Source organism: Pseudomonas sp. B611, assembly GCF_055407965.1.
Window position 1 is genome coordinate 57,672 of the sequence record NZ_JBUZST010000020.1, and the last position, 44,260, is coordinate 101,931.

Below are 44,260 nucleotides of genomic sequence, written 5' to 3' on the forward strand. Positions count from 1 at the left end.
GGCGGCGGTTGGGATGGCAAGACCACAGTCGACACAAAGGATTGACTGTAAACACGGACTAAATGTGGGAGCGGGCTTGTGTGGGAGCGGGCTTGCTCGCGAATACGGAGTGTCAGTCACGAGATGAGTAGCTGACCCACCGCCTTCGCGAGCAAGCCAGCTCCCACACAAGCCAGCTCCCACATTTGGACTCAAACAGGTCCGGGATTTGAGGGGCTTTTGAGTCAGCGAATTGGCGTCAAAAAGACCATGATGGCTATGCGCTAATTAATCAACTGTACAAGAATCTTTCTCGCTACAATCGCCCGCTTTGCCACCTGGCACGGGCTTTTCAGGCCCGTCAGTCTTGAGAAGCCCCATGCTTATCGGTAGTTATTCTCCCTCGCTGGTCGTGATCTCCCTGTTCGTTGCGATCCTCGCGTCCTATACCGCGTTGGACCTGGCCGGCCGCATCGCGACGGCCAAGGGCCGAGCCGTGTGGTATTGGATGAGCGGTGGGGCCTTGGCCATGGGTGTGGGGGTGTGGTCCATGCACTTTATCGGCATGCTCGCGCTGCGCTTGCCGTTTGCCCTGGGCTTCGACGTGGGTATCACCGCGTTGTCTTTGCTGATCGCGGTGTTGTCCTGCGGTTTTGCGTTATGGCTGGTCAACCAGCCGCGCTTGCCAGCCTGGCAGTTGGCGTTTGGCGCGCTGGTCATGGGCGCCGGCATCAGCAGCATGCATTACACCGGCATGGCCGCGATGCGCATGACCCCTGGCATCGACTATGACCCCACGCTGTTCAGCGCGTCGTTGTTGATCGCGGTGGTCGCCTCCGGCGCGGCGTTGTGGATTGCGTTCAACCTGCGGCGCAACACCCCTTATGTGCGCCTGATGCGCGGCGGTGCGGCGGTGGTGATGGGGCTGGCGATCGTCGGCATGCACTACACCGGCATGGCCGCCGCGCAATTTGCCGACGAGAGTTACTGCGGTGCGGCGCTGTCGGGTTTGAGTGGCAAGGGCCTGGACAACCTGGTGGTGGTCACCAGCCTGGCGGTCTTGGTGATTGCCTTGCTGACCTCGGTGCTGGACGCCCGCCTGGAGGCGCGCACCTCGGTGCTGGCGGATTCCCTGAGCCTGGCCAATCAGGAACTGACCCACCTGGCCCTGCACGACACCCTGACCGGGCTGCCCAACCGTACCTTGCTCGCCGACCGGATTCAGCAGGCCATGCAAGCGGTCAACGAGAAGGGCGGCTGTTTTGCCCTGATGTTTATCGACCTCGACGGGTTCAAGCCGGTCAACGATGCCTTCGGCCACCACATGGGGGACCAGTTGCTGCGTGAAGTTGGCCTGCGCCTGCGTGAAGACCTGCGCAGCCAGGACACCCTGGCGCGCATCGGCGGCGATGAGTTTGTGTTGCTGGTGCGCCTGAGCCAGCCCGACGATGCGCTGCGTCTCGCCGAGCGCCAGGTGGGCCTGGTCAACCGCGCGTTCAAGGTGGCCGAACATGAGCTGAAGATTTCTGCAAGCGTGGGCATTGCGATCTTCCCCGGCAACGGCGGCAACCCACAGGAACTGCTGATGAACGCCGACGCCGCCATGTACCACGCCAAGGGCATGGGCAAGAACGGCTACAGCTTCTTCGATGTGTCGATGAACACCAACGCGCGCAAACAACTGCAACTGTTGCAGGACTTGCGCAACGCCGTCGAGCAACAGCAGTTTTGCCTGCATTACCAACCCAAGTTCGATGCGGTCAGCGGTATCCCGGTGGGCGCCGAAGCGCTGTTGCGCTGGCAGCATCCGCAACAAGGCTTGCTGTTGCCGGCAACGTTTATCGAGCTGGCGGAAAAGACCGGTCTGATCATTCCCATCGGCGAGTGGGTACTCAACGAAGCCTGTCGCCAGATGCGCCTGTGGTATGCCCAGGGCTATGAAGACTGGCGCATCGCCGTGAATCTGTCGGCGTTGCAGTTCTGTCACGCCGGGCTGGTCAAGAGCGTGGCCACGGCCCTGGACCGCCACCAATTGCCGGCCAACAGCCTGACCCTGGAAATCACCGAAACCACCGCCATGAGCGATGCCGATGCGAGCATGACGGTGTTGCAGCAGCTGTCGGACATGGGCGTCGACCTGTCCATCGATGACTTCGGCACTGGTTATTCCAGCCTGATGTACCTCAAGCGCCTGCCGGCCAATGAGCTGAAGATTGATCGCGGCTTTGTGCGTGACCTGGAACACGACGGCGATGATGCGGCCATCGTCTCGGCCATCGTCGCCCTGGGCCACGCCCTGGGGTTGCGCATCGTCGCCGAGGGGGTGGAGACCGATGTACAGCAGAACTTCCTCACACGCCTGGGCTGCAATTCCCTGCAAGGCTACTTGCTCGGCCACCCGTTGCCGGCGGAGCGTTTCATGGCCGACATCCAGCGCGCCGAAGAACTCGCGGTGCCTGACAAAAGCCTGGGCTGACGGGTATTCTTGGATCCAACCCTAAATACCCGGTTGGATCAGGAGACCCCACCCATGGACAAAGTCGTCATCATCACCGGAGGCAGCCGCGGAATCGGCGCGGAGACGGCCTTGCTGGCTGCGCGCCAGGGCTATCGTATCTGCATCAACTTCCAATCCGACGAGGCCGCTGCCCACCGCGTGCTGGAGCAGGTCCGCGCGCTGGGCGCGCAGGCCATCGCGGTGCGGGCCGATGTCAGCATCGAAGATGAAGTGATCGCGTTGTTCAATCGGGTCGATGCCGAGTTGGGGCGGGTCACGGCGCTGGTGAACAACGCCGGCACCGTGGGGCACAAGTCGCGGGTTGATGAGATGTCCGAGTTCCGTATTCTCAAGATCATGAAAACCAATGTGTTGGGGCCGATCCTGTGCGCCAAGCATGCGGTGCTGCGCATGTCGCCCAAGCATGGCGGGCAGGGCGGCAGCATCGTCAACGTGTCGTCGGTGGCGGCGCGCCTGGGTTCGCCGGGGGAGTACGTGGATTACGCGGCATCCAAGGGCGCGCTGGACACCTTTACCATTGGCCTGTCCAAGGAAGTGGCGGGTGAAGGTATTCGCGTGAACGCGGTGCGCCCTGGTTATATTTTTACGGACTTCCACGCCCTGAGCGGCGACCCGGACCGGGTGAGTAAATTGGAATCGGGTATACCGATGGCCCGTGGCGGGCGCCCGGATGAGGTGGCGGAGGCGATTATCTGGTTGTTGTCGGATAAGGCTTCCTACACCACCGGGACGTTCCTGGATTTGGGGGGCGGTCGCTGATTTTGTATTGACTGCGCTGACGCCTTCGCGAGCAAGCCAGCTCCCACATTTTGAACTGTGAATACCTTCAAATGTGGGAGCGGGCTTGCTCGCGAAGGGGCCAGAGGGGGCGAACCAGTTATTCAGAACGACCGCACAATCCGGCCCAACGTCTCCATCGCCTTCTCCGACGCTTCTGTCCACGGGCTGCCATAGTTCAAGCGAATGCAATTCCTGAAACGCTGGGTGGCCGAGAAGATCGGCCCCGGCGCAATGCTGATGCCTTGGGCCAGGGCCATCTGGAACAACTTCAACGAATCGGTCTGCTCCGGCAGTTCCAGCCACAGGAAGTAGCCGCCAGCCGGCTGGCTGACCCGTGTCTGCGCCGGAAAGTAGCGGGCAATGGCCGCAAGCATGGCGCTTTGCTGTTCTTCCAGGGCGTAGCGCAGTTTGCGCAGGTGGCGGTCGTAACCGCCGTGTTGCAGGTAATCGGCAATCGCCGCCTGGGCGGGCATTGACGGGCACAGTGAGGTCATCAGCTTCAAGCGTTCGACCTTCTGCGCATAGCGCCCGGCCGCCACCCAGCCCACGCGATAACCCGGCGCGAGGCTTTTGGCGAAAGAGCCGCAATGCAGCACCAGGCCCTCGGTGTCGAAGGCCTTGGCGGGTTTGGGTGGGTGTTGGCCGTAATAGAGCTCGGCGTACACGTCGTCCTCGATCAGGGGCACCTGATGGCTGCGCAACAGTTCCACCAACGCCTGTTTCTTGGCTTCTGGCAGGGTGGCGCCCATGGGGTTCTGGAAACTGGTCATGGTCCAGCAGGCCTTGATCGGGTAACGCTCCAGGCTTTGCGCGAGGGCGCCCAGGTCGATGCCGTCGCGCGGATGCACGGGGATTTCCACGGCCTTGAGCTTCAAGCGCTCCAGCACTTGCAGGCAGGCATAGAACGCCGGCGCCTCGATGGCCACCAGGTCGCCCGGCTCGGTGACGGCTTGCAGGCACAGGTTCAGCGCTTCGAGGGCACCGTTGGTGATCAGCAGCTCTTCCATGGGCAGCATCAGGCCACCGACCATGTAACGCAGGGCAATTTGCCGGCGCAGTTGCGGGTTGCCCGGCGACATGTCGGTGACCACCAGCCGCGGGTCCATCTCCCGGCTGGCGCTGGCCAGGGAGCGGGCCAGGCGTGGCAGCGGGAACAGCATCGGGCTGGGGAATGCCGAGCCGAAAGGCACGGTGTTGGGGTCTTTGATCGAGTCGAGGACGGAGAACACCAACTCGCTGACATCGACTTCGGTGGACTCGTGCACCTGTTCGCTCACCACCGGCTCGGAAAACGGGCTGGGTGCATGGGTGTTGACGAAGTAGCCGGAGCGCGGCCGGGCGCGGATCAGGCCCCGGCGCTCCAGCAGGTAGTAGGCCTGGAATACCGTGGACGGGCTGACGCCGTAGGTCTGGCTGGCGTAGCGCACCGACGGCACGCGCTGGCCGGGGCCCAGGACGCCGGAGCGGATCAGTTCGGCAATGTCGTCGGCGAATTTTTCGTAGCGTTTCATGGGGGCCTTATGTTGATCGTTCCCACGCTCTGCGTGGGAATGCCTCTTGTGACGCTCTGCGTCGCGCTTTGAGACGCAGAGCGTCTCGGTATGCATTCCCACGCGGAGCGTGGGAACGATCCTATTCCTTACCGGTTCAGCGGTGCCACGAAGCGGCTGTCGGCAGCACTGTAGACCCACGGTTCATCCACATCGGTAACCTTGAAACGCAAGGTCTGCGAGCTGCTGGCCGGTTTGTCCGCCAGCAACGCCACCGACACCGGCACGTCACTGATTTCTCCCGGGTCCAGGCTGATCTCGGTCTTGCCTTGCAGCTGGAAACCCTCGGCGTCCACCAGTTCGAGGCGGTAGTCCTGGCGCTGCTGGGTCTTGTTGATGACCTTGAGGCTGTAGATGTTTTCGATCAAGCCCTGGGCGTTCTCGCGGAACATGCCCCGGTCCTTGGTCACATCCAGCGACACCATCGGCCGCTGCACCAAAGCCAGCACCAACGCTGCAATCATTACCAGCAGCACGGCACTGTAGCCGATCAGGCGCGGCCGTAGCAGATGCGTCTTGCCACCTTGCAGTTGATGTTCGGAGGTATAGCTGACCAGGCCACGGGCGTAGCCCATCTTGTCCATGATCGAGTCGCACGCGTCGATACACGCGGCGCAGCCGATGCACTCCATTTGCAAGCCGTCGCGGATGTCGATGCCGGTGGGGCAAACCTGCACGCACAGGTGACAGTCGATGCAGTCGCCCAAACCGACGTCGGCGGGTTTCACCTCACGTTTGCGTGGGCCGCGGTTTTCGCCACGGGCGGCGTCGTAGGAAATGGTCAGGGTGTCTTTGTCGAACATGACACTCTGGAACCGTGCATATGGACACATGTGCATGCACACCGCTTCACGCAGCCAGCCGGCATTGATGTAAGTGGCGCCGGTGAAAAACAGCACCCAGAACAGGCTCACACCGCCCATTTGCCAGGTCAGCAACTCGGCGGCCAGCGGGCGGATCGGCGTGAAATAGCCGACAAATGTCAGGCCCGTCAGCACACTGATGCCCAGCCACAAGGTGTGCTTGGCCGCACGCCGCGCCAGTTTGTTCGGGCTCCACGGCGCGGCTTGCAGCTTGATGCGCTGGTTGCGTTCGCCTTCGGTGACTTTTTCGCACCACATGAACAACCAGGTGAACGAACTTTGTGGGCAGGTGTAGCCACACCACACGCGGCCGGCAAATACGGTGATCGCAAACAGGCCGAAGGCGCAGATGATCAGCAGCGCCGAGAGCAGGATGAAATCCTGTGGCCAGAACGTCGCACCAAAAATATGGAATTTACTTTCCGCCAAGTCCCACAACACGGCTTGGCGACCGCCCCAGTTCAGCCACACAGTGCCGAAAAAGGCCAGGAACAGAAAGCCTGCACCACTCAAGCGCAAGGTGCGGAACAGGCCGGTGAAACTACGGGTGTGGATCAGGTTGTCGCTGGATTTGGCCTTCACCTTCTTTGGGTGTATCGGCTCAAAGGTTTCCACGGTTCGGACGGGGATTCTTTCGCTCATGGTCGTTCGCTCATCAGCCTCCATCAGGCAGAGGAACTATGCGCGTCGGTCTGTTTGCATAACAGACTCAGGTTTATCGATAAAAAGCGGATCAGATGGGTTTTTACGAGGTGCCTGCGTCAATGTGCTGCACCCCGTGGCGCCTGAGGTGCAGCAGGGTTTGAGGCGTGCTGATACAGATCAATCAAATCGCCGAAGCAGGCCTGCGCCGGCTCAGGTCGCCAGGTTACTCTGGCGCACCTCACCAAACACCTTAACCACAAAGGGGGGCTCACCCGGGTTGCCGGAAACCGACACCAGGCTGTTGTTGGTGCTCGGAGAATAATCAATTTTGACTTCCCCCTTGGCGCCCGTGAATTGGTTGACGACCTGCAGGGGTTGGTTCATCTGCTTTCGAATGCCCGAGAGGTCCACTTTGTCGTTGGAAGAGAAGTTTCGGATTTCGCTGGGCGCTTCCAGGGTAGATTCGCTGAGTCGGTCATAACTGTAGGTTTTGGCTGGGGGACGACGTTGCGTTTTGGTGATGTTGTCCTCACTCAGAGAACTGCCAATATCGTTCAAGCCTTTGGCGGCGGAGTTTGATTCGGAGAACTGTTTCTCCATTTTGGTTTTTTCATCATTCCACCGCTGCATGCTCCCGACGATTCCTTCAATGCCGCCTCCGTCAAATGCCTGGGTCAGCATCTCGATATTGCGCAACAACAGCTCTTTGATTTTTTGCTCGGTCATCTGGTTTTTGGTTTCGGACAGATTGGAATCAATCTCGCTTTTGTCCAACGCCTTGCCGATGGCTCTGAGTTTCCTGGCGTTCGCTCCTCCGTTGGGGGCTTGCAGCATCGCTTCGAGTTTTTCGGGTGTCAGTCGCTCGCGAAGTTTTTCAAGGATTGCCTTGGACTTTGGTGAGTTGGGGTCGCGCACGATCTCCCTGACGTTGTCTTTGGTCAACAGTTCGGCCAGGTCGCCGGGGTCCGCCTGTGGCGTTGTGTTGTTTGTCGGGGGCGCCGGGTTCGGGGCCTTCGGCATCCTGGACCAGTTCGGGCCGGCGTTGAGCAGGGTTTTCACACGCTCATCTGTTTGTGCCGATGGGGGTGGGTTACTGCCGTACGGCGCTGGCGTCTTGGGGGCCTCGGCAGTGTGACTCGATTGGATAGTTGACATCGGGCTTCCTCGCAATAAATGGGGCAAACACCCGGTTGACGGACCGCAGATAGGCGTTTGCGTGTGCGAGTATAGGAACCAGGCCTTGGGGCAGAGGAGGGCAATAGGCTATTGGATCTGTAGGTGGTTTCAGTTTTCTTTGTAGCTGGCTTGTTGTTGAAAAAGGGCCAGTAGCGGGCGAGTCCCCTGGCTGGCCCGACAGTCAGACGATCACCGGGGAGTGGGGCGTCGGTGGCTCTTCAACCGCAGGTGGCTGCTGTTCTGGCGGCTCCTGCTCCGGAACCGGTTGGGGGGCGGTGGGGGGCAGGGCTGGTTTGTCGATATTCGGGTCCGGGGTTTCAGCCGGGATCGGGATATTCATCGGTGTGGCCTCCTTTGTGCTTTGCTCTATCGGTGGACAGCTGCCGGGCTCAATTGATTCCCAGCCCAATGGCTGTACATCCACCTGAACTTTTCGCGCGGGCACAGGCTCGGACCTATGACGGTTGCGCTCAGGGAGAGCGCTGGCGTGTCAGAACCCGGATCAAGCAAAGAGCGTCCACAGGGCGTAAGGGGAAGATGCTCGATGACTGCTGAAACACTGGTTCCCAATGCATCTGCATTACCACTGTCCCAGGCACTGTTACTGCCCAGGATCGCGATTGAAAGCACCATGCCGGTGATCGACGGCGGCGAATTTGCGGTCAAGGCTGTGGTGGGTCAGCGTGTCAATGTCACCAGCAAGGTGTTCGCTGACGGCCACGACAAGCTCGCGGTGCTGATCCGCTGGCGGCCGCTGCAGGACGAAAGCTGGCACAGCGTGGTGATGAGCGATGTCGGCAACAATGGCTGGGAAGGCGGGTTTACCGTCACCCATCAAGGCCCCCATGAATACTGCATCGAAGCCTGGATCGATACGTTTGCCAGCTTCTGTTACGAGCTGCGCAAGAAACACGAGGCCGGGGTGCCGGTCAGCCTTGAATTGCAGGAAGGCCGCAGCCTGGTGCTGCAAGCGGCCGAGCGCAGTGACAACGCGTTGCGCGACCGGCTGATGCTGTTGCACCACGAACTGTCCGGCCTGCTGGAAACCGAGCAGGTCGCGCTGTTCCTGCACGAAGACAGTGCACACCAGATGACCCAGGCCGATCACCGCGCCTATCTGAGCATCAGCACCGTGTACCCGCTCGATGTCGAGCGCCAGGCAGCGCAATTTGCCAGTTGGTACGAGCTGTTTCCCCGTTCGATCACCGACGATCCGGCGCGCCACGGTACGTTCAATGACGTGCATTCGCGGCTGTCGATGATCCATGACATGGGCTTTGACGTGCTGTACTTTCCGCCGATCCATCCCATTGGCCGCAGCCATCGCAAGGGGCGCAACAACGCCCTGACGGCCGGCCCCGACGATCCGGGCAGCCCCTATGCCATCGGCAGCGAGGAGGGCGGGCATGAGGCGATCCATCCGCAATTGGGCAGCCGCGAAGACTTCCGTCGCCTGGTCAAGGCCGCCGCCGAGCATGGCCTGGAAATCGCCCTGGATTTCGCCATCCAGTGCTCCCAGGACCATCCGTGGCTCAAACAGCACCCCGGCTGGTTCAACTGGCGCCCGGACGGCACGATCAAGTACGCGGAGAACCCGCCGAAAAAATACCAGGACATCGTCAACGTTGATTTCTATGCGGCGGATGCCATTCCCGGCCTGTGGATCGAGTTGCGCGACATCGTGCTGGGCTGGGTCGAGGAGGGCGTGAAGACCTTTCGGGTCGACAACCCCCACACCAAGCCGCTGCCGTTCTGGCAGTGGTTGATCAGCGATGTGCGGGCCCGGCACCCGGAGGTGATCTTCCTCGCCGAAGCCTTCACCACGCCGGCGATGATGGCGCGTCTGGGCAAGGTCGGTTACACCCAGAGCTACACCTATTTCACCTGGCGTAACACCAAGGCCGAGCTGAGCGAATACTTCACGCAACTGAATGAATCGCCGTGGCGCGAGTGTTTTCGGCCGAACTTTTTCGTCAACACGCCGGATATCAATCCGGGGTTTCTCCATGAGTCCGGCCGCCCGGGTTTCTTGATCCGCGCCGCGCTGGCCACCATGGGCTCGGGCCTGTGGGGCATGTATTCGGGTTTCGAGCTGTGTGAAGCCGCGCCGGTGCCGGGCAAAGAGGAATACCTGGATTCAGAGAAGTACGAGATCCGCGTCAGGGATTTCACCGCGCCGGGCAACATCATCGCCGAGATCGCCCAGCTCAACCGCATCCGCCGGCAAAACCCGGCGCTGCAGACGCACCTGGGCTTGAAGCTGTACAACGCCTGGAACGACAACATCCTCTATTTCGGCAAGCGCAGTGAGGACGGCAGCAACTTCATCCTGATTGCTGTGAACCTCGACCCCTACAACGCCCAGGAAGCGAATTTTGAATTGCCGTTATGGGAATTGGGCTTGCCGGACGATGCGCAGACCCAAGGTGAAGACCTGATGAATGGCCACCGCTGGACCTGGTATGGCAAGACCCAGTGGATGCGGCTGGAGCCTCATACCCCATTCGGCATCTGGCGCATCACCCTCTCTTAAACCTTATGGAGATCAAAAAATGTGGGAGCTGGCTTGCCTGCGATAGCAGTACATCAGCCAACACTTCTGGTGCTGATAAACCGCTATCGCAGCGATGCGGCGGCCCGACAAGCCAGCTCCCACATTGACCGAGTTTCTTCAGGTGGTTTTGAACGTATTCCCAGGAGTTTCCAATGGCGAAGAAACCCAGCCCATCCCCCTTCACTCAGGACCCGCTCTGGTACAAGGACGCGGTAATCTACCAGGTTCACGTCAAATCCTTTTTCGATGCCAACAACGACGGTATCGGCGACTTTCCCGGGCTGATCGCCAAGCTCGACTACATCGCCGACCTCGGTGTGAACACCCTGTGGCTGTTGCCGTTCTACCCTTCGCCACGGCGCGATGACGGCTATGACATCGCCGAATACCGCGGCGTACACAGCGACTACGGGACTCTGGCCGACGCCAAGCGCTTTATTGCCGAGGCCCACAAGCGCGGGCTGCGGGTCATCACCGAACTGGTGATCAACCACACCAGCGACCAGCACCCGTGGTTCCAGCGTGCCCGCAAGGCCAAGCCCGGTTCGGCGGCACGGGACTTCTACGTGTGGTCCGATGACGACCAGAAGTACGCCGGCACCCGCATCATTTTCCTCGACACCGAGAAGTCCAACTGGACCTGGGACCCGGTGGCCGGCCAATACTTCTGGCACCGCTTCTATTCCCACCAGCCAGACCTCAACTTCGACAACCCGCAAGTGATGAAGGCCGTGCTGTCGGTGATGCGCTATTGGCTCGACATGGGTATCGACGGCCTGCGCCTGGATGCCATCCCGTACTTGATCGAACGCGACGGCACCAATAACGAAAACCTGCCGCAAACCCACGACGTGCTTAAACAGATCCGCGCCGAGATCGATGCCCACTATCCCGACCGCATGTTGCTGGCGGAGGCCAACCAATGGCCGGAAGACACGCAACTCTACTTCGGCGACCCGAAGGGCGATGACGGCGACGAATGCCACATGGCCTTCCACTTCCCGCTGATGCCGCGCATGTACATGGCGCTGGCCCAGGAAGATCGTTTCCCCATCACTGACATTCTGCGCCAGACCCCGGAGATCCCGGCCAATTGCCAATGGGCGATCTTCCTGCGCAACCACGATGAATTGACCCTGGAAATGGTCACCGACAAAGAGCGCGACTACCTGTGGAACTACTATGCCGCCGACCGCCGCGCACGCATCAACCTCGGCATTCGCCGCCGCCTCGCGCCCCTGATGGAGCGTGACCGCCGGCGCATCGAACTGCTCAACAGCCTGCTGCTGTCGATGCCCGGTACGCCAACTCTGTATTACGGCGATGAAATCGGCATGGGCGACAACATCTACCTCGGTGACCGCGACGGCGTGCGCACGCCGATGCAGTGGTCCATCGACCGCAACGGCGGCTTCTCCCGCGCCGACCCGGCGAGCCTGGTGCTGCCGCCGATCATGGACCCGCAGTACGGCTATCAGTCGGTGAACGTCGAGACCCAGGCCCAGGACCCCCATTCCTTGCTGAACTGGACCCGGCGCATGCTGGCGGTGCGCAAACAATCCAAAGCGTTTGGCCGGGGGCGCTTGAATATGCTCTCGCCGGCCAACCGCCGCATCCTGGCCTACACCCGTGAATTCACTGGCGAGGACGGCCGCACGGAAATCATTCTGTGTGTGGCCAACGTGTCGCGCAGCGCCCAGGCGGCCGAGCTGGACCTGTCGGCGTACGCGGGGATGGTGCCCGTGGAGATGCTCGGCGGTAACGCCTTTCCGCCCATCGGCCAGTTGCATTTCCTGCTGACCCTGGCGCCCTACGGGTTCTACTGGTTTGTGCTGGCGGCGGAAAACCAGATGCCCAGCTGGCATGTCGAACCAGCGCAGAGCATCCCGGATTTCACCACGCTGGTGCTGAAAAAACGCCTGGAAGAATTGCTGGAGCAGCCCTGTCGCGCGACGCTGGAAAAGGCCGCGCTACCTGCCTGGCTGCCCAATCGGCGCTGGTTCGCGGCCAAGGGTGCCGCCATCGACACCGTGCATATCGCCTACGGCGTGCGCTTCGGCGACCCGCAGCACCCGGTGTTGCTCAGCGAAATCGATGTGACCAGCGCCGGTCAGGTCAGCCGCTACCAACTGCCGTTCGGCTTCCTCGCGGAAGACCAGCTCACCAGCGCCTTGCCCCAGCAACTGTCCCTGGCCCGGGTGCGGCGCGCGCACCAGGTGGGGCTGGTGACCGATGCATTCAGCCTTGAGCCTTTTATTCGCGCAGTGATCCAGGGCTTGCAGGCCGGCACGCGGTTGCCTTCCAGCGAAGGCGAGGTGCGGTTTGACGCCACGTCCCACCTGGCCAAGTTGCAACTGATGGACGACGCGCCGGTGCGCTACCTGTCGGCTGAACAGTCCAACAGTTCGGTGGTGGTGGGCGAAAGCCTGGTGCTCAAGCTGATCCGCAAGGTCGCCAGTGGGGTGCATCCGGAACTGGAAATGAGCGCCTACCTGACCGCCGCCGGTTACCCGAATATTTCGCCACTGCTGGGTGCGGTGATCCGCCACGACGGGGCAGGGCAGGACAACTTGTTGATGATTGCCCAGGGTTACCTGAGCAATCAGGGCGACGCGTGGGCATGGACCCAGAACAGCCTGGAACGGGCGATCCGTGATGAACTGGCCGGGGCCATCTCCGAGCAGGAACAACACTACAACGCCCTCGGCGAGCTGAAGGATTTCGCCGGGTTGCTGGGCCAGCGCCTGGGCGAAATGCATGGGGTATTGGGCGCGGACACGGCTGATCCTGACTTCAAGCCTGAAGTCACTCGCGTCAAAGACACCCAGGCGTGGGCCAAGGATATCGGCGTTCAGATCGACCGCGCCCTGCAATTGCTCAGTCATCACCAAACCCAGTTGAACCCTGCGGATCAGTTGCGGGTCACTGAGTTGCTGGCGCAAGAAAAAGCCATCGCCAGGCATGTCCAGGCCCTGGCGAAAGCCACGGCCGGTGGGCTGCGCATACGCGTCCACGGTGACTTGCATTTGGGCCAGGTGTTGGTGGTGAAGGGCGATGCCTATTTGATCGACTTTGAAGGCGAACCCGCGCGGCCGCTGCACGAACGGCGCGGCAAGCACAGCCCGTACAAAGATGTGAGTGGCGTGCTGCGTTCGTTTGATTACGCGGCGGCGCTGGCCTTGAATGGGCAAGGGCTGGATCACTCGCCCGCAGCCGAGCTGGCGCGCCAGCGCGTCACTGATCGTTACCTGAATGATGCACGCCAGGCTTTTATCCAGGCTTATCAGGCAGCTACGTCTACACTGGCGCATGACTGGCAGGAAGCCAAAGGCCAGGACGCCGCGCTGACGTTGTTCAGCCTGGAGAAGGCCGCGTACGAAGTGGCCTACGAAGCGGAAAACCGTCCCAGCTGGCTACCGGTGCCCCTGCAAGGGCTGCACCGTTTGTTGAGCGGGCTTGAACCAATATCGAAAACTGCACGCGGTGGGGAGACGTCATGAGCTTTACACATAAAGAACCGCTGCAGCCCAAGTTGACTGCATTGCCGGCGTCCAACGACATCGAACTGCTGGTGCGCGCCGAGCACCCGGACCCGTTCTCGATTCTCGGGCCCCATGATGACGAACAGGGCGGCCAGTTTATCCGCGCCTTCTTGCCGGAGGCACTGAGTGTCCAGGTGCTGGCACGCGACAACGGCGAGCCGCTCGGCAGCCTGGACGCGACCCAGGTGCCGGGCTTGTTTGTCGGGCACTTCACCACGCGCCAGGCGTACCTGCTGAAAATCCAGTGGGCCGGTGGCGAGCAGATCACCGAAGACCCCTACAGTTTCAGCCAATTGTTGCTGGGGGAAATGGACCTGTACCTGTTTGCCGAAGGCAACCACCGCGACCTCAGCAGTTGCCTCGGTGCGCAAGTCACCACGGTGGAGGGTGTGCAAGGCGTGCGCTTTGCCGTGTGGGCGCCGAATGCGCGGCGGGTCTCGGTGGTCGGCGACTTCAATATCTGGGACGGCCGGCGTCATCCGATGCGCCTGCGGCATCCGTCCGGCGTGTGGGAGATCTTTATCCCACGCTTGCAACCGGGCGCGGCCTACAAGTACGAGATTCTTGGCGCTAATGGCATCTTGCCGCTTAAGGCCGACCCCTGTGCGCTGGCCACGCAGTTGCCGCCCGACACCGCGTCGAAAGTCGCCGCGCCGTTGCAGGTGGACTGGCAAGACCACGACTGGATGCAGTCGCGCCTCGATAAGCACAAAACCACGGCGCCGCTGTCGATCTACGAACTGCATGTGGGCTCCTGGCAGTGCGAGCTGGACGAGGCCGGCGAAGTCGCCCGCCAGTACGGCTGGCGCGAGCTGGCCGAGCGCTTGATCCCCTATGTGCAGCAACTGGGCTTCACCCATATCGAACTGATGCCGATCATGGAACACCCGTTCGGTGGCTCGTGGGGCTACCAGGCGCTGTCACAATTTGCGCCGACGGCGCGCTTCGGTTCGCCCGAAGATTTCGCCTACTTCGTCAACGCCCTGCATCAGGCCGATATCGGTGTGATCCTCGACTGGGTGCCGGCGCATTTTCCCACCGATACCCACGGCCTCGCCCAGTTTGATGGCACGGCGCTGTACGAATACGCCAACCCGCTGGAAGGCTTTCATCAGGATTGGGACACGCTGATCTACAACCTCGGCCGCACCGAAGTGCATGGTTTTATGCTGGCTTCGGCGTTGCACTGGCTGAAACACTTCCATGTGGACGGCCTGCGGGTGGATGCGGTGGCATCGATGCTGTACCGCGATTATTCGCGCAAGGCCGGCGAGTGGGTGCCCAATCGCCATGGTGGCCGCGAGAACCTGGAGGCCATCGACTTTTTGCGCCATTTGAACGATGTCGTCGCCCAGGAAGCGCCGGGCGCACTGGTCATCGCCGAAGAGTCCACCGCCTGGCCGGGCGTAAGCCAACCGACCCAACAGGGCGGCCTGGGTTTCAACTACAAGTGGAACATGGGCTGGATGCATGATTCATTGCATTACATCCAGCAAGACCCGGTGTACCGCGCACACCATCACAACGAGCTGAGTTTTGGCCTGGTGTATGCCTGGTCCGAGCGATTCATCCTGCCGATCTCCCACGACGAAGTGGTGCACGGTAAACACTCGCTGATCGACAAGATGCCCGGCGACCGTTGGCAGAAGTTCGCCAACCTGCGCGCGTACCTGGCGTTTATGTGGATGCACCCCGGTAAGAAATTACTGTTTATGGGCTGCGAATTCGGCCAGTGGCGCGAGTGGAACCACGACCAGCAATTGGACTGGTACCTGTTGCAGTACGCCGAACACAAGGGCGTGCAGAAACTGGTGGGCGACTTGAACCGCCTGTACCGCGAGGAACCGGCGCTGCACGAACAGGATGACGCGCCCCAGGGCTTCCAGTGGCTGATCGGCGACGATGCAATCAACAGCGTCTACGCCTGGCTACGCTGGAGCAAGGACGGCCGACCGGTGCTGGTGGTGGCCAACTTCACCCCGGTACCCCGTGAAGCGTACGCGGTGGGTGTGCCATTTGCCGGGCGCTGGAGCGAGGTGATCAACACGGATGCCGACACCTATGCCGGCTCGAACTATGGCAATGGCGGTGAAGTGTTTACTCAGGATGAGCCACGCCATGGGCAACCGGTGTCGTTGACGCTGAATCTGCCACCGCTTGGCGTGCTGATCCTGCGTCCTGAATAACGGCCATCTCCAAGAAGGGCTGATGTTTCTAAAAACCTGCGGGCGTGCAGTGGCGACACGCCCGTGGGAGCTTGACGCAAATTGTCATGTATAGCGTTGGAACAATTTCCTACGGGGTGTCCACACATGGACGTCAGCGATTGGGCGTAGGTCTTTCAACACACCTCGTTTCGTCGCTCGGTCTGTGTATAGCACTCCCGGAGATGAAACCTCTGCCATGACGCCATTCCCAACGAATAACGTGCGTGCTCCTGTGACAGCACTCAGCGCGCCACGCTCCAATCTTGCAACCAACCCCGTCGCCAAATTGGCCCCTGCGCCAGCGACGGGTCCCGCTCGTGCCCCCGACTCCCCAGCTGCCCAGGTGCAGGGAAAGCTGCTTGACCTGGCTGAAATGTTGAGCGCATTACGCGAGCTTCAGGCTCAGGCAGACCCTCCAGATGCCCAGAAGAAAAGCTTGCTCCTCAACAAGGATTCACCGCTTATCCCGCAAAACGGCTCGACTCAGCCGGGCACCAACCGGCTCGACAATATGCTCAAGTACTACGGCATTGTTCCGGCCAACCCCAGTACGCAAACGCAAGTACAAGCGGCGATTGACGCGCTGGAAAATACCCGCAGCGAAATGGTCCTGGGCATAGGGAATGGGGCTAGCAACGTTGATGCGTTGCTGCAGGACAGCAACGACGATTCAATATCCGCAGTCGTGCGTGAGGTACAAGACAAGTACCAAAAGCCTTTGCTGAGTTATTTGACCGAGGGTGTCTCGGCGTCCGCACTCGAAAAAGCCCAGCGCTCGCCGGCTACCCTATTGGAGCTGATCGCAAAATCACCCAAGGCTGAAGGGCTGGTTCAAGCGCTACTGAAAAAGCTTGGCGGCAGTGACTTTCCGTTAACGGGGCTGATCTCCCCTCATGTGAAAGTCCAGTTATTGATCAAGGCCATAACCTTGAGTCTTGACCCCGTGCAATCGCGTAAACCCGGACATGTTGCAGGGTTTCACCTGGCGTCCAGCGAGCATGGCAACAAGGGTTACGCAGAGATCGATACGCAGTTCAGGCAACACCTGATCGCTGCAAATAACATATCTTCCGCCGACGCGGACCTGGCCGCCTATCTTTTTCGCCCACAGTTCCCGGCAGACTTTGCCGTGCGCGATATCCCGACGGAGTTGCGCTATCAAGGAAGCGCTGTGTGGGTCAACTTCAAGCATGGTGTGGCGCTGACGGAGGCGATTGAGCCCGGTTCTTCGCGAAGCATGAGCTTTCAAGAGTTGGTGGACCTGCCCGGCAAGTTCGGCGAACAGGCGACGACAAGCGAGCAGTGGGCACTTATCGCGGCGACCCGTATTCCAGCGACGCTGGATTGGGCTGCTTTGCAGGGCGTGATTGAACAAAAAAAGGAGTATTCGCAGGCAGAGATCACCAAGGCAGTGTCTGCTTTTGATGAGCATGTCAGCGGTCTTGTAGAGGCGACGGCGCAACTTGCAGTCGATGTGCCCATGCGTAAGGACTACTTTGAGAAAATGGAAAAGGGCACCTCCCGGACCGAATTCTTGTCATTGATCAGCCCGTTTTTTGCGTTATACCGGCACCTCAATGGCGAAAAGATCAAGCCCTCCGATGTCATCTATCAATACCCTGTTTATGACGAAGATCGTTTCAAGTCTGCGTTTGACGAGTATTTGACTAATGCCAAGTCGGGTTATGACAAAGTAGTGCGCAACCTGCTATCGGAGTTGCCGACCCAGGACCGTGTAGCGATTGAACAGGGTGCAACCACGGTTTATGCACTGCGGGTCAAGCCCGATTCGAACGATGAGACAGAAGAGCAGAAAAAGGCCGCCAAGACCCGCCCGGGGTTCATTCTCAAGGCAGAACACGAGGGGCAAACAAACTACTATGAAATCAACCCGGTCAAGGGCATAGCCCGGCGACGCGACGACTTGAAGCCGGTCCTGGAGGCCTACGATCCGGCTGAAAAAAGTTATGACAAAGACTTTATTTCCATCGAACACACCAATGATGGCGTACCTTCCGAAGAGCTGGTTGTGCGCAATAGCCGCACCGGCAGGGCGGCGTTCAAGAAACAGTGGGACGCATACAAGGCTGGCAAAGGCCCGCGGCCCAAGAGCTTTTCGATAGTTGTCCCGCAACAGCTCGATCATTTTTCCGCCACTGGCCGCGTTGGTAACGCTGCGGTGCCAAACACCCTGGAATCAGAACGCTCGGGAGCCATTGCCAAGTCCATTACCGAAAAATTGTTTTATGTCGATGAAGACCAACTGCGGGAGTGGGCAACGTCGGACCCTGACAGGGAGAGCTCAGCGCAGAAAAATGACGAGAATTTCTGGGAGCGTATGAAAGGCGTGGCCCAGTTCTTTATTCCTTTCTGGAGTGGGATCGAGGACCTCGTCAACGGCCGTACCAAAGATGGCATTATCGGTCTTATCGTCGACGGTCTTTTTACGTTCGCAGGGCCGGCCGGCAAGCTGGCCGCCGGCTCGGTGCGAGTGTTGACTAATGTTGGCAAACTCAGCATGCGTGCGCTGCTGCCAAAATTCTTGCCCTTGATAAAGCAATTTGGTGTTTCTGTGGCACAGAACCTGAACCCGCTTGAACCGCTAATGGGGAGCTTCAACATCAAGGCAGGCAAAGGCCTGAAGTTCCTGAAAGGGGACATCGACAAAATCCAGGCAGGCATAGCGCAGTTCAGGCGGTCATCACCCTTCAAACAACTGCCTGGAAAAGGGCGTTATGACGTCACCCCGAAAATACCTCTGACCTCCAGAAGCCTTCCGGAAGGTGGAAGCGTACGAGTGCCCGAGGGCATCTCCAGAGATGAGGTTCGGGTGTTGAACAGGCAGAATCACACCGATGTTGTCATTGGTGATGATGTCTTTCGGTACGACCCTGGCAAACCGGACAGCCTGACCAAACTGGGCGGCCCTGATCACGGCGGTCCGTTGGAAGGGTTTGCAACGACGTGTGGCGGCGGGGGACGCAGGTCCAAGCGTGATCTCAATGACCTCTGTTACACCAAAGAGATCGTGCCAGGCGGAACCGCCATCTTCCAGGACGCCCAAGCCCTCGACCACCGTCGGCTGATTCCTGGCCCTGCGCAGGCTAACCGGCCACGCACGGTGGTGCACGAGCATCGTTTACATCGAGTCAATGAGGCGGGTAAGCAAGAGTTGTTGCCGATTGCGACTTCGCAACCTGTGACCTACAAGCCACAAACGTCGGGCACGGTGATCAATGAGCCAGATTTTGGTTTTGATGATTTCGGCCGAACGCGCTCGCTGAACAACGAAACGGTAGTGGTGAAAATGGATGCGATCAGCGACTTGAGCAATGATCAACGAGTCGTCAGAGGCTACAAAATCGAGCACGATGGCCGGCAATACGTGGTGGTCGAGGGCGATACCGGCGTTCATTACTACGCGGAGCTCAACGCAACAGGCAAGCTCGACTTGTACCGCTTGGACAGAAGGCACCCCGTCAGCCGGCAATTTATTGAAACCTATGATCAATACAGGGACTTTCACGGTTTTGCTGCGCAGAAAAGTCCAAACAATCAGTTGATTGTCCTGCCTACCATGGAAAGCCTGGTCAAGAAAATTGTGGCCGAGAATCCTCTATCCACCGCGGAAGTCGAACACCTTGCCAAGGTATTGAAAGGTCTTACTCCCGAGAAGCAGCGCGAAGTACTGATGAGCGTCTACGCGTCTGGAGCCAACCCGGGAAAGGTGGTGGTGGCGGCAAAACCGGTTCGACTCGAACCCATCAAGAAGCCGGCAGATTTTTCCCAACTCCAGCCAGCGGATCAAAACCGGCTCTATGCTGAAGGGGGGAGGAAGGCCATTGACGATCAGTTCCAGGCCACGGGTATCAGGTCCGCCAATCAACAAGTGCCGGGCCAACCCGGTGAGCAGATTCGCGCAGACGCTGCCGCTGAGACGGTAGGTTGGCTTTACACTCGCACAAATGCACCAAACTATTCCGAAATCGTGTTGAAGACCGGAGCCGGGAACTGCGACCAGATGGCCAAGGTTGCCGTTGATACCATCAACGCCAGTGGTGGCAATGCGCGTATCGCACAAGTCAAAGGGCACACGTTCGGCATTGTCGGCGGCCCGCCAGGCTATTCCAAAAGCAAGGGCTTTACCGGGCCGGAATGGGCCGATGCCTGGGTTGTTGATCCCTGGGCCGGCATCACCTGCAAGGCTTCGGACTATCCCGCCCGATTCAAGGCGCGCATGCAGGAGTGGAGCCAGCAAGGCCGGCTAATCCTCATCAGCAATGGCGAAACACCGCCACGCTCGGTGTGGAGTGACCCCATGGAGCCGCGCTGGATAGATGCAACCGTTAACGGGGAGGCCCAGGTTTTTTGACGGTGGGCTGACAATCACAGCCAATGATTTGGCGCCGATGGTTGTCTCATGCGCATAGGGCCAAACAACGGCTCTATCTGGCTGGATTCAGTTGTTCAGATTGGTGGCAGGGTGCCACAATGGCGCCTTTGTCGTGGCAGTCGAAGCAGGCGGATTTCATGAATGGCCTTGAGCGTGGGCAGGACCAGGATTGCGTTATTGAGGAGCAGGTGCGGACCGACCGTCTGCACCAGTTGTTCCGACAATCATTTGCCGCCATTTTCGGCAGTTTCCTCGGCGCGGCCATGCTGTGCTGGCTGTGCTGGGACCGGTTTTCCCACCAGGTCATCCTGATCTGGCTGGTGGCGCTGGGGGCGTCGTCGCTGCTGCGCATTCTTCTGTTCATGGGCTGGTTCCGCTGCCCCCATGCCGAACGTACACCGGACCGCTGGGAACGTCGCTACTGGCTGACACTGATGTTGTCTGCGGGGATCTGGGGGGCGGGCGCATTGGCCGTGATGCCCACCGACGACCGCGTGTCCCAGGTGCTGGTGATGTTGTTCACCGTGGGCATGTCGGTCAGTGCAGTGTCGTGTTATTCGGCGTATCGCTACATGACGCTGATGTCCATGGCCCTGGTGTTGTTGCCGTGCACGGTGTGGCTGCTGTTCCAGCCGTCTTCCATGCAAGTCGGTGTGGCCGTGGCGGTGCTGGTGTTTTCGACGTTTGTGGTCAGCGCCACGCGCAAACTGTCCGATGCCCTGGAAAAAGCCTTTCGCCTGACCCGGCAAATGGAACGCGCCCACAATATTTCCACGCGCGCCGCCCAGACCGACGAACTCACCGGCTTGATGAATCGCCGCGCGTTCTTCGAACATGCCCACATGTTGTACGCACAGTGCCGTCACAACAGCCAGCCCCTGTGTGCGCTGATGTTGGACATGGACCATTTCAAGGAAATCAACGACACCTACGGCCATCAGGCGGGCGATCAGGTGTTGCGCCAGATCGGCGGGGTGATCAGCGCCTCGTTTCGCCAGACGGATGTGTACGGCCGGCTGGGCGGCGAAGAGTTTGCTGTGCTGCTGCCCAATACGTCCCTGGAAACGGCGCGCTCTATCGCCGAGCAGTTGATCCGCGCGATTTCCGGGCTGGCCGCCGAGCCGGTGCACGGTTTGACCGCCAGCCTCGGCGTGGCGTCGATCCGCAGTGTTGATCAAGATCTGCACAGCCTGATGAATACCGCCGACAAGGCGCTGTACCGCGCCAAGGCCCAGGGCCGCAACCAGGTCGCCGTGGCCGAGTAGACGCTCAGTCGCGCTGCATGGACTTGGCCAGCACCCGCGCCACCTGGTCGGCGGAGTAGGGCTTGGCAAGGAACTCAAAACCTTCGTAACCGCTGTCGGCCAGCTCTTCGCTGTAGCCGGAGGTGAGCACCACCGGCAGGTCCGGGCGGCGCTGGCGCAGCAGTTTGGCCATGGCCACGCCGGTCATGCCGGGCATCACCACATCCGAGAAAATACCGTCGAAGGCCATGGCGTCGGGGCCCGCCAGCGCGAGCGCCTGTTCGGCATGGGTGGCCCAGGTGGTCCGGTAGCCGAGATCTTGCAGGATCTGATTGGCAAAACGCCCGACTTCCAGGTTGTCTTCGACGATCAGGATATGCCGCTGCGCGGTGTCGAGCCGTGCGCCGGGTTCCGGTGACGGGCCGGGCGGGTCCACCTGCGCGGCGACGGCGGGCAAGTACAGGGTGAATCGCGTGCCCTGGCCCAGGGTGCTGCTCACGTCGACGTTGCCGCCCGATTGCTTGGCGAAGCCGAAGACTTGCGACAGGCCAAGCCCGGTGCCTTTGCCCACGGCCTTGGTGGTGAAGAAAGGTTCGAAAATGCGCTCGAAGGTGTCCTTGGGAATACCCACGCCCGTATCGCTCAGCGAAACTGCGACGAACGACTGCTGTGCTTCGGCGTCGCCGCGGATGCGCGGCAGCGTCGATACATGGGCCACCCGCAGGGTCAAGGTCCCTTGGCCGTCCATGGCGTCGCGGGCGTTGAGGGCAATGTTGATCAGCGCCGTTTCGAACTGACTGGAATCGACACACACATGGCACGGTTGTGCCGGTAACTCGACCTGGACGTGTATGCGTGCACCGGTGAGGCTCTCAAGCATCTCGCCGATGTTGGTCACGCGCTGGCACACGTCGAAGACTTCCGGGTTCAGCGGCTGGCGGCGGGCAAAGGCGAGCAATTGACTGGTGAGCTTGCTGGCGCGTTCGACGGTGTCGGAGACGGCGCCCAGGTAGCGTTGCCGGCGTTCTTCGGACAACCCTGGCTGGCGCAGGAAATCCACCGAGGAACGGATAATGGTCAGCAGGTTGTTGAAGTCGTGGGCCACGCCGCCGGTCAATTGGCCGATGGCTTCGAGCTTTTGCGATTGATGCAGCGCGGCTTCGGCCTGGGTGAGGGCGGTGGTGCGCTCCTCCACCCGCTGCTCCAGGGTCGCGTTCAATTCGCTGAAGGCCGCCAGCCCTTCGCGCACGGCGGCGTCGGCGCGCACGCGCTCGATGTGGGCCCAGGAACGTTCGGTGACTTCGCCCAGCAGCGCCAGGTCATAGGGCGACCAGACCCGCGGGGATTTGTGGTGCGCCGCCATCAAGGCCGTCAGCCGACCTTCCTTGATGAGCGGGAAACACACCGTCGCCGTGGCGCCGAGGGCCTGGTAGCTGGCGGACTCGTCGGGGGGGAACTCCACGCGATTGTCGCGGATCACCAGGGGCTCGCCGGCACGCAGGCGCTGTACCGCCAAGGCGCCAAACGACGCCAGGCTGTAGCGCCCGACGATGCTCGGCGAGCCCGGCGCCGCCCAGTTGCCACGAATGGTGAAGCCGTCTTCATCGGCGTCCATGTCGGCATACGCGCAATTGGACACCTGCAAGTGCTGCGCCAGCAGGCGGGTGGTGCTGGTCATGATGGCTTCGGCGTCGGTGGCGTTGGCCACGGCATTGCCGATGGCGTCCAGCATGGCCAGGCGGCGCGCGAGAAACACGGTGGCGGTGGTTTCGGTGACGGTGTCGAGCATGCCGACCACGCTGCCGTGGGGGTCGCGGATCGGGCTGTAGCAAAAGGTGAAATAGGCCTGCTCGGTACCGGCGCCGCGCTCGATCAGCAGCGGGTAGTTCTCGATATACGTCGCGTGCCCTTCAAACGCAGCCTTGGCGATGGGGCTGATGTCATTCCAGGCTTCGCTCCACACCTCGCTGAACGGGCGCCCCAATGCGTAGGGTTTGTCACCGAGGATCGGAATAAACGCATCGTTGTAGAGCATGGTCAGGGAAGCCCCCCAAACGATGGCCTGGGGGAAGCTTGAGGCAAAGCACAGCGCGACGGTGGTCTTGAGCACGTCCGGCCACTGCTCCAACGGGCCCAGCGGGGTGCTGGCCCAATCATGCAGGCGCACCCGTTCGGCCATGTCGCTGCTGCTTTGCAGCCAATTCATCATTGCAGGAGCACCTTGTTTGCCGCCGTCTTTTTAATTGCCTGAAAGGTCAGGGCAACACGCTACAGACCGGAATGGCCGTTGGCAGTTCAACGCAATTATCGCGGAGATGGCATTTTGATGCTCTATCCATTTGAATGGGTCTATTGGGTGCCGAACAATCCCGTCCAGTAAATGCCTGCATCACTCTTCGGGTCCATGGCGTAGGCCGCACCCAGCTCGCGAAATTGCGGGTTCATCAGGTTGGCGCAATGTCCGGGGCTGGCGAGCCAGCCGTCCACCACCTTGCGCGGGGTGTCGAGGCCGGCGGCGATGTTCTCGCCGATGTTTTTTGCGATATACCCGGCCAGTTCCGCACGGTCGCCGGGAGTGCGTCCATCGTGATCCAGGTGATCGAAGAAATTGCCGTTGGCCATGTTGCGCGTGTGGCTGTTGGCGGCGCCGGCCAGGTCGTCGTTCCAGCTCAGCGGGGTGGTGGCGTTGAACGCCTGGGTGCCACATTGGCGCGCTTGTTCGCGGGCGGCGTTGACCAGGTTGAGCAATTGCTTGCCTTCGGTCTGCCAGTCGCCAAGGCCGCTGGACAGCAGCGGGCGGGCGAGCACGATGCGCCAGTCCTGGCCGCTGTTGCTCACGCCGATATCGACAAATTGCGGGTCCAGCACCACGCGGCAGAAGCTTTCGCGCACGGCCTTCATGGCTGATGCAGCATCCTTGGGCCCGGACAGGCTGATGGCCTGCACGTTGACCATCGGGTACGCCGCCCGCGCCAGCGCCTGCTGCAGGTCGCCGACATTATTGGCCGGCAGCACCAGCCGTGTGTCGCTGGTCAGCGGTGGCAGTTCCTGGGAACCCTGGTCGCCGCAGCGCTGTAGCTGGCTGCGGTATTGATTGATCTGTTGTACCAACTGACTTTCTTCATTCGCCATCGCGCTGGCGCAGAACACCGTAGTGGCGGCCAGCGTCGTCAGACCCATCATCAATGACAGCACGCGCATGGACATTACCCTTGAGCTTGTAAAGTGCCCATGATGCGCGATGTAGGTGCGTCCATGCACCCGTTGGTCTGATCTTTTTCCTTCAGTTCTTGAAGGCCGAGTGTTTGCGGCCCTGGTCGCACAGGGCGAACACCACCACCAGCAGGGCCGAAATGCCCAGGATAATCACCACGCCATCGGTGGAGTGCGTGGCCGACGCTGCCACCATCGACAGTGCGCCCAGCGGCGCCAGGCCGCCAGCGATGGCCGTGCCGATTTCACGCCCGGTACCAAAGCCGGAGGAACGGGTCTGGGTGGGGAACTGCCGGCTGAGGAACGAGCCTTGGGGCGCAAACATCATCGGCGCGAGGATGCCCGTGCCGACGCCGATGGCGATGTAGATCATCAGGCTTTCGCCGGTGTTGAGCAGGGCCAGGAACGGGTAGGCGAACAGCAGCGAGCACACGCCGCCGAGCATCAGCACGGTCTTGCTGCTCCACTTGTCGCACAGCCAGCCGAAGCACGGCACTGCGACGATGGCGATCAGGCTGGCGATGGTCACCGACAGCGAGGTGACGTGCACATCCACGCCTTTGAACTGGGTCAGGTACGCCAGGGAGAAGGTCTTGAAGATGTAGCTCAGGGCGTTGTAGCCAATGGCCACGAAGAACACCACGGCCAGGCCTTTCATATCGTTCTTGAACAGGGTTTTCAGCGGCGAGGCCTTGGCCTTGGCGGCTTCTTTGCTCAGCTCGTTGAACTGCGGGGTTTCCGGGATGCTGTTGCGCACCCACAGGCCCACGCCCACCAGCACGATGCTGCACACGAACGGGATGCGCCAGCCGCCGGCCAGCAGGAACTCGTTACCGTTGATGGTCAGCACGTACACGGTGAGAGACGACAACAACAGGCCCAGGTTCAGGCCCAGTGCGGGCCATGCGCCTTGACTGCCGCGCTTGCCTTCCGACGCGTGCTCGTAGGACGTCACCGCCGCTCCCGACAGCTCGGCGCCCGCGCCCAGGCCCTGGATGATGCGGATAAACACCAGCAGAATCGGCGCCCAGATGCCAATCGAGGCGTAGCTGGGGATCAGGCCGATCAGCGTGGTGCACACGCCCATCAGGCAGAAGGTCAGCACCAGCACTTGCTTGCGGCCGAACTTGTCGCCGAGGTAGCCGAACAGGATGCCGCCGAACGGGCGGGCGATAAAGCCGATGGCAAAGGTGGAAAAGGCCATCAGGGTGGCGGTTTTCGGGTCGCTGTTATCGAAGAAGATCTTCGAGAACACAATGGCCGCCATGGTGGCGTACAGGTAAAAGTCGTACCACTCCAGCATCGAGCCAAAGATGGTCGCGGCGGCGACTTTGCGCAGGCGCTTGCGGGTTTGTTCGGGTGTTTCGGTGGACGGAATGGAGGCAGGTGCCGACATGCTGGACTTCCTTCTGGGTCTTTATAGTTATTGTCAAATGGACGCGTATTACGGGGTGTTACTCGGGCTGGAACAGGCGGTCGGCGATCATCGCGCCGATGGGCATGGCTGAGGTGGCGGCCGGTGAGGGCGCGTTGCACACGTGGAGCATTCGTGGGGTCTGGGCGAACAGGAAGTCGTGCACCAGGCTGCCGTCGCGCATCACCGCCTGGGCGCGGATGCCCGCTTCATAAGGCAGCAGGTCGTCAATCGTCAGTGACGGGCAGTACTTGCGGCACTGCTCCAGGTAACCGGACTTGAACAGTGAGTTCTTCATCTCGGTGGTGCCGGAGCCGAGGTTTTGCCAAATGGTTTTCCAGAAGCCGGGGAAGCTCGCGTACTGCGCCACGTCGCGCCAGTTCACCGAGAACTTGCGGTAGTTCTCGCGGCCCAGGCCGAGCACGGCATTCGGGCCGACGGTGACGCTGCCGTCGATCATGCGTGTGAGGTGCACGCCAAGAAACGGCAGCTCCGGGTCGGGAATCGGGTAGATCAGGTGGTTGACGATGTTGTTTTTCGCTGCGGGCAGGCGGAAGTATTCGCCGCGAAACGGGATGATCTGGTGGTCGATGGGAATGCCGGCAAGGGTCGCCAGGCGGTCCGACTGCAAACCGGCGCAGACCACCAGGTGCTTGGCTTGCCAGGTTTCGCCACGGGTGTTGATGGTGACTTTGTCGGTGTCTTCGTGGATCGCGGTGACGGTGCGCTCCAGGCAAATCTCGCCACCGCTGCGGCGGATCACCTGGGCCATGGTTTCGCAGACCTGGCGGTAGTCGACGATGCCGGTGGCGTCGAGGAACAAACCGCCGAGGCCGACGATGTTCGGCTCACGTTGACGCAACTGGTCGGCGTCAAGGCGCTCGACCTGCATGCCGTTGAGCTGGGAGCGCGCGTACAGGGCTTCCATGCGCTGCATTTCCAGGGGGCTGGAGGCCACCAGCATCTTGCCGCACACCTCGAACTTGATCCCGTGCTCCGTGCAGAACTGCTTGGTCTGCTCGGCGCCGCGCTTGCACAGGTCGGCCTTGAGGCTGCCCGGCGCGTAGTAGATGCCGGCGTGGATCACACCGCTGTTGTGGCCGGTCTGGTGCTTGGCCAGCACCGACTCTTTTTCCAGGATCACCAGCGAGGCGCCCGGCTGGCGCTTGAGCAGCTCCATCGCGGTGGCCAGGCCGACGATGCCGCCGCCGATAATGCAAAAGTCGTGAATCATTGCGTGGGGTACCTAAAGTTGCACATTTCGGTCTGCTTATCAGGTTGTCAGACTAATGTTTTTGTTAAAAAAATGGCGTGTCGAGGACACGCTACTTAAAGGATCAACGGGTGGCTGGCAGCTCCAGGCTCAGGCGCCGCGCCGCTGCACGCAAGTGCGCCTCGGCGCTGGCGGCGGCGCGCTGGGCGTCGCCGTCAGCGATGGCCTGGTAGAGCGCCTGGTGTTCCTGGGTCGCATCGGCGGAGCCGGTGACAAAGCGTGACGCCGAGTTTTCCCAGGCGGTTTTGCGGGCGCTGGCCAATTGGCTGCGCAGGAAGTCATGAAACGCGACGAAGTAGTCATTCTTGCTCGCGTCGGCGATGGCGCGGTGGAATTCCACGTCGGCGAGGGCGGCGGCTTCAAAGTTGTCGCGGTTGTCCTGCATGGCCTGTAACGCGCTTTTCATGCGCTGCAGGTCGGCCTCATCGCGGCGCTGGGCGGCAATCGACGCGGCTTGGGTTTCGATCCACAGGCGCACTTCAAACATCTGCGCCAGGTCCGGGCTGCGGCCGTTGGGCTGGGGGAAACGGAACACCGTGCCCGCGGGCGTCTGCGAAATGAACGAGCCCAGGCCCCGGCGGGCGGTGATCACGCCGTCCGCCTTGAGCTGGGCAATGGCTTCGCGCACCACGGAGCGGCTGACGTTGAGTTGTTCGGCCAGTTGCTGTTCGGTGGGCATGCGCGACTCCGGCGGCAATTGGCCGGAATCGATTTCTGCGCGGATCGCACTGACAACCCGCACGACAAGCGAGTCGGGGCGCTGGAGCTCAAGCATGGGACAACCTTGGTGATCAGGTTGTCAGACAATAGTCGCTGCGATTTTATCTTGTCAATGTTTGTGTCGCAGCGCACCGGCCAACAGGATCAGGCCCACCGCCACCGCGAAGGTGGTATGCAGGCCAAAAGCCACGGATTGCGGGGTGGCGCGGATGATATCCGGCGTGGCCCAGGCGAACACCGCACCGAGGGCCGAGGCGCCGAAAATCAGGCCGATATTGCGCGACAGGTTCAACAGGCCCGACACCGTGCCCCGACGCGGGCCTTCGACATCGCGCATCACCGCAGTGTTGTTGGCGGCCTGGAACAGGCTGTAGCCCGACGTCAGCAAGACCAGTGCGCCAAGGTAGGCCAGCAGCCCGCCGGCCAGCGCCAGTGCCAACGCGCCTACGGCCATGATGGCCAGCCCGAGGAGGGTCATGCGCGGGCTGCCGAGACGGTCGGTGAGATGGCCGGCAGGCACGCCGGTGACGGCTGCAACACAAGGCCCGACCGCCATCACCAGGCCCATCCACGCCGGCGCGAGCCCCAGGCCACGGGACAAGTAGAACGGGCCGACCACAAACGTCGCCATCATCACTGCCGACACTAGCGCGCTCATCCCCAGGCCGGCGCGCAGCCCAGGGCTGGCCAGTGCCGACCAGAACGGCACTGCCGCCCGTGCGCCGGGCTCATTCGGCAGATAGCGGTAGGCGAGGGCGGCCGCCAGCAGCCCCAACGGTGCGCCGAGCAGGAACAGCGCGCGCCAACTCCACAGGCTCAACAACACGCCACCGACGCTGGGCCCCATGGCGGTGCCGACGGCCGAGAGCGTACCGAGCAAGCCCATCACGCGGCCGGTGCGCTCTTTGCTGACCGTGTCGCCGACCATCCCCAGGGTCATTGCCATCATGATCGCCGCACCGAGCCCTTGCAGCACCCGCGCGGCGATCAGCCAGGGCAGCGACGGCGCCATGGCACACAGCCCGCAGGCCAGGGCGAACAGCAACAAGCCGGCGAGCAACAACCGGCGCCGCCCCAGGCGATCGCCCAAGCGACCCGCGCTGACAATTACAGCGGTGATCGCCAGCAAATACGCGAGCACCACCCACTGCACCGCTTGAAACGACGCATCAAAGGCCAGTACCAGGCTGGGCAGGCCGACATTGGCAATGCTGGTGCCGAGGGAGGCCAGCAACATGGACAGCGACAGGCTGAAAAGGGCGCCGCGTGTGGACGTGTGCATCTGGGATTCCTTGAATGATCGCTACTGTCACAAATCTACGGGCTCGCCTAACATGGCGGAAGGCGCATGGATTGCAGTCAATACCTGCACAAGACGCCTGATAAGGAGCGTTGATGCCCGACCTGAATCTGCTGATCACCCTGGATGCCTTGCTCGCCGAAGGCAGCGTCGCCGGTGCGGCCAAGCGCTTGCGCCTGAGCCCCTCGGCCATGAGCCGTGCCTTGGCGCGCTTGCGCGAAACCACCGGTGATCCGTTGTTGGTGCGTGCCGGCCGTGGCCTGGTGCCGACGCCACGGGCCTTGGCCCTGCGCGAACATGTCAGCCGCCTGGTGCTGGACGCCCATGCCGTGCTGCGCCCCGCGCAAACCCTGGATATGGCCCGGGTCGAGCGCACCTTCACCCTGCGCACCAGTGACGAATTCGTCGAAAATTTCGGCCCGGCGCTGCTCGCGCGTATCACGGCGCAAGCGCCTGGCGTGCGCCTGCGCTTCGTCAGCAAGACCGACAAGGACAGCGCCTGGCTACGGGACGGCAGCGTTGACCTGGAAACCGGTGTGGTCGATGCCAACGCCAGCCCCGAACTGCTGACCCAGGCGCTGTTTCGCGATCGCTTGATCGGCGTGGTGCGCAGCAGCCATCCCCTGAGTCAGGGTGACATCAGCGTGCAGCGCTATGCCGAGGGCCAGCACGTCTACGTGTCCCGGCGCGGGCAAGACCGTGGGCAGATCGACGAAGCGCTGGACGCCCAGGGCCTCAGCCGCCAGATCGGCACGATTGTCACCGGCTTCTCCACCGCCATCGCCCTGGCCCGCGCCACCGACTTGATCGCCAGCGTGCCCGAGCGCTACACCGCCCATCAACGCGAAGGCCTGCACAGCTTTGCGCTGCCCTTGGCGTTGCCGGCCTTTACCGTGGCGATGCTCTGGCACCCGCGCCTGGACGCCGACCTGGGCCATCGCTGGCTGCGTGGATGTTTGCGTGAGGTCTGCGGCCCGCAACAGGTACAATCGCTGCAGCTTTGACGCGAAACTCCAGGAATCTACATGTTCAGCCTTACCCGTTACACCACGCCGTGCCCGGCGGCCATCAGCGACCAGATCCTGCAGATGGTGGTGGATAACCTCACCGACATCAGCAGCGTGGCACTGCCGCCAAGCAATCTGCTGTACAGCATCTACCAGTACGCCACGGGCTTTGAGGTGCATCTGTACCTGGAAGCCTTGAATGGGGAGAAGGGGATTGCGGTCGAGTTGATTGTGGCCACCGCCACGCTGGACCCTGAGAAAGTCATCGGTTTTGTGCTGTGCCTGCCGGTCAAAGATGACCCCGAGGCCTGTGGCATCGCGTTTATGGCGGTGCAAGCCGGTTTCCGGCGTCAGGGCGTGGCGCGCACCCTGATGGGCGATGTGCTTGAGCGCTACCCTCACGCTGAATTGAGCTGTGCCGTGGAAAAAGTCCCGGCCTATGAGGCCATGGGCTTTCAGGTGCGTGGTGCGCGGGACACCCAGGTGGTGATGAATACCCGCAGCTACGGCACCGACGGGCTGATGGGGGTGCTGGATGTGGCGGCGATCTATAGCTCGCTGGAAGTGCGGCAGATTCACACCTACCTGCTGCAAAAGCACGGCAAGCGCGCGATGGTGGATGCCGAGAAGCAGCGCGACCGGCACCTGGATCAACGGGTGCGCAAGGTGCAGTTGTTTGTGCAGGGGCGGGGCTGAATGATCGTTCCCACGCTCTGCGTGGGAATGCATCCCTAGACGCTCTGCGTCCGCTCTTGAAGGCATAACGCAGAGCGTCACTGGCGGCATTCCCACGCGGAGCGTGGGAACGATCATGGTCCCCGATTCACCATTGCCAGAATCATCCCAAGTAATTCCTGCTGCGCCTCCTCCCGACTCAGCTCACCGCTGGCCGCCGCCTGGGACAAGGCTTCCGCCGCCCCAAGCATCGCCCGCAAACCAGCCCGGGACACCTTGCCTCCGGGCGCAAACGGCGACAGCGCGGCGCTGCATTTATCGAGGAAGATCGCTTCGTACTGGCGCTTGAGGGTTTCCAGCTCCGGCGAGCTGCTCAACGCTGCAATCACCCCTGGGATTTCCCGTCCCTGCAACAGCACGCAATCGACATAGGACGCGGCAATCACCCACGCTCGATCCTCCAGCGTCGCGTTGCTCGCCTCTATGGCCTCGGCAAACACCTGGTTCTGGCGCCCGTCGAAATCGGCATACAGCGCGGCCAACAACCCGGCGCGGGTGACGAAGTGATCGTAGACCACCGGCTTGGTGACGCCCGCCAGTTCCGCCAGGCGACCCAGGGTCAGGGCGTCGGTGCCTTCATCGCGGACCAGTTGCCAGGCCACCTCCAACAGTTGACGCAGGCGATCTTCGCGCGACAGGCGACGACGTGGGGCAGGGGATTCACTGCTTGACATGCTTATATACCAAAAGTAACTTACCAAAGGTAATTTAAGCCCAGCCTAAACCGAAATGGAGTCAATGTCATGCACGCCTTGATCGTAGTCTCTCATCACGACCCGCAATCCCTGACCCACAGCATCGCCTTGCAAGCCGCCGCAGGGCTGACCGCTGCCGGCCACACCTTTGAGATCGCCGACCTCGCCGCCGAAGGCTTCGACCCGCGCTACGGCGCCGCCGACCAGCGCGTGCATCGCACTCGCGCCCAGCCTCCAGCGGACGTGCAGGCCGAGCAAGCGCGCATCGACCGCGCCGATGCGCTGGTGCTGGCGTTCCCGATTTACTGGTGGTCGCTGCCGGGCCTGCTCAAAGGTTGGGTCGACCGTGTGTTCGTCAACGGCTGGGCGATTGATTACGGCCCTGACACGCCGGTGGTGAAAAAACTGCGGCACTTGAACGTGCACCTGCTGGCCGTGGGGGCGGCGGATGAAAGCGCGTTCGATCGCCACGGTTATGCCAAGGCCATGCGTACGCAGATCGACCACGGCATCTTTGATTATTGCGGGGCCAAGGTGCTCACTTCCGAGCTGTTGCTGGAGTCGGAAAGCGGCACCGCCGAGGCGCACCTGCGCAAAGCGTACGCAGTGGGGCAGGGGGTGTTTCAACAGGAGATGGTCGCGGGCTGATTCAGCCTTCGCGAAACAGGTCGTGGGCGTCGAGCAGGCGGTAGGCAATTTCCGGGCGGTTTTCCATGCCCCGGCGAATGGCTGCCGGAATCGCTTGGCGGGTCTTGCGACACAGGCCTGGAAACGGGTCGATGTCGATCTGGATCCCGCGCATGCTCTTGACCTCGGTGTGCCCTGGCGCGACATGCACGCGGATGCCCAATTGCTGGTACATCAGCTGTTGCATGCGTTCCAGGTCTTGCAGGCTCTTGAGGTCTTCGAGGCGCGCGATCAGCTTCTTCTCTTCCTGGCGCGTGAGTGTGAGGATGCGCACGTCGGCGCCAGGGGTTTGCAGCAGTTGCTCGCGGTCGCAGTCGCAAGCGCCGGGTGGGCAGGGTTGGCGAATAGTCATGTGCTTGGCCTCCCCATTCCGACGCTGCCGGCTCAGTAGCTGAGTTGCACCCCAAGACTGCCCAGGGCCTTCCAGTACTCAGGATAGGTCTTGGCCACGCAGTCCGGGTCCTGAATGCGGATGCCCGCCACTTTCAAGCCGGCCAGGGCAAAGCACATGGCGATGCGGTGGTCGGCGTGGGTGTCGATCAGGGCATTGCACGATGTGCCGGCCAGCGCCGGGTCGCTGGCAACGAGCAGGTCGTCGCCTTCGATGGTGGCCAGGCCTGGGCGGATTTCATTCAAGCCGTCGTGCAGCGCCTGCACGCGGTCACATTCCTTGACCCGCAGGTTGGCCAGCTCGGTGAAACGCACCGGGGTGTTGTTGAACGCAGCCAGCACGGCCAGGGTCGGGATGGCGTCCTGCATTTGCGAGCCCACCACCGTGGCCTGCATGTTCGGGAACTGGGCTATCACGGCCTGGGCCTTGGCGTCCGGTTGGGTGAAGTCCTGCGCGGCCACGCCGATGTCGATACGGCCAGCAGTCAGCACTTCGGCCGCCCACAGGTAGGTGGCGGCGGACGCGTCCGGCTCGATCAGGTAGTCGTGGGCGCGGTAGCCGGTCGGGGCGACACGCCAGGTGGTGTCGTTGACGGTGTCGACCTGGGCACCGAAGGCGCGCATGCAGTCCAGGGTCAGGTCCACGTAGCCACGGGCGCCGATGTCCTTGCCGGTCAGTGCCACTTCAATCGGCGCTTCGCCGCAGGCCGCAAGCATCAGCAGGGCCGACACGTACTGGCTGGACAAGCCGCCGTCGATCTCGAAGCGCTTGGCCTGGACCTTGCCCACGCCGTGCACGGTCACTGGCGGGCAACCGGTCGGGCTGTCGACCTGGATGCCGTTTTCGCGCAGCGTCGCCAGCAGCGGGCCGATCGGGCGCTTCTGCATATAGTCGTCGCCGGTCAGCACCACGGTGCCTTCGACGGTGGCGACGGCGGCGGTGAGAAAGCGCATCGCGGTGCCGGCGTTGCCGAGGAACAGCGGCTGCACCGGCAGTTGCAGCTTGCCGGAGCCGGTGACCACAAAGGTGGTGTCATCCGGCTCGTCGATGGTCACGCCCATCTGGCGCAGGGCCACCGACATATGGCGGGTGTCATCGCTCTTCAACGCGCCGCTCAGGCGGCTGGTGCCCTTGGCCAGGGCGGCCAGCAACAGGGCGCGGTTGGTAATGGATTTGGAGCCGGGGGGCGCGACCTTGCCATTGAGGGGGAAATTGGGCGGTGTAACGGTCACGGTTTTCTGCGAACTCAAGGTACAAGGCTCCTGATTCAAGGCAAGGTGGTACGGAGTGGCCGACGGGCGGACCCGAATAATCGGCCAAACCGGCAGTACTTGTCGAGGTTTAGCGCTGGCTCAGCCAGTAATCGTGCAGGGCACGCGCGGCCGGTTCGATCTGGCTGACACGCTGTTGGTGCGCTGCTACGTCCAGGTCGGCCGGCAACTCGAAATTGTCCTGCTCGGCGCACCAGGAGATTTTTTCCAGTTCGCCGGCCTGTACGGCCGGCAGTGCAGGCCAGTTGCCAATGGCCGCGCCACGGATATAACCAAAGCACCATTCCTCGGCGAGAGTCACGGTGTGGCCCTGGTGTTCGGTGTCGTCGAAACGTGCCTTGAAGCTCGTCGCATCGGTCGCCAGTTGCCCGGCCAGGGTATTGATATGGCGCACGCACAGTTCGAGGAAGCGCTGCGCCTCGTCCATGCTTTCCCACTCGGGGTTCTGCCCGCCCCAGATCGCCGGGAACCACTCGGCCACATCCACCTGGGCCGGGCTCGACACCAGGGCGGTGAAGTAGCCGTCCAGTTCGGCGAGGTTCAGCACCGAGTGGTCGTCGCCGTACTTTTGCAGGGTGTCTTCGATAAATTCGAATTCGGCCGGGGAGAGGGGTTGGGCGTGCATGGGCATATCCTTTAAACGTCGAGCGCCGCTGATGGGGCGGCTTAAAGCGCGAAGGATGGCGTGTGCGCCGGGTTTTATCCAGCGTTTTCCCAGTCCCGCTTTTGGCCGATGCGCCGTGGTGCACCCTTGTTATAGTTCGGGCCTTATCACTCGCCAGTCAGGGATCACTGCCATGTCCGAATACCAAGCTTTCGTCGTCGAACTCACTGGCAACGTTGCCCATGTGCAGATCAATCGCCCGGAAAAGATCAACGCGATGAACGCGGTGTTCTGGACCGAGATCATCGAGATTTTCCAGTGGGTCGAAGACACCGACGCCGTGCGCGCGGTGGTGCTGAGTGGCGCCGGCAAGCATTTTTCCTCGGGCATCGACCTGATGATGCTGGCCTCGGTGGCCAATGAATTCGGCAAGGACGTGGGCCGCAATGCGCGCCTGCTGCGGCGCAAGATCCTTGAGCTGCAAGCCTCGTTCAACGCTGTCGACAACTGCCGCAAGCCGGTGCTGGCGGCGATCCAGGGCTATTGCATCGGCGGTGCCATCGACCTGATCAGCGCCTGCGACATGCGCTACGCCGCCGAGGGCGCGCAGTTCTCGATCAAGGAGATCGACATCGGCATGGCCGCTGACGTCGGCACCCTGCAGCGCCTGCCGCGTATTGTCGGCGACGGCATGCTGCGGGAACTGGCCTACACCGGCCGCCAATTCGGCGCCGATGAAGCGCGCAGCATTGGCCTGGTCAACCGCGTCTACCCGGATCAAGAGCGTCTGCTGGCCGGTGTGCTGGAGATCGCCCATGAAATCGCCGCCAAGTCGCCGATTGCCGTGACTGGCACCAAAGCCATGATCAGCTACATGCGTGACCATACAGTCAATGATGGTCTGGAATACGTTGCCACCTGGAACGCGGCTATGTTGCAATCCAACGACCTGCGCGTGGCCATCGCGGCCCATATGAGCAAGCAGAAACCCGAATTCGTGGATTGACTGATATGACCCCAGGCTGGATTACCACAACACTGCTGGACAACGACACCCCCGGCGGCTGGGCCGTCGCCCGCAGCCGCGAGGGTTTTTTGCATGACAGCAATGGCCCGCTGTTCCCTCGGGAATGGCTCAAGCGCCAGGACCTGTCGGTGTTTGCCGAGCACGGCATCGGCCACCTCGACGGTGAGCCGGTGTACTTGCTGGAGCTGAACGCGCCAGCCGAAGTGCCGGGTTGCAGTTGGCAAGGCCTGCGCGCCTTTATGCTGCAAGGCGATCACACCTTGTACAAAGTGTTGGGCTACGCCGCGCAGATCGGCACCTGGGCGCGGGAGCACCGCTTTTGTGGCAGTTGCGGCCAGGCCATGGTCCAGGTGCCACGAGAGCGCGCGATGTTTTGCCAGGCCTGCGACCTGCGCAGCTACCCGCGGATCTCGCCGAGCATGATTGTGCTGGTGACCCGTGGCGACGAGATCCTGCTGGCGCGTTCGCCGCGCTTCGTGACCGGCGTCTACAGCACGCTGGCGGGGTTTGCCGAGCCGGGGGAGTCGGCCGAAGACTGCCTGGTGCGCGAAGTGCGCGAGGAAGTGCAGGTGGAGGTCAAGAATATCCAGTACATGGGCAGCCAGTGCTGGCCGTTTCCCCATTCGATGATGCTGGGCTTTCACGCCGAATACGCCGGTGGCGACATCGTGCCCCAGGCCGACGAGATCGAAGACGCGCAGTGGTTCAACATCCACAACCTGCCGCCGTTGCCGGCGTCACGTTCGATTGCGCGCTACCTGATCGACCTCTACCTGGCGCGGCGCTTAGGCCACGCTGAACCAGTGCTGCCAGGCTAGGCGCACCGTCAGGCCCAGCACCACGGTGATAAACACCGGGCGAATGAACTTGGCGCCGCCGCTGATCGCGCTGCGTGCGCCAAAGAACGCACCGCCCATCACGCAGACGCCCATGGTCAGGCCGACGATCCAGTCCACCGTGCCGTTGAAGATAAACACCGACAGCGCTGCCGCGTTGCTGACGAAGTTCATGCTGCGCGCGACGCCGCTGGCTTTCACCAGGTCGACGGGGTACATCAGCATCGTGCTGACGGTCCAGAACGCGCCTGTGCCAGGGCCGGCCACGCCATCGTAAAAGCCCAGGCCGAAGCCCTGGGTGGATTGCCACTTCTTCTTGATCGGTGCGTCCGCAGCCGGCGGCGCCTTGGGCGTGCCACCGAACAGCAAATACAGGCCGCACCCAAACACGATCACCGGGAGCATTTTGTTCAGGGTCTCGGCGGGCAGGTAGTGGGCGACCACCGCACCGGTCAGCGCGCCGATAAACGTGCCGACGATGGCGTGCACCCACTGGCGCGGGTGAAACAGCTTGCGGCGGTAAAAGGTGAAGCTGGCGGTGGCCGAGCCAAAGGTGGAGCTGAGCTTGTTGGTGCCCAGTACCAGATGCGGCGGCATGCCGGCGGTGAGCAGCGCGGGCGTGGTGAGCAAGCCGCCACCGCCGGCGATGGCGTCGATAAAGCCAGCGACGAAGGCCACGGCGGCGAGAATGGCGAGGGTGGTGAGGTCAACGCTGAGTTCGAAGGGCATGGGCAGGGCTTATGGTTGGCAGGGCGGCCGCCATCTTACTGCCAGATGTACACAGATCCAAATGTGGGAGCTGGCTTGAATCAGCGGTTTGTTTTGATCGTTCCCACGCTCTGCGTGGGAATGCGTCCCTGGACGCTCTGCGTCCGCTCTTGAAGGCGTGACGCAGAGCGTCACCGGCGGCATTCCCACGCAGAGCGAGGGAACGATCAATTTAGACCGTGCCTGCTTGAATCAGCGGTGTGCTTCGATCCATTCCAGCGCCGTGCGCCAGATGCAAATCCCAAGGAAATACGCCGACATCACCGACCACAACCCAAACGTCCACGGGTTGGTGTTCGGATAATCCACCACCATCAAAAAGCTGCACAGCAACCAGATCGTGGTCACCGCGATATTGATCGGCATAAAGCGCTTCACGCGGAACGGGTGCAAGAACTTCATCGGCGTCACGGTCAGCAGGGCCAGGCCTATCACCGTGAGCAAGGTCACCCAGGCATCTGGCTGGATGATGTACACGCACAGCGCCACCACGTTCCAGGCGGCGGGGAAGCCGACGAAGTAGTTGTCCTTGCTCTTCATGTTCACGTTGCAGAAGCAGAACAGCGACGACACCAGGATCACGGATACGGTGAACAGGTGGGTAAAGTCCGGCAGGTCGATGTAACGATAGATAAACAATGCTGGGATAAACACGTAGGTCAGGTAATCGATCACCAGGTCCAGCACCGAGCCGTCAAAGCTCGGCAGCACTGTGCTGACGTTGACCCGTCGCGCCAGGGAGCCGTCGACGCCATCGACCACCAGCGCCAGGCCCAGCCACAGCAGGCAGGCCTTGGGCGAGTTTTCCAGCAGCGCCAGGGTTGCCAGGAAGGCCAATACCACACCGGTGGCGGTAAAGCCGTGGGCGCCCCAGGCTTTGAGTCTGGCTACATGCAGGGTCGATATCACGGGCGGTTCTCCAAAAGGTGAAACGGGGCAGCCGACAACGTGACGCCGTCGAGTCTGGCCAGGGAATGCAGGTATCGACCGGGAAGGGGAGGATATGGTTCACCGCCCGGTGCAAGACTAAGCGTAGCAAGCGCGGGCCGTTTCGGCATCAGCCTTGACGGAACACCAACGCCTTCAAGCCACTTTGCGCATCAATATCCGGAAATTCCGGCGGGTTTTCCAGACGTTCGACAAAGCGCAGCCCCGGTGCTTCGCGGGTCACACCGTCGATCAGGAAGTCTTCACCGAAAGCCGGGTCATTCATGCAGGCCAGCACCGTGCCTTGCGCCGTCAGCAGATCCGGCAGGCGGCGCAGCACGCGCTGGTAGTCCTTGGTCAGCAGGAAGCTGCCTTTCTGGAATGACGGTGGATCGATGATCACCAGGTCATAGGGGCCGCTGTGGGTGACCTTGGCCCAGGACTTGAACAGGTCGTGGCCGAGGAACGTCACTTGGCTCAAGTCGTGACCGTTCAGGCGATGGTTGTCGCGACCCCGGCTGAGGGCGCCACGGGCCATGTCCAGGTTCACCACATGGTCGGCGCCGCCTTCGATGGCCGCCACGGAGAAACCGCAGGTGTAGGCGAACAGGTTGAGGACGCGCTGGCCCTTGGCCTGTTCGCGCACCCAGTTGCGCCCGTAGCGCATGTCGAGGAACAGCCCGCTGTTCTGTTTTTTACCCAGATCGATCAGGTAACGCAGGCCGCCTTCGGTGATGGTCAGCTCATCGACGGGATTGCCCACCAGCCATTCGGTGGTGCTTTGCGGCAGGTAGCGGTGTTGCAAGGCGACGGTGTGGGCGCTCAATTGCGCTTGCAGCAACTGTTTCAGGGCTTCCAGCTGTTCAGCTTCTGGCTCCTTGAACAACGAGACCAGTACCACGCCCTGCAACCAATCCACCGTCAGTTGCTCCAGGCCCGGCCAGCAGCGCCCACGGCCGTGGAACAGGCGCCGGGTTTCGCTGGGCGGGGTCGCCAGGGCGGTGAGCAAGTGGGTGTGCAGGGTGGCGAGGGCGTCTGGGTTCATCGTTTAGCGTCGTTCGTTGAGCGGGCGGCATTTTAAACACAATGCTGAGGTTTCGGGGGCTTGAGCACAACGTGCTGAAGAAAGGCGAATTGCCAGTGAATCATGCTCAAACTTCAGATTTTTGCGCCTGATATCAGGCAAAAAATCCTCTGGCACCGACATAAACTGGAAAAAAAGCCTGGAGGTGCCCATGAACGGTTTTGCGAGCGCGGTGAATCACACAGCCCTGGATCAACAAGAGTTGGACGAGTGGCGCGACGCCCTCGCGTCCCTGGTGGCCAACGCCGGCCCCGCGCGGGCCCGGCAGATCCTCGACCTGCTGGCCCGTGAAGGCAGCGCGCCGCACATTGACTGGAAACCGCGCCACGGCACGCCCTATATCAATAGCATCAGCGTCGAGCAGCAACCGGCGTTCCCCGGCGACCTTGCTACCGAAGAGCGCCTGGCCTCACTGGTGCGCTGGAACGCCCTGGCCATGGTGGTGCGGGCCAACCAGGCCTACGGCGAACTTGGCGGGCATATCGCCAGCTACGCCAGCGCGGCGGATTTGTTCGAGGTGGGCTTCAACCACTTCTTCCGTGCGCGCAACGACGGTTTTGGCGGCGACCTGGTGTTCTATCAGCCCCATTCCGCCCCGGGCATCTATGCGCGGGCGTTTCTCGAAGGCCGCCTGAGTGAACACGACCTGGCCCACTATCGCCAGGAAATCGGCGGCCCCAAGACCGGCGCGCGCGGGCTGTCCAGCTATCCCCATCCGTGGTTGATGGCGGACTTCTGGCAGTTCCCTACGGGTTCGATGGGGATCGGCCCCATCAGCTCGATTTTCCACGCGCGTTTCATGCGCTACCTGCAACACCGCAACCTGTTGGACACCACTGACCGTCACGTCTGGGGCGTGTTTGGCGACGGTGAAATGGACGAGCCGGAAAGCATGTCCGCCCTGACCCTGGCGGCCCGCGAGGGCTTGGATAACCTGACCTGGGTGGTCAACTGCAACCTGCAACGCCTCGACGGCCCGGTGCGTGGCAATGGGCGGATCATCGACGAACTGGAAGCCTTGTTCGCCGGCGCGGGCTGGAACGTGATCAAGCTGGTCTGGGGTTCGGACTGGGACGCCTTGCTGGCCAAGGATGCCGATGGCGCACTGGTCAACACCTTGTCGCAGACCGTGGATGGCCAGTTCCAGACCTTCGCCGCCAAGGACGGCGCCTACAACCGCGAACACTTTTTCGGCCAGAGCGAATCCCTGGCCAAACTCGTGGCGGGCATGAGCGACGAACAGATCGACCGCCTCAAGCGCGGCGGCCATGACATGGTCAAGATCCACGCGGCCTATCACGCGGCGCGCCGGGTCAAGGGCAAGCCCACGGTGATTCTCGCCCAGACCAAGAAGGGCTTTGGCATGGGCGAGGCCGGGCAGGGCAAGATGACCACGCACCAGCAGAAGAAGCTTGATCGCGAGGCGTTGATCGCTTTTCGCAATCGCTTCCAACTGCCGCTGAGTGATGAGCAGACCGAGTCCCTGAGCTTCTTCAAACCGGCCGACGACAGCCTGGAAATGCGCTACCTGCACCAGCGCCGCGAGGCTCTGGGCGGCTATGTGCCGAGTCGCAGCCAGCACGCCGCACCGGTCAGCGTGCCGCCCGTGGCAGGCTACGGCGGTTTTGCCACGGCGGCCGACGGCAAGGAAATGTCCACCACCATGGCCTTTGTGCGCATGCTCACCCACTTGCTCAAAGACAAAGCCTTGGGCCCGCGCATCGTGCCCATCGTCGCCGACGAAGCGCGCACTTTTGGCATGGCCAACCTGTTCAAGCAGATCGGCATCTACTCCAGTGTCGGCCAGCGCTACGAGCCAGAAGACATCGGCTCGATCCTCAGCTACCGCGAAGCCACCGACGGGCAGATCCTCGAAGAAGGCATCAGTGAAGCCAGCGCCGTCAGCTCCTGGGTCGCAGCGGCCACCAGCTACTCGGTGCATGGCCTGCGCATGCTGCCGTTCTACATCTATTACTCGATGTTCGGTTTCCAGCGGGTGGGCGACCTGATCTGGGCCGCCGCCGACCAGCGCGCCCGTGGCTTCCTGCTCGGCGCGACGGCAGGGCGCACCACCTTGGGCGGCGAAGGCTTGCAACATCAGGACGGCAGCAGCCATCTCATGGCCGCCACCGTGCCCAACTGCCGCGCCTACGATCCCGCGTTTGCCGGGGAGTTCGCGGTGATCCTCGACCACGGCATGCGCCAGATGCTGGAGCGTGAGGTGGATGAGTTCTACTACGTGACGCTGATGAACGAAAACTACCCGCAGCCGAACCTGCCGGAAGGGCTTGAAACGGCGATCATCAAAGGCATGTACCGCCTGGAGGGCGTGCCCGATGCCCAGGTGCGCCTGCTCGGTTCCGGCACGCTGGTGCGCGAGGCGCAAGCGGCGGCACAGTTGCTGGCGGACGATTGGCAGGTGGCCAGCGCAGTGTTCAGCGTCACCAGCTACAGCGAACTGGCGCGGGACGCACGGGAGGTGGAGCGGTGGAATCGCCTGCACCCGCAAGACCCTGCACGCATTAGCCATTTGACTGAATGCCTACCCAAGGGTGCGCCGGTGGTGGCTGTGTCGGACTATGTGCGGGCGGTGCCGCAGATGATCGCGTCGTACCTCGAATCCGGCTACACCGTGCTGGGCACTGACGGGTTCGGGCGCAGTGATACGCGGGCGGCGTTGCGGGATTTCTTTGAGGTGGATCGGTATCACATCGTGCTGGCGGCACTGACGGCGTTGGACGCGCGGATGGGTCAGCAGGCGATTGAGAAGTATGGCTTGCAGACGGAGCGAGATGCGTCCTGGATCTCCTGAACAACAGACATCAACTGTGGGAGCTATCCATGTGGGAGCGGGCTTGCCCGCGATAGCGGTGGGTCAGCTGCAGATGCATTGGCTGACAAACTGCCATCGCAGGCAAGCCAGCTCCCACATGGGTTTTGTGCTGTGGCTTAAAACGTGGCGATCAGGGCTGGTCCAAATGCTTCCTTGAGAAACCCCGGGGCGATGTAGCGTTCGTAGTGCGCCTCCGACAACAGGAAAAACTCGCGGTCAATCGCATCGCGCAACTCCGCCAGCTGCCGCTCACGAAACTCCGGTAGCAACACCAACCCATACGCATCCAGCCTTGAAATCACCCGCGCGCCCCGGGCAATCAACTGGTACGCCCAGCAATACGGCGACTGGTGCGGCATAAAGCGGATCTTGCGGCTCTCCAGTTGCTGGCGCAGCAGGTGCGCATCAAACACCTCCAGCTTGCTGGCCATCACCTGCACCAGCAATTGCTCCAGCCGCAGCCACACCGCCTGTTTTTCCTCGGCGTTGTACCCGTTCCACTGGATCACTTCGTGGTGATAACGCTTGCAGCCCCGGCAGACCAGGTCACCGTAGACGGTGGAGCACAGGCCGATGCAGGGGGTCTTGATGGTTTGATTGGGCATAAAGACGCTGATCTATTTGAAGTGGCAGGGTAATAGAGATCTTAAGCAACGCATTTTCAATTCTTTGGCGAAAGTGTTAGCGCATTTTGTCAGTGTTTCTTTGAGGTGCGGCAGACAAAGATGGTCGCAGTCCCCAAAGGATGACGAACCATGAAAACCCCGTCAAAACTCTTCGCTTACTGTCTGGCGGCACTGATGCTAATCGCCGCCAGCGGGTGTGTAAGCCAGCCCTCTACAGGAGTCACCAGAATGCATGCGCCATTGATTTCTCTTGCCGTACTCAAGGCCAAGCCGGGTCAGCAGCAGGCGCTGAGAGCCGGTTTATTGAGCTTGATCGAGCCGACGCGCGCCGAGCCGGGCAACCTTGATTACGTGTTGTTTGAACAGAAGGATGAACCCGGTACGTTCTACATGCGTGAGGCGTTCCAGAACCAAGCCGCGCTTGATGCGCACTTCGCGACTGCGCACTTCCAGCGGTTTGCCGCAACGGCTGATGATCTGCTCAGCGAGCCGCTGAAACTGATATTTCTGGAGCAGGTTTCAAAGTGAGGGTTCCCATGGACCGCTTTGGAGCGGTCCATGGGCCAAAGGCTAGTTTCCAGCTTCGTCAGAAACAGACCCTTGATATGGTGCGTTAACCCTTTGGTGGAAATGGATCGTCACCGTAAGTGTTGCGTTCGCGAATTTGGCCATTCTGTCCATGGATGAACATTTCGCTTTCCTGGTTTATTGCGATTTCTCGCGCAAGCTTAATAGCTTCTGCTTGTGTACTAACGACCTTTGTAGCTTTTGAGTTTCCTGCACCTTTTACGGCCCAGTCGTCACCATGGGGAACTACGTGTTGGTTTTTTTTAGACATGATTAATGCCCTCTTCAAATTTGATGTCTGAGCGTCGGCAAACAATTTGCCTGCTCATCGGATTAATTTGGAGTCCAAGATGTTCTGCAAAATCTTGTCTCCGACGATCAGCCGTTGACACCGCTTGAAGGTTCTCCATAATCATGCCCCGCATTTCCTCAAATGCTTTCATGATTGTGGTTTCCTCAATCGCGGCCCGTATAAGTGGGCGTTGTTCACCTATACGGTCAAGGCCCGCAGCAACCGCTCGAACGGTTTCTGTGGGTTTCTTGTTTTTGGCCAGTTCTTCTACGTTGATGGCAAGTCCTAGTTAATACTCCAGGAGTTTCCTCAACGTTGAAAAACGTCAATCCCAGCTCAGCGCACCACCAGTCTGGTACTCGATCACACGGGTCTCGAAGAAGTTCTTCTCTTTCTTCAAGTCCATGATCTCGCTCATCCATGGGAACGGGTTGGTCGTCCCTGGGTATTCTTCCTTCAAGCCAATCTGCGACAGACGACGGTTGGCGATGAACTTGAGGTAGTCCTCCATCATCGCGGCGTTCATGCCCAACACGCCG

35 protein-coding genes and 2 pseudogenes (1 of these 37 running past the window's edge) are annotated in these 44,260 nt (G+C 61.4%); 15 read left to right on the plus strand and 22 right to left on the minus strand.

Annotation, left to right across the window (positions count from 1 at the left end; genetic code table 11):
* The 3 genes from ACZRMO_RS26325 to ACZRMO_RS26335 all read left to right on the plus strand — a co-directional run.
* Positions 1-45, plus strand: the 3' end of a protein-coding gene (locus ACZRMO_RS26325; RefSeq protein WP_463974780.1) for an efflux transporter outer membrane subunit. It extends 1,407 nt beyond the left edge of the window; only the last 45 of its 1,452 coding nucleotides appear in the window; its start codon lies off the left edge, out of view; it ends in the stop codon at positions 43-45.
* A 313-nt stretch (positions 46-358) separates the two neighbouring features.
* A complete protein-coding gene (locus ACZRMO_RS26330) occupies positions 359-2,455 on the plus strand; it encodes a putative bifunctional diguanylate cyclase/phosphodiesterase (protein WP_463974781.1) in 2,097 nt (698 codons plus the stop codon).
* Positions 2,456-2,509: 54 nt separating this feature from the next.
* On the plus strand, positions 2,510-3,256 hold the full coding sequence (locus ACZRMO_RS26335) for an SDR family oxidoreductase (RefSeq protein WP_124529576.1): 747 nt from the start codon (positions 2,510-2,512) through the stop codon (positions 3,254-3,256).
* 122 nt (positions 3,257-3,378) lie between these two features.
* On the opposite strand, the gene mapR is transcribed toward ACZRMO_RS26335, so the two are convergent.
* The 4 genes from mapR to ACZRMO_RS26355 all read right to left on the minus strand — a co-directional run bounded on the left by mapR (position 3,379) and on the right by ACZRMO_RS26355 (position 7,851).
* The gene (gene mapR, locus ACZRMO_RS26340) at positions 3,379-4,788 is read right to left on the minus strand and encodes a GntR family transcriptional regulator MpaR (protein ID WP_124529578.1); all 1,410 of its coding nucleotides are present in this window, start codon (positions 4,786-4,788) and stop codon (positions 3,379-3,381) included.
* A gap of 128 nt (positions 4,789-4,916) precedes the next feature.
* Positions 4,917-6,332 (minus strand): cytochrome c oxidase accessory protein CcoG, encoded by a 1,416-nt coding sequence (gene ccoG, locus ACZRMO_RS26345; protein WP_463974782.1) that lies wholly within the window; start codon positions 6,330-6,332, stop codon positions 4,917-4,919.
* A 213-nt stretch (positions 6,333-6,545) separates the two neighbouring features.
* On the minus strand, positions 6,546-7,394 hold the full coding sequence (locus ACZRMO_RS26350; RefSeq protein ID WP_463974783.1) for a M10 family metallopeptidase C-terminal domain-containing protein: 849 nt from the start codon (positions 7,392-7,394) through the stop codon (positions 6,546-6,548).
* Between the two features lie 298 nt (positions 7,395-7,692).
* Positions 7,693-7,851, minus strand: coding sequence for a hypothetical protein (locus ACZRMO_RS26355; RefSeq protein ID WP_463974784.1), 159 nt, complete (start codon positions 7,849-7,851; stop codon positions 7,693-7,695).
* A gap of 204 nt (positions 7,852-8,055) precedes the next feature.
* Here ACZRMO_RS26355 and ACZRMO_RS26360 point away from each other — a divergent pair, with 204 nt between their 5' ends.
* The 5 genes from ACZRMO_RS26360 to ACZRMO_RS26380 all read left to right on the plus strand — a co-directional run bounded on the left by ACZRMO_RS26360 (position 8,056) and on the right by ACZRMO_RS26380 (position 21,472).
* Positions 8,056-10,044, plus strand: a complete 1,989-nt coding sequence (locus ACZRMO_RS26360; protein WP_463974785.1) for an alpha-1,4-glucan--maltose-1-phosphate maltosyltransferase — start codon at positions 8,056-8,058, stop codon at positions 10,042-10,044.
* A 173-nt stretch (positions 10,045-10,217) separates the two neighbouring features.
* Complete coding sequence (gene treS, locus ACZRMO_RS26365; RefSeq protein WP_463974786.1) at positions 10,218-13,565, plus strand: maltose alpha-D-glucosyltransferase; 3,348 nt, start codon at positions 10,218-10,220, stop codon at positions 13,563-13,565.
* Entirely contained in the window at positions 13,562-15,793 is a 2,232-nt protein-coding gene (glgB, locus tag ACZRMO_RS26370) for a 1,4-alpha-glucan branching protein GlgB (protein WP_463974787.1), read from the plus strand. Before treS ends, glgB begins: the two co-directional genes overlap by 4 nt.
* 394 nt (positions 15,794-16,187) lie before the next feature.
* On the plus strand, positions 16,188-20,186 hold the full coding sequence (locus ACZRMO_RS26375; RefSeq protein ID WP_463974788.1) for a hypothetical protein: 3,999 nt from the start codon (positions 16,188-16,190) through the stop codon (positions 20,184-20,186).
* 119 nt (positions 20,187-20,305) lie between these two features.
* The gene (locus ACZRMO_RS26380) at positions 20,306-21,472 is read left to right on the plus strand and encodes a GGDEF domain-containing protein (RefSeq protein ID WP_463974789.1); all 1,167 of its coding nucleotides are present in this window, start codon (positions 20,306-20,308) and stop codon (positions 21,470-21,472) included.
* A 4-nt stretch (positions 21,473-21,476) separates the two neighbouring features.
* Here the strand turns inward: ACZRMO_RS26380 and ACZRMO_RS26385 are convergent, their stop codons facing one another.
* The 7 genes and pseudogenes from ACZRMO_RS26385 to ACZRMO_RS26415 all read right to left on the minus strand — a co-directional run bounded on the left by ACZRMO_RS26385 (position 21,477) and on the right by ACZRMO_RS26415 (position 29,353).
* A complete protein-coding gene (locus tag ACZRMO_RS26385; RefSeq protein ID WP_463974806.1) occupies positions 21,477-21,887 on the minus strand; it encodes a response regulator in 411 nt (136 codons plus the stop codon).
* 8 nt (positions 21,888-21,895) lie between these two features.
* Positions 21,896-23,660, minus strand: a pseudogene (locus ACZRMO_RS26390) (ATP-binding protein); the annotation flags it as partial.
* A gap of 140 nt (positions 23,661-23,800) precedes the next feature.
* A complete protein-coding gene (locus tag ACZRMO_RS26395) occupies positions 23,801-24,652 on the minus strand; it encodes a CAP domain-containing protein (RefSeq protein WP_124529599.1) in 852 nt (283 codons plus the stop codon).
* A gap of 82 nt (positions 24,653-24,734) precedes the next feature.
* Positions 24,735-26,060 (minus strand): MFS transporter, encoded by a 1,326-nt coding sequence (locus ACZRMO_RS26400; protein WP_017734577.1) that lies wholly within the window; start codon positions 26,058-26,060, stop codon positions 24,735-24,737.
* Positions 26,061-26,118: 58 nt separating this feature from the next.
* Positions 26,119-27,312 carry an L-2-hydroxyglutarate oxidase gene (gene lhgO / locus ACZRMO_RS26405; RefSeq protein WP_463974790.1) on the minus strand — a complete coding sequence of 398 codons (1,194 nt, stop codon included), beginning with the start codon at positions 27,310-27,312 and terminating at the stop codon, positions 26,119-26,121.
* 103 nt (positions 27,313-27,415) lie between these two features.
* Complete coding sequence (locus ACZRMO_RS26410) at positions 27,416-28,126, minus strand: FadR/GntR family transcriptional regulator (RefSeq protein WP_463974791.1); 711 nt, start codon at positions 28,124-28,126, stop codon at positions 27,416-27,418.
* Positions 28,127-28,180: 54 nt separating this feature from the next.
* Positions 28,181-29,353, minus strand: a complete 1,173-nt coding sequence (locus ACZRMO_RS26415) for an MFS transporter (protein ID WP_463974792.1) — start codon at positions 29,351-29,353, stop codon at positions 28,181-28,183.
* Between the two features lie 113 nt (positions 29,354-29,466).
* Between ACZRMO_RS26415 and ACZRMO_RS26420 the strand changes: the two genes are divergently transcribed.
* Positions 29,467-30,375: a LysR family transcriptional regulator gene (locus tag ACZRMO_RS26420; protein WP_463974793.1), complete on the plus strand. Its 909-nt coding sequence runs from the start codon at positions 29,467-29,469 to the stop codon at positions 30,373-30,375.
* A 21-nt stretch (positions 30,376-30,396) separates the two neighbouring features.
* Positions 30,397-31,074: a GNAT family N-acetyltransferase gene (locus ACZRMO_RS26425; RefSeq protein ID WP_463974794.1), complete on the plus strand. Its 678-nt coding sequence runs from the start codon at positions 30,397-30,399 to the stop codon at positions 31,072-31,074.
* A gap of 113 nt (positions 31,075-31,187) precedes the next feature.
* On the opposite strand, the gene ACZRMO_RS26430 is transcribed toward ACZRMO_RS26425, so the two are convergent.
* Positions 31,188-31,787, minus strand: a complete 600-nt coding sequence (locus tag ACZRMO_RS26430; protein WP_463974795.1) for a TetR/AcrR family transcriptional regulator — start codon at positions 31,785-31,787, stop codon at positions 31,188-31,190.
* 69 nt (positions 31,788-31,856) lie between these two features.
* Between ACZRMO_RS26430 and ACZRMO_RS26435 the strand changes: the two genes are divergently transcribed.
* Complete coding sequence (locus tag ACZRMO_RS26435; RefSeq protein ID WP_463974796.1) at positions 31,857-32,456, plus strand: NAD(P)H-dependent oxidoreductase; 600 nt, start codon at positions 31,857-31,859, stop codon at positions 32,454-32,456.
* Between the two features lies 1 nt (position 32,457).
* On the opposite strand, the gene ACZRMO_RS26440 is transcribed toward ACZRMO_RS26435, so the two are convergent.
* The 3 genes from ACZRMO_RS26440 to ACZRMO_RS26450 form a co-directional block, all read right to left on the minus strand.
* Complete coding sequence (locus tag ACZRMO_RS26440) at positions 32,458-32,847, minus strand: hypothetical protein (RefSeq protein ID WP_463974797.1); 390 nt, start codon at positions 32,845-32,847, stop codon at positions 32,458-32,460.
* Between the two features lie 32 nt (positions 32,848-32,879).
* Positions 32,880-34,136 (minus strand): 3-phosphoshikimate 1-carboxyvinyltransferase, encoded by a 1,257-nt coding sequence (aroA, locus tag ACZRMO_RS26445; RefSeq protein WP_463974798.1) that lies wholly within the window; start codon positions 34,134-34,136, stop codon positions 32,880-32,882.
* Between the two features lie 91 nt (positions 34,137-34,227).
* On the minus strand, positions 34,228-34,782 hold the full coding sequence (locus ACZRMO_RS26450) for a UPF0149 family protein (RefSeq protein ID WP_463974799.1): 555 nt from the start codon (positions 34,780-34,782) through the stop codon (positions 34,228-34,230).
* A gap of 172 nt (positions 34,783-34,954) precedes the next feature.
* On the opposite strand from ACZRMO_RS26450, the gene ACZRMO_RS26455 reads away from it, so the two are divergent.
* Complete coding sequence (locus ACZRMO_RS26455) at positions 34,955-35,767, plus strand: crotonase/enoyl-CoA hydratase family protein (protein WP_463974800.1); 813 nt, start codon at positions 34,955-34,957, stop codon at positions 35,765-35,767.
* A 5-nt stretch (positions 35,768-35,772) separates the two neighbouring features.
* Positions 35,773-36,606 carry an NAD(+) diphosphatase gene (nudC, locus tag ACZRMO_RS26460; RefSeq protein WP_463974801.1) on the plus strand — a complete coding sequence of 278 codons (834 nt, stop codon included), beginning with the start codon at positions 35,773-35,775 and terminating at the stop codon, positions 36,604-36,606.
* Here nudC and ACZRMO_RS26465 read toward each other — a convergent pair.
* The 3 genes from ACZRMO_RS26465 to ACZRMO_RS26475 all read right to left on the minus strand — a co-directional run bounded on the left by ACZRMO_RS26465 (position 36,574) and on the right by ACZRMO_RS26475 (position 39,364).
* Positions 36,574-37,353: a TSUP family transporter gene (locus ACZRMO_RS26465; RefSeq protein ID WP_207046149.1), complete on the minus strand. Its 780-nt coding sequence runs from the start codon at positions 37,351-37,353 to the stop codon at positions 36,574-36,576. The two genes, nudC and ACZRMO_RS26465, sit on opposite strands and share 33 nt — an antisense overlap.
* A 231-nt stretch (positions 37,354-37,584) precedes the next feature.
* Positions 37,585-38,301, minus strand: a complete 717-nt coding sequence (pcsA, locus tag ACZRMO_RS26470; RefSeq protein ID WP_448184953.1) for a phosphatidylcholine synthase — start codon at positions 38,299-38,301, stop codon at positions 37,585-37,587.
* A 148-nt stretch (positions 38,302-38,449) separates the two neighbouring features.
* The gene (locus ACZRMO_RS26475) at positions 38,450-39,364 is read right to left on the minus strand and encodes a class I SAM-dependent methyltransferase (protein ID WP_124529628.1); all 915 of its coding nucleotides are present in this window, start codon (positions 39,362-39,364) and stop codon (positions 38,450-38,452) included.
* 190 nt (positions 39,365-39,554) lie between these two features.
* Between ACZRMO_RS26475 and mdeB the strand changes: the two genes are divergently transcribed.
* On the plus strand, positions 39,555-42,215 hold the full coding sequence (gene mdeB / locus ACZRMO_RS26480) for an alpha-ketoglutarate dehydrogenase (RefSeq protein WP_463974802.1): 2,661 nt from the start codon (positions 39,555-39,557) through the stop codon (positions 42,213-42,215).
* A 137-nt stretch (positions 42,216-42,352) separates the two neighbouring features.
* On the opposite strand, the gene ACZRMO_RS26485 is transcribed toward mdeB, so the two are convergent.
* Positions 42,353-42,841: a DUF1289 domain-containing protein gene (locus tag ACZRMO_RS26485; RefSeq protein WP_463974803.1), complete on the minus strand. Its 489-nt coding sequence runs from the start codon at positions 42,839-42,841 to the stop codon at positions 42,353-42,355.
* Between the two features lie 249 nt (positions 42,842-43,090).
* Here ACZRMO_RS26485 and ACZRMO_RS26490 point away from each other — a divergent pair, with 249 nt between their 5' ends.
* The gene (locus ACZRMO_RS26490; protein WP_463974807.1) at positions 43,091-43,390 is read left to right on the plus strand and encodes a putative quinol monooxygenase; all 300 of its coding nucleotides are present in this window, start codon (positions 43,091-43,093) and stop codon (positions 43,388-43,390) included.
* 85 nt (positions 43,391-43,475) lie between these two features.
* Here ACZRMO_RS26490 and ACZRMO_RS26495 read toward each other — a convergent pair whose 3' ends face one another.
* The 3 genes and pseudogenes from ACZRMO_RS26495 to ACZRMO_RS26505 all read right to left on the minus strand — a co-directional run.
* Complete coding sequence (locus ACZRMO_RS26495; protein WP_463974804.1) at positions 43,476-43,700, minus strand: DUF2188 domain-containing protein; 225 nt, start codon at positions 43,698-43,700, stop codon at positions 43,476-43,478.
* Positions 43,693-43,872, minus strand: coding sequence for a hypothetical protein (locus tag ACZRMO_RS26500; RefSeq protein ID WP_463974805.1), 180 nt, complete (start codon positions 43,870-43,872; stop codon positions 43,693-43,695). The genes ACZRMO_RS26495 and ACZRMO_RS26500 overlap by 8 nt, the downstream gene beginning before the upstream one ends.
* Positions 43,873-44,046: 174 nt before the next feature.
* A pseudogene (locus ACZRMO_RS26505) lies at positions 44,047-44,260 on the minus strand (ribonucleotide-diphosphate reductase subunit beta); the annotation flags it as partial.

Bases quoted from the DNA above. Each gene is read 5' to 3' on its own strand.
- ACZRMO_RS26330 (WP_463974781.1), top strand. From the start codon at position 359: ATGCTTATCGGTAGTTATTCTCCCTCGCTGGTCGTGATCTCCCTGTTC.
- ACZRMO_RS26335 (WP_124529576.1), top strand. From the start codon at position 2,510: ATGGACAAAGTCGTCATCATCACCGGAGGCAGCCGCGGAATCGGCGCG.
- mapR (WP_124529578.1), bottom strand. From the start codon at position 4,788: ATGAAACGCTACGAAAAATTCGCCGACGACATTGCCGAACTGATCCGC.
- ccoG (WP_463974782.1), bottom strand. From the start codon at position 6,332: ATGAGCGAAAGAATCCCCGTCCGAACCGTGGAAACCTTTGAGCCGATA.
- ACZRMO_RS26355 (WP_463974784.1), bottom strand. From the start codon at position 7,851: ATGAATATCCCGATCCCGGCTGAAACCCCGGACCCGAATATCGACAAA.
- ACZRMO_RS26360 (WP_463974785.1), top strand. From the start codon at position 8,056: ATGACTGCTGAAACACTGGTTCCCAATGCATCTGCATTACCACTGTCC.
- treS (WP_463974786.1), top strand. From the start codon at position 10,218: ATGGCGAAGAAACCCAGCCCATCCCCCTTCACTCAGGACCCGCTCTGG.
- glgB (WP_463974787.1), top strand. From the start codon at position 13,562: ATGAGCTTTACACATAAAGAACCGCTGCAGCCCAAGTTGACTGCATTG.
- ACZRMO_RS26375 (WP_463974788.1), top strand. From the start codon at position 16,188: ATGTTGAGCGCATTACGCGAGCTTCAGGCTCAGGCAGACCCTCCAGAT.
- ACZRMO_RS26380 (WP_463974789.1), top strand. From the start codon at position 20,306: ATGGCGCCTTTGTCGTGGCAGTCGAAGCAGGCGGATTTCATGAATGGC.
- ACZRMO_RS26395 (WP_124529599.1), bottom strand. From the start codon at position 24,652: ATGCGCGTGCTGTCATTGATGATGGGTCTGACGACGCTGGCCGCCACT.
- ACZRMO_RS26400 (WP_017734577.1), bottom strand. From the start codon at position 26,060: ATGTCGGCACCTGCCTCCATTCCGTCCACCGAAACACCCGAACAAACC.
- lhgO (WP_463974790.1), bottom strand. From the start codon at position 27,312: ATGATTCACGACTTTTGCATTATCGGCGGCGGCATCGTCGGCCTGGCC.
- ACZRMO_RS26410 (WP_463974791.1), bottom strand. From the start codon at position 28,126: ATGCTTGAGCTCCAGCGCCCCGACTCGCTTGTCGTGCGGGTTGTCAGT.
- ACZRMO_RS26415 (WP_463974792.1), bottom strand. From the start codon at position 29,353: ATGCACACGTCCACACGCGGCGCCCTTTTCAGCCTGTCGCTGTCCATG.
- ACZRMO_RS26420 (WP_463974793.1), top strand. From the start codon at position 29,467: ATGCCCGACCTGAATCTGCTGATCACCCTGGATGCCTTGCTCGCCGAA.
- ACZRMO_RS26425 (WP_463974794.1), top strand. From the start codon at position 30,397: ATGTTCAGCCTTACCCGTTACACCACGCCGTGCCCGGCGGCCATCAGC.
- ACZRMO_RS26430 (WP_463974795.1), bottom strand. From the start codon at position 31,787: ATGTCAAGCAGTGAATCCCCTGCCCCACGTCGTCGCCTGTCGCGCGAA.
- ACZRMO_RS26435 (WP_463974796.1), top strand. From the start codon at position 31,857: ATGCACGCCTTGATCGTAGTCTCTCATCACGACCCGCAATCCCTGACC.
- ACZRMO_RS26440 (WP_463974797.1), bottom strand. From the start codon at position 32,847: ATGACTATTCGCCAACCCTGCCCACCCGGCGCTTGCGACTGCGACCGC.
- ACZRMO_RS26450 (WP_463974799.1), bottom strand. From the start codon at position 34,782: ATGCACGCCCAACCCCTCTCCCCGGCCGAATTCGAATTTATCGAAGAC.
- ACZRMO_RS26455 (WP_463974800.1), top strand. From the start codon at position 34,955: ATGTCCGAATACCAAGCTTTCGTCGTCGAACTCACTGGCAACGTTGCC.
- nudC (WP_463974801.1), top strand. From the start codon at position 35,773: ATGACCCCAGGCTGGATTACCACAACACTGCTGGACAACGACACCCCC.
- ACZRMO_RS26465 (WP_207046149.1), bottom strand. From the start codon at position 37,353: ATGCCCTTCGAACTCAGCGTTGACCTCACCACCCTCGCCATTCTCGCC.
- ACZRMO_RS26475 (WP_124529628.1), bottom strand. From the start codon at position 39,364: ATGAACCCAGACGCCCTCGCCACCCTGCACACCCACTTGCTCACCGCC.
- mdeB (WP_463974802.1), top strand. From the start codon at position 39,555: ATGAACGGTTTTGCGAGCGCGGTGAATCACACAGCCCTGGATCAACAA.
- ACZRMO_RS26485 (WP_463974803.1), bottom strand. From the start codon at position 42,841: ATGCCCAATCAAACCATCAAGACCCCCTGCATCGGCCTGTGCTCCACC.
- ACZRMO_RS26490 (WP_463974807.1), top strand. From the start codon at position 43,091: ATGCATGCGCCATTGATTTCTCTTGCCGTACTCAAGGCCAAGCCGGGT.
- ACZRMO_RS26495 (WP_463974804.1), bottom strand. From the start codon at position 43,700: ATGTCTAAAAAAAACCAACACGTAGTTCCCCATGGTGACGACTGGGCC.
- ACZRMO_RS26500 (WP_463974805.1), bottom strand. From the start codon at position 43,872: ATGAAAGCATTTGAGGAAATGCGGGGCATGATTATGGAGAACCTTCAA.